The organism is Arthrobacter sp. B2a2-09, from assembly GCF_027587375.1.
GTDB lineage: Bacteria > Actinomycetota > Actinomycetes > Actinomycetales > Micrococcaceae > Arthrobacter.
On the sequence record NZ_JAMXIC010000024.1, the window covers coordinates 1 to 52,262 of the forward strand.

79 protein-coding genes and 1 tRNA gene are annotated in these 52,262 nt (G+C 61.6%); 70 read left to right on the forward strand and 10 right to left on the reverse strand.

The window, feature by feature from the left end; all coding sequences use genetic code 11:
• Positions 1–325 precede the first annotated feature (325 nt).
• The 6 genes from NFJ07_RS20225 (at position 326) to istB (ending at position 5,058) form a co-directional block, all read left to right on the forward strand.
• A complete protein-coding gene (locus NFJ07_RS20225; RefSeq protein WP_269997257.1) occupies positions 326–682 on the forward strand; it encodes a hypothetical protein in 357 nt (118 codons plus the stop codon).
• Between the two features lie 146 nt (positions 683–828).
• Positions 829–1,047: a hypothetical protein gene (locus NFJ07_RS20230; RefSeq protein WP_269997258.1), complete on the forward strand. Its 219-nt coding sequence runs from the start codon at positions 829–831 to the stop codon at positions 1,045–1,047.
• A 181-nt stretch (positions 1,048–1,228) separates the two neighbouring features.
• Positions 1,229–1,681 (forward strand): hypothetical protein, encoded by a 453-nt coding sequence (locus NFJ07_RS20235; RefSeq protein ID WP_269997259.1) that lies wholly within the window; start codon positions 1,229–1,231, stop codon positions 1,679–1,681.
• A gap of 135 nt (positions 1,682–1,816) precedes the next feature.
• A complete protein-coding gene (locus NFJ07_RS20240; RefSeq protein ID WP_269997261.1) occupies positions 1,817–2,482 on the forward strand; it encodes a hypothetical protein in 666 nt (221 codons plus the stop codon).
• Between the two features lie 264 nt (positions 2,483–2,746).
• On the forward strand, positions 2,747–4,273 hold the full coding sequence (gene istA / locus NFJ07_RS20245) for an IS21 family transposase (protein ID WP_333482075.1): 1,527 nt from the start codon (positions 2,747–2,749) through the stop codon (positions 4,271–4,273).
• Complete coding sequence (gene istB, locus NFJ07_RS20250; protein WP_269997263.1) at positions 4,270–5,058, forward strand: IS21-like element helper ATPase IstB; 789 nt, start codon at positions 4,270–4,272, stop codon at positions 5,056–5,058. The genes istA and istB overlap by 4 nt, the downstream gene beginning before the upstream one ends.
• Before the next feature lie 143 nt (positions 5,059–5,201).
• On the opposite strand, the gene NFJ07_RS20255 is transcribed toward istB, so the two are convergent.
• On the reverse strand, positions 5,202–5,687 hold the full coding sequence (locus NFJ07_RS20255) for a hypothetical protein (protein WP_269997264.1): 486 nt from the start codon (positions 5,685–5,687) through the stop codon (positions 5,202–5,204).
• Positions 5,688–5,868: 181 nt separating this feature from the next.
• On the opposite strand from NFJ07_RS20255, the gene NFJ07_RS20260 reads away from it, so the two are divergent.
• Positions 5,869–6,204: a hypothetical protein gene (locus NFJ07_RS20260; protein ID WP_269997265.1), complete on the forward strand. Its 336-nt coding sequence runs from the start codon at positions 5,869–5,871 to the stop codon at positions 6,202–6,204.
• Positions 6,205–6,352: 148 nt separating this feature from the next.
• Here the strand turns inward: NFJ07_RS20260 and NFJ07_RS20265 are convergent, their stop codons facing one another.
• The 3 genes from NFJ07_RS20265 to NFJ07_RS20275 all read right to left on the reverse strand — a co-directional run bounded on the left by NFJ07_RS20265 (position 6,353) and on the right by NFJ07_RS20275 (position 7,861).
• A complete protein-coding gene (locus NFJ07_RS20265; protein WP_269997266.1) occupies positions 6,353–6,760 on the reverse strand; it encodes a RidA family protein in 408 nt (135 codons plus the stop codon).
• Positions 6,761–6,867: 107 nt separating this feature from the next.
• Positions 6,868–7,290, reverse strand: a complete 423-nt coding sequence (locus NFJ07_RS20270; protein ID WP_269997267.1) for a hypothetical protein — start codon at positions 7,288–7,290, stop codon at positions 6,868–6,870.
• An 85-nt stretch (positions 7,291–7,375) separates the two neighbouring features.
• Positions 7,376–7,861: an AAA family ATPase gene (locus tag NFJ07_RS20275; protein WP_269997268.1), complete on the reverse strand. Its 486-nt coding sequence runs from the start codon at positions 7,859–7,861 to the stop codon at positions 7,376–7,378.
• Positions 7,862–8,082: 221 nt separating this feature from the next.
• On the opposite strand from NFJ07_RS20275, the gene NFJ07_RS20280 reads away from it, so the two are divergent.
• The gene (locus NFJ07_RS20280; RefSeq protein WP_269997270.1) at positions 8,083–8,466 is read left to right on the forward strand and encodes a nucleoside kinase; all 384 of its coding nucleotides are present in this window, start codon (positions 8,083–8,085) and stop codon (positions 8,464–8,466) included.
• A gap of 52 nt (positions 8,467–8,518) precedes the next feature.
• Here the strand turns inward: NFJ07_RS20280 and NFJ07_RS20285 are convergent, their stop codons facing one another.
• Entirely contained in the window at positions 8,519–8,665 is a 147-nt protein-coding gene (locus tag NFJ07_RS20285) for a hypothetical protein (protein ID WP_269997272.1), read from the reverse strand.
• A 285-nt stretch (positions 8,666–8,950) separates the two neighbouring features.
• On the opposite strand from NFJ07_RS20285, the gene NFJ07_RS20290 reads away from it, so the two are divergent.
• Together NFJ07_RS20290 and NFJ07_RS20295 are read left to right on the forward strand one after the other, a co-directional pair.
• On the forward strand, positions 8,951–9,124 hold the full coding sequence (locus NFJ07_RS20290; protein ID WP_269997274.1) for a hypothetical protein: 174 nt from the start codon (positions 8,951–8,953) through the stop codon (positions 9,122–9,124).
• A 182-nt stretch (positions 9,125–9,306) separates the two neighbouring features.
• On the forward strand, positions 9,307–10,374 hold the full coding sequence (locus NFJ07_RS20295; RefSeq protein WP_269997276.1) for a tyrosine-type recombinase/integrase: 1,068 nt from the start codon (positions 9,307–9,309) through the stop codon (positions 10,372–10,374).
• A gap of 68 nt (positions 10,375–10,442) precedes the next feature.
• Here NFJ07_RS20295 and NFJ07_RS20300 read toward each other — a convergent pair whose 3' ends face one another.
• The gene (locus tag NFJ07_RS20300) at positions 10,443–10,724 is read right to left on the reverse strand and encodes a helix-turn-helix domain-containing protein (RefSeq protein WP_269997277.1); all 282 of its coding nucleotides are present in this window, start codon (positions 10,722–10,724) and stop codon (positions 10,443–10,445) included.
• 389 nt (positions 10,725–11,113) lie between these two features.
• Entirely contained in the window at positions 11,114–11,353 is a 240-nt protein-coding gene (locus NFJ07_RS20305; protein ID WP_269997278.1) for a helix-turn-helix domain-containing protein, read from the reverse strand.
• 140 nt (positions 11,354–11,493) lie between these two features.
• Here NFJ07_RS20305 and NFJ07_RS20310 point away from each other — a divergent pair, with 140 nt between their 5' ends.
• From NFJ07_RS20310 to NFJ07_RS20405, 20 genes are all read left to right on the forward strand, one after another.
• Positions 11,494–11,748, forward strand: coding sequence for a hypothetical protein (locus NFJ07_RS20310; RefSeq protein ID WP_269997279.1), 255 nt, complete (start codon positions 11,494–11,496; stop codon positions 11,746–11,748).
• A 3-nt stretch (positions 11,749–11,751) separates the two neighbouring features.
• The gene (locus NFJ07_RS20315; RefSeq protein ID WP_269997280.1) at positions 11,752–11,940 is read left to right on the forward strand and encodes a helix-turn-helix domain-containing protein; all 189 of its coding nucleotides are present in this window, start codon (positions 11,752–11,754) and stop codon (positions 11,938–11,940) included.
• Positions 11,941–12,061: 121 nt separating this feature from the next.
• A complete protein-coding gene (locus NFJ07_RS20320) occupies positions 12,062–12,313 on the forward strand; it encodes a hypothetical protein (RefSeq protein ID WP_269997282.1) in 252 nt (83 codons plus the stop codon).
• Positions 12,310–12,528: a hypothetical protein gene (locus NFJ07_RS20325; RefSeq protein ID WP_269997284.1), complete on the forward strand. Its 219-nt coding sequence runs from the start codon at positions 12,310–12,312 to the stop codon at positions 12,526–12,528. The genes NFJ07_RS20320 and NFJ07_RS20325 overlap by 4 nt, the downstream gene beginning before the upstream one ends.
• Positions 12,525–12,830 (forward strand): hypothetical protein, encoded by a 306-nt coding sequence (locus NFJ07_RS20330; protein WP_269997286.1) that lies wholly within the window; start codon positions 12,525–12,527, stop codon positions 12,828–12,830. Before NFJ07_RS20325 ends, NFJ07_RS20330 begins: the two co-directional genes overlap by 4 nt.
• A 61-nt stretch (positions 12,831–12,891) precedes the next feature.
• Positions 12,892–13,167 (forward strand): hypothetical protein, encoded by a 276-nt coding sequence (locus NFJ07_RS20335; protein ID WP_269997288.1) that lies wholly within the window; start codon positions 12,892–12,894, stop codon positions 13,165–13,167.
• The gene (locus NFJ07_RS20340; RefSeq protein ID WP_269997290.1) at positions 13,164–13,352 is read left to right on the forward strand and encodes a hypothetical protein; all 189 of its coding nucleotides are present in this window, start codon (positions 13,164–13,166) and stop codon (positions 13,350–13,352) included. The genes NFJ07_RS20335 and NFJ07_RS20340 overlap by 4 nt, the downstream gene beginning before the upstream one ends.
• 106 nt (positions 13,353–13,458) lie before the next feature.
• A complete protein-coding gene (locus NFJ07_RS20345; RefSeq protein WP_269997292.1) occupies positions 13,459–13,710 on the forward strand; it encodes a hypothetical protein in 252 nt (83 codons plus the stop codon).
• Positions 13,707–13,991, forward strand: a complete 285-nt coding sequence (locus tag NFJ07_RS20350; protein WP_269997294.1) for a hypothetical protein — start codon at positions 13,707–13,709, stop codon at positions 13,989–13,991. The genes NFJ07_RS20345 and NFJ07_RS20350 overlap by 4 nt, the downstream gene beginning before the upstream one ends.
• Positions 13,988–14,311 (forward strand): hypothetical protein, encoded by a 324-nt coding sequence (locus NFJ07_RS20355; protein ID WP_269997295.1) that lies wholly within the window; start codon positions 13,988–13,990, stop codon positions 14,309–14,311. The genes NFJ07_RS20350 and NFJ07_RS20355 overlap by 4 nt, the downstream gene beginning before the upstream one ends.
• Positions 14,312–14,467: 156 nt before the next feature.
• Positions 14,468–15,289 carry a YqaJ viral recombinase family protein gene (locus NFJ07_RS20360; protein WP_269997296.1) on the forward strand — a complete coding sequence of 274 codons (822 nt, stop codon included), beginning with the start codon at positions 14,468–14,470 and terminating at the stop codon, positions 15,287–15,289.
• Entirely contained in the window at positions 15,286–15,840 is a 555-nt protein-coding gene (locus NFJ07_RS20365) for a hypothetical protein (protein ID WP_269997297.1), read from the forward strand. The genes NFJ07_RS20360 and NFJ07_RS20365 overlap by 4 nt, the downstream gene beginning before the upstream one ends.
• Positions 15,837–17,051, forward strand: a complete 1,215-nt coding sequence (locus NFJ07_RS20370; protein WP_269997299.1) for an AAA family ATPase — start codon at positions 15,837–15,839, stop codon at positions 17,049–17,051. Before NFJ07_RS20365 ends, NFJ07_RS20370 begins: the two co-directional genes overlap by 4 nt.
• Before the next feature lie 47 nt (positions 17,052–17,098).
• On the forward strand, positions 17,099–17,653 hold the full coding sequence (locus NFJ07_RS20375) for an HNH endonuclease signature motif containing protein (protein ID WP_269997418.1): 555 nt from the start codon (positions 17,099–17,101) through the stop codon (positions 17,651–17,653).
• The gene (locus NFJ07_RS20380) at positions 17,653–18,126 is read left to right on the forward strand and encodes a single-stranded DNA-binding protein (RefSeq protein WP_269997301.1); all 474 of its coding nucleotides are present in this window, start codon (positions 17,653–17,655) and stop codon (positions 18,124–18,126) included. Before NFJ07_RS20375 ends, NFJ07_RS20380 begins: the two co-directional genes overlap by 1 nt.
• Before the next feature lie 107 nt (positions 18,127–18,233).
• Positions 18,234–18,524, forward strand: coding sequence for a glutaredoxin domain-containing protein (locus tag NFJ07_RS20385; protein ID WP_269997303.1), 291 nt, complete (start codon positions 18,234–18,236; stop codon positions 18,522–18,524).
• Positions 18,521–19,174, forward strand: a complete 654-nt coding sequence (locus NFJ07_RS20390) for a hypothetical protein (protein WP_269997305.1) — start codon at positions 18,521–18,523, stop codon at positions 19,172–19,174. Before NFJ07_RS20385 ends, NFJ07_RS20390 begins: the two co-directional genes overlap by 4 nt.
• A 231-nt stretch (positions 19,175–19,405) precedes the next feature.
• Positions 19,406–20,536, forward strand: coding sequence for a DNA polymerase III subunit beta (locus tag NFJ07_RS20395; RefSeq protein WP_269997307.1), 1,131 nt, complete (start codon positions 19,406–19,408; stop codon positions 20,534–20,536).
• The gene (locus NFJ07_RS20400; protein ID WP_269997309.1) at positions 20,533–20,826 is read left to right on the forward strand and encodes a hypothetical protein; all 294 of its coding nucleotides are present in this window, start codon (positions 20,533–20,535) and stop codon (positions 20,824–20,826) included. The genes NFJ07_RS20395 and NFJ07_RS20400 overlap by 4 nt, the downstream gene beginning before the upstream one ends.
• Positions 20,827–20,950: 124 nt before the next feature.
• Complete coding sequence (locus tag NFJ07_RS20405) at positions 20,951–22,612, forward strand: DNA cytosine methyltransferase (RefSeq protein ID WP_269997310.1); 1,662 nt, start codon at positions 20,951–20,953, stop codon at positions 22,610–22,612.
• Between the two features lie 5 nt (positions 22,613–22,617).
• Here NFJ07_RS20405 and NFJ07_RS20410 read toward each other — a convergent pair whose 3' ends face one another.
• Positions 22,618–22,953 (reverse strand): hypothetical protein, encoded by a 336-nt coding sequence (locus tag NFJ07_RS20410; RefSeq protein ID WP_269997311.1) that lies wholly within the window; start codon positions 22,951–22,953, stop codon positions 22,618–22,620.
• Positions 22,954–22,997: 44 nt separating this feature from the next.
• Positions 22,998–23,678 (reverse strand): hypothetical protein, encoded by a 681-nt coding sequence (locus NFJ07_RS20415; RefSeq protein WP_269997313.1) that lies wholly within the window; start codon positions 23,676–23,678, stop codon positions 22,998–23,000.
• A gap of 55 nt (positions 23,679–23,733) precedes the next feature.
• On the opposite strand from NFJ07_RS20415, the gene NFJ07_RS20420 reads away from it, so the two are divergent.
• The 40 genes from NFJ07_RS20420 (at position 23,734) to NFJ07_RS20610 (ending at position 51,428) form a co-directional block, all read left to right on the forward strand.
• Entirely contained in the window at positions 23,734–24,222 is a 489-nt protein-coding gene (locus NFJ07_RS20420) for a hypothetical protein (RefSeq protein ID WP_269997314.1), read from the forward strand.
• A 237-nt stretch (positions 24,223–24,459) separates the two neighbouring features.
• Positions 24,460–24,831 (forward strand): hypothetical protein, encoded by a 372-nt coding sequence (locus NFJ07_RS20425; protein ID WP_269997315.1) that lies wholly within the window; start codon positions 24,460–24,462, stop codon positions 24,829–24,831.
• Positions 24,828–25,688, forward strand: coding sequence for a hypothetical protein (locus NFJ07_RS20430; RefSeq protein ID WP_269997316.1), 861 nt, complete (start codon positions 24,828–24,830; stop codon positions 25,686–25,688). The genes NFJ07_RS20425 and NFJ07_RS20430 overlap by 4 nt, the downstream gene beginning before the upstream one ends.
• A gap of 71 nt (positions 25,689–25,759) precedes the next feature.
• Positions 25,760–26,041: a hypothetical protein gene (locus tag NFJ07_RS20435; protein WP_269997318.1), complete on the forward strand. Its 282-nt coding sequence runs from the start codon at positions 25,760–25,762 to the stop codon at positions 26,039–26,041.
• Positions 26,038–26,334 carry a hypothetical protein gene (locus tag NFJ07_RS20440; protein WP_269997319.1) on the forward strand — a complete coding sequence of 99 codons (297 nt, stop codon included), beginning with the start codon at positions 26,038–26,040 and terminating at the stop codon, positions 26,332–26,334. Before NFJ07_RS20435 ends, NFJ07_RS20440 begins: the two co-directional genes overlap by 4 nt.
• Complete coding sequence (locus tag NFJ07_RS20445) at positions 26,331–26,741, forward strand: RusA family crossover junction endodeoxyribonuclease (RefSeq protein WP_269997320.1); 411 nt, start codon at positions 26,331–26,333, stop codon at positions 26,739–26,741. The genes NFJ07_RS20440 and NFJ07_RS20445 overlap by 4 nt, the downstream gene beginning before the upstream one ends.
• The gene (locus tag NFJ07_RS20450; protein WP_269997322.1) at positions 26,738–26,917 is read left to right on the forward strand and encodes a hypothetical protein; all 180 of its coding nucleotides are present in this window, start codon (positions 26,738–26,740) and stop codon (positions 26,915–26,917) included. Before NFJ07_RS20445 ends, NFJ07_RS20450 begins: the two co-directional genes overlap by 4 nt.
• Complete coding sequence (locus NFJ07_RS20455) at positions 26,914–27,144, forward strand: hypothetical protein (protein ID WP_269997323.1); 231 nt, start codon at positions 26,914–26,916, stop codon at positions 27,142–27,144. The genes NFJ07_RS20450 and NFJ07_RS20455 overlap by 4 nt, the downstream gene beginning before the upstream one ends.
• The gene (locus tag NFJ07_RS20460; protein WP_269997324.1) at positions 27,141–27,395 is read left to right on the forward strand and encodes a hypothetical protein; all 255 of its coding nucleotides are present in this window, start codon (positions 27,141–27,143) and stop codon (positions 27,393–27,395) included. The genes NFJ07_RS20455 and NFJ07_RS20460 overlap by 4 nt, the downstream gene beginning before the upstream one ends.
• On the forward strand, positions 27,392–28,003 hold the full coding sequence (locus tag NFJ07_RS20465) for a hypothetical protein (RefSeq protein WP_269997326.1): 612 nt from the start codon (positions 27,392–27,394) through the stop codon (positions 28,001–28,003). The genes NFJ07_RS20460 and NFJ07_RS20465 overlap by 4 nt, the downstream gene beginning before the upstream one ends.
• A gap of 492 nt (positions 28,004–28,495) precedes the next feature.
• A tRNA-OTHER gene (locus NFJ07_RS20470) sits at positions 28,496–28,580 on the forward strand.
• Between the two features lie 370 nt (positions 28,581–28,950).
• Positions 28,951–29,196 (forward strand): HNH endonuclease, encoded by a 246-nt coding sequence (locus tag NFJ07_RS26085; RefSeq protein WP_442865380.1) that lies wholly within the window; start codon positions 28,951–28,953, stop codon positions 29,194–29,196.
• Positions 29,197–29,628: 432 nt separating this feature from the next.
• Positions 29,629–30,033 carry a bifunctional DNA primase/polymerase gene (locus tag NFJ07_RS20475; protein ID WP_269997327.1) on the forward strand — a complete coding sequence of 135 codons (405 nt, stop codon included), beginning with the start codon at positions 29,629–29,631 and terminating at the stop codon, positions 30,031–30,033.
• A gap of 9 nt (positions 30,034–30,042) precedes the next feature.
• Entirely contained in the window at positions 30,043–30,429 is a 387-nt protein-coding gene (locus tag NFJ07_RS20480) for a hypothetical protein (protein WP_269997328.1), read from the forward strand.
• 16 nt (positions 30,430–30,445) lie between these two features.
• Complete coding sequence (locus tag NFJ07_RS20485) at positions 30,446–31,951, forward strand: hypothetical protein (protein WP_269997330.1); 1,506 nt, start codon at positions 30,446–30,448, stop codon at positions 31,949–31,951.
• 11 nt (positions 31,952–31,962) lie between these two features.
• A complete protein-coding gene (locus tag NFJ07_RS20490) occupies positions 31,963–33,552 on the forward strand; it encodes a hypothetical protein (RefSeq protein WP_269997331.1) in 1,590 nt (529 codons plus the stop codon).
• Between the two features lie 2 nt (positions 33,553–33,554).
• Positions 33,555–34,295, forward strand: a complete 741-nt coding sequence (locus tag NFJ07_RS20495) for a VG15 protein (protein ID WP_269997333.1) — start codon at positions 33,555–33,557, stop codon at positions 34,293–34,295.
• A 70-nt stretch (positions 34,296–34,365) separates the two neighbouring features.
• Positions 34,366–34,992, forward strand: coding sequence for a hypothetical protein (locus NFJ07_RS20500; protein ID WP_269997334.1), 627 nt, complete (start codon positions 34,366–34,368; stop codon positions 34,990–34,992).
• A 23-nt stretch (positions 34,993–35,015) separates the two neighbouring features.
• The gene (locus NFJ07_RS20505) at positions 35,016–35,411 is read left to right on the forward strand and encodes a head decoration protein (RefSeq protein WP_269997335.1); all 396 of its coding nucleotides are present in this window, start codon (positions 35,016–35,018) and stop codon (positions 35,409–35,411) included.
• A 12-nt stretch (positions 35,412–35,423) separates the two neighbouring features.
• Entirely contained in the window at positions 35,424–36,464 is a 1,041-nt protein-coding gene (locus NFJ07_RS20510; protein ID WP_269997337.1) for a major capsid protein, read from the forward strand.
• 67 nt (positions 36,465–36,531) lie between these two features.
• Positions 36,532–36,879, forward strand: coding sequence for a hypothetical protein (locus NFJ07_RS20515; protein ID WP_269997339.1), 348 nt, complete (start codon positions 36,532–36,534; stop codon positions 36,877–36,879).
• Positions 36,880–36,881: 2 nt separating this feature from the next.
• Positions 36,882–37,274: a hypothetical protein gene (locus tag NFJ07_RS20520; RefSeq protein WP_269997341.1), complete on the forward strand. Its 393-nt coding sequence runs from the start codon at positions 36,882–36,884 to the stop codon at positions 37,272–37,274.
• Position 37,275: 1 nt separating this feature from the next.
• A complete protein-coding gene (locus tag NFJ07_RS20525; RefSeq protein ID WP_269997342.1) occupies positions 37,276–37,605 on the forward strand; it encodes a hypothetical protein in 330 nt (109 codons plus the stop codon).
• Complete coding sequence (locus NFJ07_RS20530; RefSeq protein WP_269997343.1) at positions 37,605–37,904, forward strand: hypothetical protein; 300 nt, start codon at positions 37,605–37,607, stop codon at positions 37,902–37,904. Before NFJ07_RS20525 ends, NFJ07_RS20530 begins: the two co-directional genes overlap by 1 nt.
• The gene (locus tag NFJ07_RS20535; protein WP_269997344.1) at positions 37,901–38,305 is read left to right on the forward strand and encodes a hypothetical protein; all 405 of its coding nucleotides are present in this window, start codon (positions 37,901–37,903) and stop codon (positions 38,303–38,305) included. The genes NFJ07_RS20530 and NFJ07_RS20535 overlap by 4 nt, the downstream gene beginning before the upstream one ends.
• Before the next feature lie 51 nt (positions 38,306–38,356).
• Complete coding sequence (locus NFJ07_RS20540; protein WP_269997346.1) at positions 38,357–39,022, forward strand: hypothetical protein; 666 nt, start codon at positions 38,357–38,359, stop codon at positions 39,020–39,022.
• An 86-nt stretch (positions 39,023–39,108) separates the two neighbouring features.
• Positions 39,109–39,249, forward strand: coding sequence for a hypothetical protein (locus NFJ07_RS20545; RefSeq protein WP_269997348.1), 141 nt, complete (start codon positions 39,109–39,111; stop codon positions 39,247–39,249).
• Between the two features lie 29 nt (positions 39,250–39,278).
• On the forward strand, positions 39,279–39,623 hold the full coding sequence (locus NFJ07_RS20550) for a hypothetical protein (protein ID WP_269997349.1): 345 nt from the start codon (positions 39,279–39,281) through the stop codon (positions 39,621–39,623).
• A 50-nt stretch (positions 39,624–39,673) separates the two neighbouring features.
• Positions 39,674–40,072, forward strand: a complete 399-nt coding sequence (locus NFJ07_RS20555) for a hypothetical protein (protein WP_269997351.1) — start codon at positions 39,674–39,676, stop codon at positions 40,070–40,072.
• A gap of 19 nt (positions 40,073–40,091) precedes the next feature.
• Positions 40,092–43,754 carry a peptidoglycan DD-metalloendopeptidase family protein gene (locus tag NFJ07_RS20560; RefSeq protein ID WP_269997353.1) on the forward strand — a complete coding sequence of 1,221 codons (3,663 nt, stop codon included), beginning with the start codon at positions 40,092–40,094 and terminating at the stop codon, positions 43,752–43,754.
• Positions 43,755–43,766: 12 nt separating this feature from the next.
• The gene (locus tag NFJ07_RS20565) at positions 43,767–44,744 is read left to right on the forward strand and encodes a hypothetical protein (protein WP_269997355.1); all 978 of its coding nucleotides are present in this window, start codon (positions 43,767–43,769) and stop codon (positions 44,742–44,744) included.
• Positions 44,744–45,850 carry a Gp37-like protein gene (locus tag NFJ07_RS20570; RefSeq protein ID WP_269997357.1) on the forward strand — a complete coding sequence of 369 codons (1,107 nt, stop codon included), beginning with the start codon at positions 44,744–44,746 and terminating at the stop codon, positions 45,848–45,850. The genes NFJ07_RS20565 and NFJ07_RS20570 overlap by 1 nt, the downstream gene beginning before the upstream one ends.
• On the forward strand, positions 45,850–46,761 hold the full coding sequence (locus NFJ07_RS20575; protein ID WP_269997359.1) for a hypothetical protein: 912 nt from the start codon (positions 45,850–45,852) through the stop codon (positions 46,759–46,761). Before NFJ07_RS20570 ends, NFJ07_RS20575 begins: the two co-directional genes overlap by 1 nt.
• 26 nt (positions 46,762–46,787) lie before the next feature.
• Positions 46,788–47,174 (forward strand): hypothetical protein, encoded by a 387-nt coding sequence (locus tag NFJ07_RS20580; RefSeq protein ID WP_269997361.1) that lies wholly within the window; start codon positions 46,788–46,790, stop codon positions 47,172–47,174.
• Between the two features lie 11 nt (positions 47,175–47,185).
• On the forward strand, positions 47,186–47,515 hold the full coding sequence (locus NFJ07_RS20585; protein WP_269997362.1) for a hypothetical protein: 330 nt from the start codon (positions 47,186–47,188) through the stop codon (positions 47,513–47,515).
• Between the two features lie 60 nt (positions 47,516–47,575).
• The gene (locus NFJ07_RS20590) at positions 47,576–48,529 is read left to right on the forward strand and encodes a LysM peptidoglycan-binding domain-containing protein (protein WP_269997364.1); all 954 of its coding nucleotides are present in this window, start codon (positions 47,576–47,578) and stop codon (positions 48,527–48,529) included.
• A 129-nt stretch (positions 48,530–48,658) separates the two neighbouring features.
• Entirely contained in the window at positions 48,659–48,982 is a 324-nt protein-coding gene (locus NFJ07_RS20595) for a hypothetical protein (RefSeq protein ID WP_269997365.1), read from the forward strand.
• Entirely contained in the window at positions 48,979–49,479 is a 501-nt protein-coding gene (locus NFJ07_RS20600) for a hypothetical protein (protein WP_269997366.1), read from the forward strand. The genes NFJ07_RS20595 and NFJ07_RS20600 overlap by 4 nt, the downstream gene beginning before the upstream one ends.
• A 14-nt stretch (positions 49,480–49,493) precedes the next feature.
• Positions 49,494–49,697, forward strand: a complete 204-nt coding sequence (locus NFJ07_RS20605) for a hypothetical protein (RefSeq protein ID WP_269997367.1) — start codon at positions 49,494–49,496, stop codon at positions 49,695–49,697.
• Between the two features lie 12 nt (positions 49,698–49,709).
• Entirely contained in the window at positions 49,710–51,428 is a 1,719-nt protein-coding gene (locus NFJ07_RS20610; RefSeq protein WP_269997368.1) for a hypothetical protein, read from the forward strand.
• Here the strand turns inward: NFJ07_RS20610 and NFJ07_RS20615 are convergent.
• Positions 51,396–52,223 carry a sialate O-acetylesterase gene (locus NFJ07_RS20615; RefSeq protein WP_269997369.1) on the reverse strand — a complete coding sequence of 276 codons (828 nt, stop codon included), beginning with the start codon at positions 52,221–52,223 and terminating at the stop codon, positions 51,396–51,398. The two genes, NFJ07_RS20610 and NFJ07_RS20615, sit on opposite strands and share 33 nt — an antisense overlap.
• Positions 52,224–52,262: the final 39 nt, after the last annotated feature.

Sequence of the window (52,262 nt, forward strand, 5' to 3'; positions counted from 1 at the left end):
GATCAACCAACCCAAGGAAACCACCGAACAGTTAGCCGCCTAACTCCCGCTGGTACCGTTCAGCTTGAAAAATTCCGTAGCTGCAACTTGGAGCAGCTCGGGGTGAGCGCCAACGCAGCACGATGCGAACATCGTCTGCCACGGAAAGTCCCTGGTCAAGGAAACTGGCGTTGGCAACGCCAGAAAAACTGATTTCACACGCTCACACGCATGTTCGTCGCGGTGCCCTCCCTCACACAAGTAAGGGGCAGTCCGGATACCTCTGTCGCGGCAGGATGTGAGCCCTTACCCTTTGGTCTAAAGCAATCGACGGAGGGGGCAGGTATTGGGGAGAACTCTCAAGGAACTGGGGTCGCTCCCGTTGTCGCTGCGTGTGGCCTGGGTGACGTGTGTTGGCACCGTTCTGGTCACCATCCTGGGCTCACTTGCGCTCCCGGGCGACGTTGACAAGGCGATCTTTCCGTTTGCTTTCGGGTTGATTGGCCTTGCTGCGTTGCTTCAAGGCTTGATTCTCGTCACCGACTATCACGGTTCCCTATCTTCTGTTGCCAAGCGCTCAACGATTGGCAACGGGTCGCTGCTACGAGTTTTTCTCCGTGTGTATGGCGTCCTCTCCATGGTCATCGGCGCCATCTTCGTGGCGGTGTCCGTTTTTGTCCTGGCCTTCGTGCGCCCGTTATGACATCTCGCAGCAAGGAACGCCGTTGAAGCTTTTGGGCTCCGTTGGTAGAAGCCCTGGTATCTGTGACCGATTCGCGAGCGGTTGCGTTGTTCCTAAATGGGCCTGCTTAGCGGCAGTTTTGGCGAGGTGATTAGGTGGCTCCTGGAGTGTTGTTCGGACTTGTGATGGTCGGCGCGGGCCTCTTTAGCTGGGCGATCGCACGGCCGCTGGCACGTCGGGCTGCCAAGATCCGGACGTGGGTTTCGGCCACTGCCGATGTCGCGTGGTGGACACAACGAGGCACCACGCAGGTTCGCGTCCTGGCAGTCTGTTGGATTGTCATCGGATTCTTGATCGCGATTCTCTCCCTGACGGCCAGCCTGTAGGGGGCCGCTCCCGGTGTTGGCTATGTCAGGAGGCCTTCCGATCGCCGAGTCGTTGACCGTTCCTGCCTCAGCCATGGCAAGGGGCAGCGGCGCGTACCACTGGTCCGCCGCAGGTCGGAGAATCAGGCGCCAAGTCTCAGCGCTAGCGCGGGTGCCGTATCGGGCGGCGTAGCATGCGGGTATGTGCATCTCGAGGGCGCTTGGGATCGCGGCGGCGGCCTGTGCGCTGGCGGTGGCATCCGCCTGCGCGCCAGTTCTACCTCGTGCCTGTGCAGGCCCGGCTGCAGGGCCGCCAGCCGTCGAGCTTGACGCCCGCCCCTGGCTGCGCGCCCACCCTGGCGCTAGCCTCGACTTCTGCCTGGCGACGAGTTGTGAAGCGCTCTCGCCTGGTCGGGAAATCACCACTGTCCAGGCTCCGTTCCAGGACCATGCGGGAACCTATAGCCTCACACTCAAGAGCGCAGGGAGACTCGTGGCTGAACAGCCCGTGTATCTCGCAGCCCAGACCGTTGCTGGTCCCTGCGGGACCGTCCAGGCCATCACCATAAGGGCTTTGACTCTCGATCCCGACGGCCGGCTCGTCGACACTCCCTCGCGGCAGGCCCCGTATGTCACTATCAGCAACTCCCCATGAGCTGCCCGCTCGGACCCACGACGCAGAGTTCCCGGTGAAGGAGGGTCCCTCGGCGTGCATTCCCGTGCATGCGGGCAGGTTCCGGAACTGGTTCGATCATCGAGATCGGGGCCTGGGTGTGGATAATCGTTGATCATGAGCGTGGGGGGCTGGGCGGACCGATACCGGCAGGGCGATCGGGAACGCGTGTGGGCCGAGCTCGGCAGTCTCGGGTCGGGCGTGCGTGACCCGAGCGTGCTGACAGAGGCGCAAGCTGTGTGCGACGAAATGGCTCGTCGGGCCCGGTTCAATATCGAGCTCCTAGTGCATCGCCTGCAATTGCAGGGGTATGTCTTCCACTCCAATGATGATGCGCGAACTCCTGTCGTTCCTTTCCAGGCGGCGAGCGTCCGTGCTTCGCAGTCTGCGGCCTGGTTGGAGGAACGGTTCGGTCCCGTCCCATTGGTACTGTCGTCATGGATCCGGCTTGTTGGCGATGTGTGGCTGGTTGGCACGCATCCGGAATGGGGCGAGTCATCCGCGGCGGATCCGCTGGTGATCGAGCTGGAGGGAACAAGGTATTCCTCGGAATCGATCTCCGGCTACTTCATCAGTGAGCACGAGGCCTGGGCAGAGGAAGCTCGTAACGACCCTGCTGTTGGGTCTTTCGTATTACCGGTTGCGCCTGATCGGTTACATAAGGCAAACATCAGCGGCGGTGCGCCATATGGATTCCGGCTCCCGGACGGTCGAGCTGACGGCGTCCTCTCCGCTGAGTACGACATGGCATCGATTTGTCCGGTAACGGATCTTTTGACGTGACAGGGGATGCGGTGCCCACAGGTGTTAGCGGCCATGGAAAACTGCCCGTAGGCGGCCACGAAAATGCCCGCTGACGGCCAGGAAAACTGCCCGCCGGTGGCCACGAAAATGCCCGCTGACGGCCAGGAAAACTGCCCGCCGGTGGCCGTGAGATCTGCCCACTTCCTTACTGAACCTGCCGCGCCTTAAGCGGCGGGAGCCTCTCCCCGGGATTTGATGACGGTGTCTAGTCGCACCAAATGTCGCCCCAGGAAGAGGCCCTGTATGAAGCATGACGGAGAAATAATGGAAATTCTTGCTGCCTACGCTCTGACCGGATCGTTGCGCGCCACGGCGGAGCTCACGGGATGCTCGCACCACACTGTAGCCAGGCATGTCGCGGCGCGGGACGCCGGCCGTCCGATCGCCGAACCGGCGCCCCGGCCCCGGGTCACGGACGTTTACCTGCCCAAGATCGAGGAATGGATTGAGGCGTCCAAGGGCCGGATCCGCGCCGATAAAGCCCACGCTAAGCTCCTCGCCTTGGGTTATGCGGGCTCCGAGCGGTCCACCCGCCGGGCAATCGCGCAGGTCAAGGCCGCCTGGCGGCTGGGCCACACCCGCGTGCACCGGCCATGGATCACCGAGCCAGGCATGTGGCTGCAGTACGACTTCGGCGACGGACCCCGGATCGGCGGGGTGAAGACCATCCTGTTCGTGGCCTGGCTGGCGTTCTCGAGGTTCCGGATCGTGATCCCGTTACGGGACAGGACCGCGCCCAGCGTGTTCGCCGCCCTGGACCGCTGCTTCCGGGTCCTGGGCGGGGCACCGACCTATGTCCTGACGGATAACGAGAAGACCGTCACCACCGCCCATGTCGCCGGTGTCCCGGTGCGGAACCAGCAGACACTGGTCTTCGCCCGCCACTACGGGGTTAGCGTGCTGACTTGCCAGCCTGCGGACCCCGCCACGAAGGGCGGGGTCGAAGCGTCCGTGAAGCTGGCCAAGGCTGACCTCGTGCCCACGGACACCAACCTCCGGCCCGAGTACGGTTCTTTCGCCGAGCTCGAGACCGCCTGCCAGGTCTTCATGGACGAGGTCAACAACCGGGAACACCGGGCGACACGGCGTAAACCCGCCGCGGTCCTGGCCGAGGAGCAGCTCCGGCTGCACCGGATCCCGGACACGGCGCACACGGTTGCGTTTGGACTGGCCCGCACGGTTCCGGAGAACACCCCGATGGTCACCTTCGAAAACGCCCAGTACTCCGTTCCGGCGCATCTGCTCGGGGCACGGGTGTTCGTCCGCTCCCACGGCACCGGACCCGACGAGCAGGTCGTCATCGTCCACCATGGCGCCGCCGGTCCGGTCGAGGTCGCCCGCCATGGCCGTGCCCGGCCCGGCAGCCCCGCCGTCATTGATGAACACTTCCCCGGGGCCAGGACCCGGATCCCGGGCGACTATGCCGTGAAGGCACGGAACGCCGGTGAGGCCGAGTTCCTTGCCATCGGCGAGGGCGCCAGGACCTGGCTGGTGGAAGCCGCGGCGACCGGGACGGCCCGGATCAACGTGAAAATGGCCGAGGCCGTGACCCTGGCCAAAATCGCCGGCACCGAGGCGGTGGACCGGGCCCTGGGCGACGCCGCGCTGCATGGCCGCTTCGCCCACGGGGACCTGGCCTCGATCCTGAACGCCGATATCAGGCGCACCACCACCCACGCCGCGGACGAGACCCGGTCCCTGACCCAGGGCACCGGTGCCTGGGCTGGCCTAGGCGCTGAACCCGCAACTGTGAAGGAGCAGAGCCGATGAGCCCGGTCAGCACGACGAACACCACCGCGCCGCCGCTGCCGGCCGAGCTGGAAGCGTTGATGCGGCAACTGAAAATGCCCCACGCCCGTGCCCTGGCACCGGAACTGATAGCGACCGCCCGCGCCCAGCGCTGGGAACCTGCAGAGATCATCAAGGCGCTGTTCGCCGAGGAAGCAGCCGGCCGGGCACGGTCCATGCTCGCCACCCGGCGCAAGGCAGCAGGCTTCCCGACGGGGAAAACCTTCGACGCATGGGAGTCCGCGGTCTCCTCGATCCCGGCGCCGACCCAGCAGGCCCTGCGGACCCTGGAATGGATCGGCCGGCGTGAGAACCTGGTCGTCTGCGGGCCCTCCGGCACCGGGAAAACGTTCTTCCTCGAAGCGCTTGGCCAGCACGCCGTCGAAGCCGGCATGCGCGTGGCCTGGTTCAGGCTCGAGGATCTCGGCGCCCTGATCCGCGCCCACCGCACCGACGACAGCGTCACCCGTGCCGTGGCCAGGATCCTGCGCGCCGAGCTCGTCGTGATCGATGACATCGGCCTGTTGCCGGTGGCCACCGACGCCGCGGAAGGACTCTACCGGGTCGTGGACGCAGCCTATGAAAAACGCTCCGTCGCCATCAGCTCCAACCTCCACCCGGCAGGCTTTGACGAGCTCATGCCCAAAACCCTGGCCACCGCCACCGTTGACCGGCTCCTGCACCACGCCCACGTCTGCCAGACCAGCGGCGACTCCATCCGCCTGACCCAGGCCCTCGCCGGAAAAGGAGTCACCCAACTGAACTAACCAGACCCGACGATGGCCAATCCCGCCGAACCATTCAGTGGGCAGATCTATTGGCCATCACCGGGCAGTTTTACTGGCCACCAGCGGGCACTTTAACTGGCCGCAGGTGGGCCGAAACTAATGGCCATTGACACACAGGCTAGTCACGAATGAAAGGGAAGCTCCGCACCCTGTGGGAAAGGCAAGACTCCTTGTGCGGGGGTCATGGTGAACCACTCGTCGCCCTGCTTGGTCGCAAAAATGATGACTCTTTCAGCTGTGTCGAGCGGATCGCCGTCCAGATACGAGTCGCTTCCAGAGCAGGTCTGGGGCATCGAGGAAATACGCAGGTTCTCCCGTCCAGGATTCCCCTTGAGTACCTGCTCGACTTCAACAAGGTGAGTGGTGGCCTTTGAACCGTAAATGCTGGTCATACCGACCTGGCTTACTGACTTTCCGATCAGCACCACGCTGGCCTTGTCGTATTGGCCCTGAGGGGTCTCGAACCGGACCCAGTCAACGCACGCTACGGTACCACCGTCTGGCCCGGGGCTTCGGGTAGAACCAAGGATTGAGCCGGTTGCTTTCGCCGTGGACTCCGCAGTTCCCGGTCCGCCCGTCACTTTGCCGCCGCATGATGTCAACAGCATGGTGAGAAGTATCGATAGAACCAGGCATCGCCACAACCCAATGCGTTTCATTGTGTTCCCCCGTAAGTGGACGTTGATCGGAGGATATAGGGTGCGTACCCGCATTCATAGACGCAAGACCCGCACCGGACGTTTCGCAGTCGCGATCGACCGACGGGTGACGCTGACATAGGATTCGAGCATGTTCGCCAGCATGCCGAAGGTTCTGAGCCAGAGCGGGATCGATTTTACGGTGCAGACGGTCGAGACTACCCATGCGTACGTTCTCATCCGTGTGCGTACGACGGAGATGAGGCCGGGAAAATATCACGAAAGCGCCGTCTCTCCGGCAATCGTCGGCGAATGGCTCACGCTCTCCGCCGTTCACGGTGCCTCCACGCCGATGGTCCAGAGCAGTACGGCGTCAGGCCCGTTTCTCGGGATCGTCGACGTGGCTTACTCCTTGGGCGGAGGCATCGATCTCACTTCTCCACTGACGCTGTCTTCTGCCAATACCCGGTTGACCTTCCAGATCTAGGGCAATTCATTAGTGCTCGTTGGACAATCCCTTTTATGTTTGCGCCGTGTGCCCCCCGAAGAACCGTCAGATCGACGCTAGCGCGCCTGATGAACGCTGGTTGTCGCAGCGCCGTCCGTAAGTCGATCCGTTAACGGGCGATGGCACGTCAGTCCACAACTGCAGCGATAGCCTCAATCTCGACGAGCTGGTCGGGGTAGCCAAGAACCGTGACACCCATCAGCGTGCTCGGCACATCGTGCCCGCCGAATGCCGCCCGGACCACATCCCACGCCGTTATCAGATCAGTTTGGTGGCCGGACGCGACGAGGACGCGGGTGGAAATCACATCGTCAACACCCGCACCGGCGGCTTCCAGAGCAAGGTGCATGTTCTGGATCGCTTTCTCAGCCTGTGCCGCGTAGTCCCCGACACCAGCCGTCGATCCATCCTCGTTCAACGGGCACGCTCCGGCCAAGAAGATGAGCCGCGCATTGCTGGGAGCGGTTGCCGCGTATGCATATTGGGCAACATCGGCAAGTGCGCCCGAACGAATAAGCGTGATCGAGGCCGGCATGGTAGTCCTTCTTGGTTGTTGGATCGTCTGGTGCCACCGTAACAACGGAGGACGCCAGGCAATCACCCCGTCCCGTAAGCCGATTCCTCTCTGCGACACGAATCGAGTCAGACAGCGGCAACGGTCCCTTCTCGGCCGACGATCATAGCTACGAGATCGTCTAGAGTTCCGTTGCACTTCTCCAACTCAGGTAGGTGGTAGAACGTGCTGGTGGTCTGTAGGTTGTTGATGACTTCGTCCGGCGAATGCAGGATTGTCCTTCTGCCCTGAGCGATCGCGATGCCAAGCTCAACATGCGTGCCCTTCCCGCCTGGAAGCAGGATTACGACGACGTCGGCACCTATCACTGCATTTCTCTCATGCTGCCCGATGGAGCGCAGATCACCGAGGGTGACTGTACCCGCATCGCGCGCCCACGCGTTCTGGGTCCAGTCGTACGTGTTGACGTAGCCCTTGCTTTCCAAGGTTTGCGCGACGTACCGGACATTGACGATATTCCTGAAGCTCGACGCAACATAGAACGTTTTCAAAGCTTCTGCCTCCTGATTGGAACTGCGACCATTGTTCCTTACTGAGCCGGCCCGGCGTGTCACGTACGCCCCCTAAAGGCATCGGCTATTGGGCGGCTGTGCCGAGAATGCGCGCGACGATTCGGGTCGGTGATTCCGATGCATTGAGGCGCTCTTCTTCTACGAACGATAACGGCTGCCAGCCGTGGTACCAGGGCCGCATCTCATCCTCGGTGAAGTCTGTCGCTTGTGGCCGCATAGCGTTCCTGCGGACGGTTTCGTCGAATGTAAGGTCGAAGGCATAGAACCTCGCATCGTTGCTCTGGGCGGCGACGCGTTCGAGCATCGCTGAATACCGCTCCGCGTTGAATATGCCTTCGAGGATGACGTGATGCCCGGCGCGGAGGCAGTGAGCTGCCGCGACTTCGAGAAGGTCTGCGTGGGCGAGGCTCTCCTGTTCCCGCTCCCGGTACACGATTCGCCGGAAATGATCTTGACTGAGGATCGCAGTCGGCCAGCCCAGCGCTTGTTGTAGCGCCGCCGCGATGGTGCTCTTACCAGAAGCGGAGTTACCACGCAGGACGACGAGCATGTTTCGAACGTAACAGAGGGATGCCCGAAGCAGGATCCCCGAACGCCCGCGCCGTGCAGTGTCTGACTACCATTCAGTATGGGCAGGAGGAACTTCCTCATTGAAGGAGGTTCCGGAACCGGGAAGACCTCTGTGTGCGAGGAGTTGGCAAGGCGCGGTTACCACGTCGTTCACGGCGATCGCGACTCGCGTACCAGGGTGATCCGGAGACCGGGGCGCCGATGGAGGACGTCACTGGTCTTGCCGTTCACGATCACCACCTTTGGCGGGTCGACAAAGTGAAGGCGCTCGTCGCAGATCAGCGCGAGGCTGTGACGTTCTTCTGTGGGGGATCGCGAAACTTCGCGAAGTTTATTGACTTGTTCAACGGCGTCTTCGTGCTCGAGATCGACGCCGAAACCTTGGCTCGCCGGCTCGACGACCGGCGGGAGGACGAGTGGGGAGGACAGGGCCGGCAAGCGGAACGGGACCTCATACTCCGGTTGCATCGCACGAAGGCGGACATTCCGCGAGGTGGCATCGCCATCGACGCCACCGCTCCGCTCGCGCATGTTGTCGGCGAGATCCTGACCTTGAGTGGAGCAGTAGGAGACTTCGCCCAATAGCCGGTCCCTTACCGGACGACTAGAAGCCGGAGAGCCGGGGCCGGCTCGACGACTACTGCATGAGCAGTGCGATCGCTGCCTCAAGGAGCTGGCCGCGTCTGGCGGACGTTGTCCATGCCCGCTCAGACCGGGACTCCTCGTGGAGTGCGTCGCCGCTGTAAAGCACGTGCGCGTACTTGACGCCGCGGAACTGGCACACAGCTGCCAGCGATGCCGCTTCGTTCGGGGCTTATCCTCAAACCACCGAAAAACCCCGCATCCCCACTGAACAAGCGGGAATACGGGGTTCTCTTTCGAGCTTCCTATCAGAATCGAACTGATGACCTTTTCATTACGAGTGAAACTGTGAGAGGCTTGGGACGTCACTCGACACTGAAAAATAGCGGAATCTAGCCAATTTTGGTGGCGCGTGCCGGACTATTCCGGCATAGTTATGAGTACACCAATGAGTACACCGGCTTGATTCACGAAAAGGGGACAGGAAATGCCAGCAGAGTTCGAGGTAAAACGAGGGGCGTATGAGGTCGCCCGGAGCTGGCTGCTATTCCTGATCGATCACCCTGACAAGACCGTGAGCGCTCGTGAGTACTCGGCACAACTGAAGGCCGCCCAGGCGGCTCGCGACGCCGCGCACACGGCCATGGTGGCGGCATGGTAGCCGCGGCGGCCAGTCCGGCGGCGCAAGCAGATCCCAAGCCCCCAAAAAAGAAAACACGTGGCAAGGGCGAGGGCGCGCTGTTCAAAGACTCGAGAGGGTTTTGGACGGTAAGGATCGAGCTACCATCGCACGGCGGGAAACGTCGACAGAAGGTCATCCGGCGAAAAGACAAGAAGCAAGCCATGGCCGAGATGACCAAGGCCAAGAGGGAACTCAGCAAACTCGGGGATTTGCCGACGTCGGGCCTCCGGCTCGGAACTTGGCTGGAGCGGTGGATCGACGACATCGTCCCTAACGAGATCCGGCCGTCATCCTATGCCGCCTACACTTCGACGACTCGCGGATACCTCATCCCGATTCTCGGCAACCACAAAATCGACGCTCTCACAGCCGACCATGTGCGCGGCATGTTCAAAGCCATCGCCGCCACGCCGAAGAGCCTCAAGCTGCGTGGAACAGATCCGAAGGACTGGCCCGAGGGAACTGTCATGGTCGGGCCGGACACCGCCATCAAGGCTCACGCTGTCCTCTCGTCGGCGCTCAAGACGGCAATGCGGGAAGGCAAGGCAACTCGGAATGTCTGCGAAATGGTGGACCCACCTGCGAAGGCCAAGAAGACACAGAAAGCTCTCGACCTCGACCAGGCAATTGAGCTGCTCGCATTCCTCACGACACGCGACGATCGGGCGCTCTGGGCCACTTACCTGCTGACCGGGGCACGCCGCGGCGAAGTCCTTGGCATCGAACGTGACCGAGTCAATGGCGACAGCCTTGACCTCTCGTGGCAATTGCAGCGAATCACGAACATTAGCAAAGCGCCGGCGGACTATGAGTATCGGCATCTGCAAGGGACGCTCTACCTGACCCGCCCCAAGTCAGACTCAGGCTGGCGAATCGTCCCACTCGTGGAACCTCTCAAGTCGATTCTCGCGCTCCACATGCAGGGCCGCGGCGACGGGCTCATCTTCCTAGACCGGGGGAGCCCCTGGGACCCTGACCGCGCAACGGACGAATGGGCGGCGCTGCTCGCCGAAGCTGGACTGCCAGGCGACGTCGTGCTTCATGGTGCCCGGCACACAACCGTCGACCTGCTCCACGCCGCTGGCGTCGACTGGGACACCATCAAGGACATCGTCGGCCACAGCACGATTCAGATGAGCAAGGACTATCGGACGAAGGTAGACATCAAGCGCCTCACTGGGGCGCTGGAAAAGATGTCCCAGCTCCTGCTTGAAGCTCCGAAAGTCTAGTGAGTCGAATGCGCCCCTACCGATCGAGTCGGTAGGGGCGCTTTTCTGCGTTGATGAGGCCTGCAGGGCTACTCGCTGTCCGGGGAAGTCTCGGTGGAAAGGCCAGCGGCCTCGACGGCCGCTGCGATGAGCGCCAGGATGTCTTCGCCGAGGGCCTTACAGATCGCCTCGATGTCGTTGGCCGTGAATGCGACCTTGTCCAGTAACCGCCGCGACAAGTAGCTCTGAGAGATGCCCGTCCGCCCGGCCAGCATAGGGCCGCTTACCCGCTGGCGTGCCATAGATTCGCGGATCTCAGCCGAAATGGCGCGCGCGAACGGGCCGGCTTCCGGCTGTTTACCTGTGGGCATAGACATGATCGTAAAGCCCCCTCGGGCCTGAAAGCTTGAGGGGCGCGATTCTACCCCATATGGCGTAGATAAGTCCATATGGACTAGAAACGCGTAACGATACAGCTCCCTTCGGGCAAACTCGGATGTCAAAAGCGAGATTCAAAACTCCTACCCCATATGGGGTAGATTTGGCCCCAGCGAAAGTGGCCTCAGGGAACTTTCAGAGTCGTCGTGTATGCGCTTTGTCGGATGCATCGACTATGGTCTTGACTAGAACATATCTTCGAAAAAATGGGGAGCATCAATGATGGCGGGCGTATCACTTCATGGCGTAACGGTGGCGATCCGGACGGTCAAGGATCTAGGCGACTGCGCGGCCATGGCTGGCATACTTGCGTCGACGCTCATTAGGAAAGTCGAGCCTCAGCGCGCTCCATCAGAACCTGAGCAGTAAGCCCAAGCGCTTCGGCAACTTTGAAGAAGGTAGGCATCGGCATCGACTTGTGGCCCTTGATGTAGTGGTTCATTGCGGGCCGCCCGATGCCTACCGCCTCGGCCAGGTCCTTCTGTGTCATGCCGCGTTCTGCCAGCTCAACAGTGATCTGTTTTGCGAGCGCCGCTTCTAAACGCTCTCCATAAGTAGCCATATGAGAAACTTTAGTATCCGTTCGGGTCGATTTGCAAGGCATCCGACTACTCATGTAGTGAGATGGGTACTTGAATTACATCCGTGAGATTACTCGTTCGGATACTTGCGATTACTCGAACGAGTACTTACAGTAGTTTTATGACTACTCCCCAAAGTGGCTCAAACCACGCCACAGACGCCGAAATCGCGCACCGCATCACCAATGCCCTGATCGTCAAGGGAACCAACGTCCGAGCCCTCTCCGACGCAACGGGAATCTCATACCCGACACTACGCCGAAGCCTCACCGGCGGACGAAGCCTCACCTTCCTAGAATTCGGAAAGATCGCGGGGGCCATAGACGTCCCCCCATCAACACTCCTGCCGGCCACCCTCACAGGAAGCGCGGCCTAGGCAATGGCACAGAAGATCAGCTACACATTCGTTGAAGCCGCCGAAATGACCGGATACAGCGAACGCACCATCCGCCAGCAAGTTACCGACGGCAACCTGGCCGCACGATACGCCAACTCAAAAGGCGTCATCCGACACGAAGACCTCGCGGAGTGGATCGACTCCCTCCCAGCAGAATCACCCCGAGCCTAACCGCTCGCATCGCCGCTTAGCCGGCCTCGCCACTCTCTGGCACCCTTCGCCCACGTCTGGGCAAACACCATGAACTAACCATCACTCTCGTGTTCTTTGCGAGAAGAAGGGTCTATTTGTCATGCCATCGAAACCTGATTACCTGTCCAAACTCTCCACCTACAACGCCAAGCACGGCATCACTGCCACATTTTCCGAGATGAAGAAGACCGCTCGCCGGATGCAAAAGCTGCATGACGAGCGCGGCCCGGTCAACCTCGACGCTTTCTTCCTTGATCATCAAGATCCCACCGGCGAAACCGCCGTCGAGAATGTCCTCGCCGAGCGCGCCGCCCAGAACGAAGCCAACGCAGCACGGAGGTTGGCGGCATGAACGACCGGACCATAACCCGCGCCGCACGTCATGGCGTCCAGACGGTCCCGGTTGAATCTGGGAAACCGAAGCAGAAGCAGTACGAACCGAAGTTGCGGCCGGACGAGATAACCCTCGCGCTTGAGATCGCCCGGCAGAAACGCGTCAAGGAAGATATCGCCGCCAACGCACACAGGCGGAGTATCTGGCAGCCGTCGCGGGGCGTGAAGCAATGAGCACCCGCGACAAGCTCAGGGACTTCATCCAGTCGAACATGCATCGAATCGACGGGTTCCACCGCTGGACATTCCAAGCACCTGTCGATTTGGCGGCCGCTCTCATAGCTGACGGTTACCGCAAGCCCGTCGTCGTCGGTTACGCCGTCGTTGGCGGTAAGTCCGGGCAGTTCGTTCGGTCCTTTGGCGCTGGCGAGCGGGACGCAGCCCTAGCTTTCGCGGACGAGTCCACGCGGGATTGCGCTGACATGGGCATCGACTTCGACTACCGCATCGCCGAGATCGTTGAGGCGGCGGCATGAAGACCGACGACGAGTACACCGACGTTCACACCCTTCTACGGGAGACGGCGGTGAGCTGCGCATGAAGGCGGCGGTCCTTGAGGACAACAACTGGATTGAGGACGCCGTCGCGACGATCGACGCGATCTCCCTCGCCCATGAAGTGTTCACGGCCGACGACCTGCGCCGTGAAATGCGGCCACCGGCGCACAAGAACTGGCCGGGCAAGGCTCTCGCGACCGCCCGCAAAGAAGGTCTTATCCAAGCCGTCGGCTACCAAACCTCGACCAGCAAGTCCCGCAAGCACGGCGTGACCCGAACCTGGGCCCGCAAAACGAAGAGAGAAGGAACCCCATGAACGGTCTTCAGTTTCTTGTCCTTGTGGCGTGGATCTTTGGCGCCGCGACCATAATCCCGGCCGCGATGCGGCATGACCGGTTGCTTGAGGAACCGGAGGACGTCGACTACGACCTGCTCGATGCCGAGCGTGATACCCGCGCCGCTGATGATGCGGACGCTGCCCGAAAGGATTACGGATTCTAATGACAACCACACCCCGCCGCGCCAACCGTTGGACGCTTACCCGCCGACTCGCTGACCTGATCCCGCACGTTCTCCCGGGCCGCCACCACATCCTTTGGGAAGTGCGATGAGCGGCTACATCGAGGCGGACACGTACCTGCAACTGCGCCGTACTGAAGGTGTTTGGAATCGACCGCTGCGCGTCATCAAGTCGACTCAGCGCAAGCCGGCCGTCCTTGAACCCGGCTGTGTTGTGGTCAAGGTGCGGATCCGCGTCCCGGCCGCAGCGTTCGAACCATTGACCCCTGAAGCTGTGGTCACCGTGCCCGAGTCTCTCATCCAGCACACAGTCCAGGCCACAGCCGAGGAAATGCCATGACGGCCGAGTTGATGGCCCGTAACCCGGTAACGAACCCGGCGCCGGCCGAAGTGTTCAAGAAAGCGCGCGAGCACAACATCAGCGTCATGGAGGCCCGCCGCGTCATCATCGCCGCCAACAAGGTCGCCGCGACCGTCGTAACCATCCCGACCGCAACTCGACCGATCGACCTACCGAACTACGGTCTCGACCCGGATCGCAACTACAGGCTGATCGCGAAGTTCCGCGCCATGCCCCCTGCCCAGCTCCACGACATCTTCAACCCCAAGGAGGGGCAATGAGTCGCGAAGAGGCCGAGTTCGAGGCCAAGTTCGCCGCCGCCGAAGCTGACATGCAAATGAGCGCGTCAATGGCCGAGGTGATCCGGCTTGAACTGCGCAAGGGAAGCTACCAGATGCCCGGGGACACGCTCCCGTACGAGGCGCAAGCCAAGGCAATCGCCAAGGCGCTGGCAGCAGCCGGGTTCGGGAACGTATCGGAAGCGCGGACGGAAGGCATTGCGATCGTAGCCAACGCCGTGCGCAGCCCACTAATCGACATCGTGCAGGCGCTGGAATTCCCGGCCAACTGGGTAGCGACGGAAACGGCGACCGGTGGGTAACCCTTACTGCCCCAAATGCGGCCACCACCACACTGACCGGTGCAACGCCGTCAACCACGACGAAGAAACCGACGCAGCCAGCCGCTGCGGCTGCACCAGATAACAACGGCCCCCACGAGGGGCCTTTTTCATGCCCAAAACAGAGAAGAGCAACACATGAGTCTGCAAGTATTCAGAAACCTTGAGCAAGGGTCCGACGAGTGGCTAGCCGCACGGTGTGGGATTGCGACCGCGTCCGTCGTCGGCCAGCTTGTGACTTCACGCCAGCCGTCAGCGATAGAAACTGACTGCCCGGAATGTGGCGCATTTGTCGCTGACCCTTGCACCGGGAAGCGCTCACCAGGACCACTCAAAACTCTCCACCCAGCGCGGGCAGCAGCCGCACGCGGGATGGATCGGGTGATCGCCGCCGACGGTAACAGCGACACGTCACGTGGTCTCACTGCCACGCTCGTAGCCGAACGCATCACAGGGCATGTCGAGCCAATGCAGGTTTCAAGAGACATGGAACGCGGCGCCCTGGACGAGCCCTACGCCCGCAACATCTACAGCGAACACCACGCGCCCGTCACGGAGATTGGCTTCATGGTCCGCGACGACTGGGGATTCCGCATCGGCTACTCACCAGACGGGCTCGTTGGCGAGAACGGTCTGATTGAGATCAAGTCCCGGAAACAGAAAATCCAGCTCAAGACCATCCTCGAAGACGAAGTGCCAGCAGAGAACATGGCCCAGCTTCAGACTGGCCTGCTTGTATCCGGCAGGGAATGGATCGACTACGTGTCCTACTGCGGTGGGATGCCCCTCTATACCAAGCGCGTCGAACCAGACGACCGGTGGCAGCAAGCCATTGTCGAAACGGTCAAGATCCTCGAAACCAACGCGGAAGACATCACTTCCCGCTACCTGGCCGCCGTCGAAGGCCTGCCGATGACCGATCGCATCGACCACTACCTAGAACTGGAGTTGAAGCTATGAAAATCACGGCAGAGCCGCGCTCAGACCAATGGAACGCTGACGACTTCACCGGAGGCCCCCGAACCTTCACCGTCGCCGGGGTGAAGCCCGGGGCGGCCGAGCAGAAGTACGACATCGAACTCGTTGAAGGTGAAGGCCGCGCTTGGCGTCCGCCGCTTGGCATGCTGCGCGTCCTGATGAACGCATGGGGTGATGAAGCCTCTGTGTGGGTTGGCCGGAGGGTCACGCTCTTCAAAGATCCAACAGTCAGGTTCGGCAAAGAGGTGCCGGGCGGAATTCGGATCTCTCACCTGTCGCACATCGGCAACAAGCCCTTGAACGTGCCCATCACGGTTGCTCGCGGATCACGTCGAACTTTCACCGTACAGCCGCTAATCGATGATGCCCCGCAACAGGCTGACCTCACTATTCCTGACGGCGTCAAGGCCAATACGGCCAAGGCGATCGCTGAGGGCACAGTCGCCGGCTATCTCGTGTGGCTCACCGAGAACAACGCGCCGCAACACTTCATCGACTACGTCAACACCACTGCGAAGGAACCCGCCGAATGAGCAAGATTATCCGCCTCGAGTCCACCAACTATAAAAGGCTGAAGGCAGTTGAGATCGTGCCGGATCCGGACGGCAACCTCGTCATCGTCGCCGGGAAGAATGGGCAGGGCAAGACGTCCATCCTCGACAGCATCACCGCGGCACTGGGTGGGGTGAACGGGAAGACCACGCCGAAGCCGATCCGTGACGGCGAGGACCGCGCCGAGATCGTCCTCGAAACCGAAGACCTCATCGTCACCCGGAAATTCACCGCCTCCGGACCGACCCTTCTCGTCAAGTCCCGCGATGGCGCCGTGTACCCGAAGGGCCAGGCGAAGCTTGATGACATGCTCGGCAGGCTTTCCCTCGACCCGCTGGCATTCACGCAGCTCTCCGACAAGGACCAACTCGCCACCCTGCTGGCCCTCGTGAAGCTGCCGTTCGACCCGGACAAGCTGGCCGCCGAGCGCAAAGAGCTCTTCGATGAACGCACTGAGGTCAACCGCGAGCTGAAGAACGCGAAGGCCGCGGAAGCCGCTATCCCGGTCACGAAGGAAATGGCCGACCTTGAGCCCGTCAGCGTGACTGACCTGCTGAAGGAATTCCGGGACGGCCAGACCCTCAACCACCAGATCGACGTCGCTCGTACCGCCCGCGACGGATGGGCCGACAAAGTCGAGCGAGTCAAGCGCGAACTGGCTGACGCAGAGAGCCAACTCAAGCTCGCTGAAGAACGTCTAGCCACGGCGCCGGCTAAGGTTGATCTCGAAGCAATCCAGACCCAGCTGGACAACGCAGAGCAGACCAACGCCGACGTCCGGCTGTTCGAGTCTTGGATCCGCGCCAGCAACGAACTCAATGAGCTCGAGGCTGAAGCCATCGAGCTGAGCGCGAAACTCGAAGCCATCGACAAGCAAAAGGCCGATGGACTGGCCGCCGCAGTGTTCCCCGTCGACGACCTCGGCTTCGATGACACGGGAGTGACCTACCGTGGCGTGCCGTTCAAGCAAGCATCCGGTGCCGAGCAATTGCGCGTCTCGCTGGCAATGGCGATCGCTCTCAACCCGAAGCTGCGCGTCATCCGCATCGCCGACGGATCCTTGCTCGACTCCGACAACCTGACGCTGGTCGAAACCATCGCCCGCAAGCACGACTATCAGGTTTGGCTTGAGGTCGTCGGAGACGGCGACGGCCGCGGGATCGTGATCGAAGACGGCATGGTGAAGGCTTGAGCGGGTGCGAAGTCAAGCACTGCGACCGGGACCACGCCGCCAAGGGGATGTGCCACCTGCACTATAAACGCCACAGGCGCCACGGTGACCCATCCGTTGCGCATCGGCTGGTGCGGCGCGGTTCCTCCCGCGCTGAACGGCTGCAGGAGTTGACCATCCGCCGGTCACCAGACGAATGCTGGGAGTGGAAGGGGACTGTCCATCACACCGGATACGGAACTCTGCAGATTGACGGAGTCCAAAAGGGCGCGCACGTTTGGGCTTACGTCGAGGCTTACGGGCCCGTGCCAGACGGACTGAATGTCCTGCACTCCTGTGACAACCGACTATGCGTCAACCCTGGACACCTGCGCGCCGGTACCCATGACGAAAACATGGCGGACAAGGTCGAGCGTGACCGCGTCGCAAGGAACCGCGGCGAATCCGGCCCTAACAAAATCAGCGAAGTCCAGGCGCTCGAAATTATCGATCGATATGGCAAAGGCGGGACCACGCATCGGCTGCTCGGTCTCGAATACGGCATCAGCCCATCTCAGGTGGGATTCATCGTTACCGGGAAGCGATGGCCTCACCTCCAACGACAGAAAGCAGAGGTTGCCTGATGGCAAATGAGACCTTTATTACCGTCATCGGGAAAGTCCATGAGGTAACCGACCCGAAGTACATGGATGACGGATCTGCGGTCACGAAAGTCACGGTTGTCACCAATCCCCGGAAGTTCAACCGACAGAAGAACGAGTGGGAAAACAAGCCCGGAAAGTTCTGGGACTGCCGAGCATGGAACCAAGGCAAGATGCTGCTCGCCGACAACGTCTCGAACACTTTGAAGAAGGGTGACAACGTCATCCTCTACGGCGAGCTTGAAACGCGCGAATGGGAAGTCGAAGGCGGCCAGAAACGCCGCGCAGACCAGCTGCGCATCGAAACCATTGGCAAGGACCTCCGCTGGCACCAAGCGCCCGCCAAGGACGTCCCGGCCGCGGCTCCGGCCGACCAAGGCTGGGGCGGCGCACCTGCCGACCCCGGCGGATGGGGCAACACCCAACCATCGCAGTCGCAGCCCGGGTGGGGATAACCGCACAACCGTACTACCAAAACGCAAGGCCCCACTGAGGGCCTTTTTTCATGCCCGCGGCGCCCGGACCCCCTGCCGGGCGCCGCGCCACACACCCGAAGGAACACATGAACCACGCCGAAGAAATCCAGACCCGCGAAGGCGTCGCCGTTGTGCTTTACGGCAAGAAGCCGTGCGTCCAGTGCGACGCGACCGAGCGGAAGTTCAAGAAGCACAACATTCACTACACGAAGGTCGATGTCACCAAAGACGAGACAGCCCTCGACTTCATCAAGGCCCTCGGATACTCTGCCGCGCCCGTTGTCTACGTCTCCACCATCGAAGGCGACGTTCACTGGACCGGCTACGACGTCGAGCAGATCGCCGAGCACATCACCGAACGCCAGGACGCCGCATGAAGCCGCTAACGGTCAGCAATGACTACCACCCGGAAGCACTGCGGCGGTTCAACGGTGACACTGCCGAACACGAGATGGAGATCCTGCTCGACCAAGGACTGTACCGACATATCAGGTTCAAGAAGCCTGGCACCGGCATGTACTACTTCGACCTGATCACATGGCCCGGAAACCTCACCATCAAGGCGGATATGGGCTGCTACACCTTCGCCCGAACCGAGGACATGTTCAGCTTTTTCGCGGACGGAACCGCGGGCCGGAATGGCTACATCAACGCCCAATATTGGGCCGAAAAGATTCAATCCGTCGACCGGCAAAGCTCCGTCAAAGAGTTCGATGAAGCGCTGTTCCGCCAGTACGTGATCCAAGATTTCTGGGAGCACCGCGAAAACTGGGAGGCCAGCGAGGCGCGTCAGATCTGGGCGGCCATCCGCGAACAGATCCTTGACCCTTACTACGACCGGCACGACGCCAGAGCCTGCCACGACTTGCTCCAGGACTTCGCGAGCCCAATCAGCGGATTCGACTATGCCGACTCCTACGACTGGGGAGGCTTCGATGACTACAGCTTCCACTATCTCTGGTGCTGTCACGCGATCCTCTCGGGCATCAAGCACTATTACGCGGCGAAGGCTGGTGCGGATGTTTAGCGACAACTGCTGCCCGCGGTGCAAGGGTCCGCACGGCATCTGCCGGACCCGCGGGCAATGCAGCCACCACATCGCCGTCCGCCGACGACAAGACGCCGACGACAGCGGACCACGCTTCTACCGCAACCCAACGCAAGACCAAGCCATCGCCAACGTGATGCGCCAAAACCGAAACCAATTCATGGCCGCTGCGAAGCGGCCTTTTTCGTACCCAGAACCGAGGAGCAAGAAATGAGTGATCTGCAAGCAATCACCGCCCAGGCTAAGGACTGGATCGCGGCACTGACCCGACTTTCCCCTGCGATGGTCGGCAAGAAGCCGTTGGCGATCCTGACTGCGGTGCACATCGACCCCGCAGCGGGCGTTCTGTCCGGCTACGACTTCGAAACATCGGCTGTGACCACGCTTGATGCTTTGGGGGAAGGCGCTCCATTCCTTGTTTCATACCGGTGGCTGCTGGACGCAATCCGAGCCACCTCCGGGAAGACGAAGACCGCACTGACGACGGTCACGCTTGACGGCAAAAAGGTGACAGTCGAGTCCTGCGGATACGAGGTGCACGCCGAGGCATTGCCCGTTGACGACTATCCGGAGATCCCCGATGTTCCCGCCACGATTTCGACCGAAGTCCCTGCATGCGAGTTCCGCGCCGCGCTTCGCCGTGCAGTAGTCGCCGCTTCGGCAGAGGAGATATATCCAGTGCTCGAAGCCGTCCAGATCTCGATGGTCGACGGCGCGCTCGAACTGCAGGCAACCGATCGCTACAGGCTGGCTGAGGACCACGTGGCTGGCGAAGGTTCCGGCTGCACAAAGTTCCTCCTGAAGCGCCGCACGATCAAGTCGCTGGACCGATTCCTCGTCGGCGGCAACGTGCAGATCAGCGTCCACGACAACCGGGTGGCCATCAAAACCGAGGACGTCACCTTCACCACGATCAGCGTTGACGGCGACTTCCCTAAGATCAAGTCCTTGTTCCCCGACGCCGTCAAGGCATCATTCGAAGTCGATCGGGCTGTCCTACTCGAATCCACAAGGGTAGCCAAGGCCATGAACGACCGCTTTGCTCCGTGCTTCGTGCGCCTGTTCGACGGCGGCGCGGAAGTGACGTTCAACGACGGTTTGTTCGGCCCATCCCGGGCTCCCGTAGCCATCGGCGAAGTTGTGGCCGGCGTGAAGGATGAAGTCAGCTTCGGCATGAACCCCAATTTCTTGATCGAGGCACTGGTGCAGATACCTACCGACAAGGTGAGCATCTCGTACACCACCGCGCCGAAGCCGTTCCTGTTTCAGCCTGCCGGCGCCCAGGTCAACGACCCGAAGTCGCCCAAGCACCTGATCATGCCCGTTCGGATGCCTCAATGAGCGCCCGCAAGAAGCCAGCGGCCGTGCCGACGCATACCTTCCGTGGCGTCTGGCCCGTTGTCGAAGGCACTGGTACCGCCACCACGGACGCCGAACTCATCCTGCAGGCCATCGGCGACCTGCCCAGCGTCGCCCACCGTCATAACGCGACCATCGTCGGCCCGCCACGGGCATGCATCGCCGACGGCCGCCGAGTCCCCGGATCCGGCGGCGCACTTCACGTCGTAGTCATCGAAGCGCCTGCCGTGCCAGCTACCGGCCGCGGATACCGACACAGCTCTGGCGGCTGACATTGGACGAGATCTTGGAAGGCCAGACAGACATTTTCGAGCTGCTGGGCCCTCACGAACTCGAAACACAGCTGTCGCCAATCATCGAGAAGACCAAGCAACCCTTGGCAGAGAAGGACCAATCATGAGCACCGCACTCCTTGAACGCCAATACACCCTGGCCGACCTCCAACAGTTCATGCAGCAGGCCAACAACGAGCTGACGGCAACGGACATGTTCTGTGGTGCCGGCGGGTCATCCACCGGTGCGCTCGAGGTCCCGGGTGTGACGATCAAGACGGCCATGAACCATTGGCCCCGGGCGATCGAGACGCACAACGCGAACCACCCCGAGACGGACCACGTCTGCGCTGACATCCAAATCACGGATCCGCGCTACATCACCTCCTCGGATATTCTCTGGGCTTCCCCGGAGTGCACCAACCACTCGGTAGCGAAGGGCAAGAAGCGGATTACCAATCAGGCCGACCTGTTCGGCGATTCCATCGCTGACGAGGCCGCCGATAGGTCCCGCGCCACCATGTGGGACGTGCCGCGGTTTGCCGAGTGGCACAAGTACAAGCTCATCATCACTGAGAACGTCGTAGACGCTGCCAAGTGGGTCATGTTCGATGCCTGGCTGATGGCCATGGACGCACTCGGCTACGAGCACCACATCGTGTACATGAACTCGATGCACGCCCAGCTCGGCGGCCTTCCCGCGCCGCAGTCCCGGGACCGTATGTACGTGATGTTCTGGCTCAAGGGAAACCGTCGGCCTAATTTCGATCTGCTCATGCCGCTGGCCCACTGCGAGGCCTGCGATGAGACCGTGCGCTGCGTGCAGTCTTGGAAGAACCCGAAATACCGCTGGGGCCGCTACAAGGCGCAGTACGTCTACCGCTGCCCCAACACCAAGTGCCACAACTCCATCATCGAACCCGGGTGGCTTTCTGCAGCATCCGCTATCGACTGGAAGCTCAGAGGGCAGCGTATCGGCGACCGAACGAAACCCTTGGTCCCCAAGACAATGTCCAGGATCGCCGCCGGGCTCAAGCGCTACCACGGCAAAGCGGTCAGCATCGATGCCGTCCGCGGCGCCGAGATCATCAGCCCCGTCCACTCCGAACCGTTCCAGACACAGACGACGAGCTACACCCGATCCCTGCTTGTGCCAGTGGAAGGCCGCGAAGGGAAGATGGCGCAGCTGGCCAGCGACCCCATGCGGACGCAGACCACCCGGAACGAAACCGGTCTGCTCATGCCGCCGCTAATCATGCGGAACAACTCGAGCCGCGGCAGCGGGGCTGAGATGTCCAAGCCAGCCACGGAACCGCTCGGAACGATCACTACGGCCGGCCATCAGTCACTCGTCGCGCAGCCCGGGGCCCACATGCTCATGGAGTACTACGGCAACGGCCAGATGCACCCCGTCAGCAAAGCCATTCCGACGATTAGCACCACCGACCGGTTCGCGATGATCACCACCATGCGCGGCACCTCACCCGAGCACCTGGCGGCATCCAACGCACCCACCACCGACCCGTTCGGAACATTCAGTGCCGGCGGCCAGCACCACGCCGTCACTGAATGGACCGTCCCCGAAATCGAGGAGTGCGAATTCAGGATGCTCGAACCGTATGAAATCAGCGCGGGCATGGCGTTCCCCAAGAGCTACATCATGACCGGGAATAAGCGCGAACAAGTGAAGCAAGCCGGTAATGCTGTGACTCCGCCCGCCGCGCGCGACCTGTTCATCGTAGCCGCGCTCTCGCTGGCCGGTGCGGGAACGCTGGTGGCAGCATGAGCGGGCTACGTGGTCGTGTCCACCGCCGCTGTGGCGGCCTTCTCATCCCTGCCGAACATGCCGGCAAAGAGCATCGCCAGAACAATGAGGAGGAACGCCACACTCGCTACGATAGCGAGGCTAACGACAAAGATCTCGACCTTCGTGACGACGATATACAAGCACAAGCCCAGAGAAATGAGATTCGCGACGACGGCGAATTCCCTCCAACGCATGAGCCTGTTGCGCCACGTTTGGCCCGGAATAAGGGCCGGGGAAAGCCGATCCTCCAAGGCAAGGAAAACCAGAAGAGCCGGAATCACCTGGGCGAGCAAACCGGCCGCGTTCACATCAATAGTCATGGCCGGAGCATACACACGTGCACTGACCCACTCCGTTCGGTTACCTATGCGGGCAAGTCATCCTCGTGCTTTTTACGCTCGGCAATGAGCATCGAAACCAACTCGTCTCTCCTTTCAGGATCCGCGCCGGGCCACGACATAGCAACTAGCTGCAACGTGCCTAGGGCGTCTCCAAGAGCGTCAAAAGCGACCGTTCGGCTTCCATCGTCAGCTCGTTCTTCGGTCAAATCGAACAGCCGCACTGCGAGGCCTCCAAGATGATGTGTCCAATACCAAATCTCATCAGCCAACCCTCGGTGTGTCATTTCCATACGCCAACGAAGGACGGCTGAGTCGCCTTGCAAGATCAGGTCCTCGATCGCAGGAATACCCCGCCGGTACCGTTTGACCATTGCATGTCCAGCAGCCACAAGGTCAGAGATGGCAGCGAGCTCCCTCTGTCGAGATGCCTCACGAGCTTGGAACTCTAGCTGAAGTTTCACGTCCTCCCGTTGAGCCTCCAACTGTTTGTCTAGCTCGATTTTTCGCCGGTGATCTGCCAATTGCGTCGCAGTGTAGTTGTGCGCTCGGTCAACCGCGAATAGCCGTCGTTGCGTCTCGAGCGTCTTCCACACTGCAATCCCAGCAACCGCAGCACCCACGAGCGCACCGATCACGCCATTCAAAAGACCCAACCAGGTGCCACATGAAATCCAGAGCACTTCCCTACACACGAAAACATCCACCCCCGGATCTTATATGCGGACAGCCGATCGGTTGCATCCGAGAAAGGACAAATCAATGGCCAGGCAATACGGGCAGATCAAGGTGAGCATCTGGGTTGATGATGACTTCCTTGACCTGTCCCCAATGGCTCAGTGGTTGTTCATCCATTTGAGTACGCACGCCGATTTGAGCCACTGCGGTGTCGTGGACTGGCGGCTGAAGCGCATCGTTCCGAAGGCGAAAGGCCTGACCTTGGACGTGCTGGAATCAGCCGCGCAGGAGCTCATTGATGAGGTCTACATCGTGACCGACGACGACACCGAAGAAGTGCTGGTCCGTTCGTTCATGCGCAGCGACGGGCTACTGAAGCAGCGGAACATGGGCGCCGCAGTCGCGAAGGCTTACGCGTCGGTGGCGTCCCGGAACATCCGCGGCGTCGTCGTCCATGAGCTCCATCGGTTGAAGACTGAGAACCCGGAATGGACAAGCTGGGGAGCCCTAAAGGATGCCATGGCGGGACGGTCCATGAACCCCCGCGAAATGGTATCCGGCGAGGCAGCATAAACCCATCGGTAAAGGGTTCGGGAAACCCTTCCAGAAAGGGTTTCATCGGAGGTTCGAAAAGGGTTTGTGGATGCCTTCATGAAAGGCATCGGTAACACCTGCACCTAACACCTACACCTTCACACCTACACCTAAGAGTGCCAACCAAGTCTGTTTCTTAACTCACCAGAGCCCAGAAAATCGGCGGCAACCAGCGGCGAAAGTCAGGCGACGTTTTGGCTTGAAAGGAATCCCAATTTGATCATCACCAACCAGCAAAAGCGGGCCGTCGCCTACCTGCTCCACGAGATCCGACCAGACTGGCCCGTCGCCTCGCTGGTGTCACTCATCGACAAGCACCGCGACGTCCCAAGCCTGGGCGCCCTGACCATCGCCGCAACCACCAAGGCAATGGAAGCCACGTGCAAGACCCCGGCACCGATCTTCCATCCCGGCCCGCACTGGCCAGAAGCGGTGAGAGCCCAGCTACCCAAACCGCCGCCCTGCGAAGACCACATCGGCCAAGACGGCTACACATGCCGCTCCTGCCATGCCGACATCAAGGCCGGGATTCGGCCGCCGGACAAGCTCGGCAAACACCACACACCAGAAAACGAGGAAGAACCGTGACAGACGTGACCCACACCGCCCACAGCATGACCGAACTCCTACGCCAGCACTACAACCCAGACGGCCGCGCAATGGGGCATCTCTTCATGCCCGAGATCGGAGCCCCAGGCGGGCGCCGGCGAGCCGACCTGCTCGTCGCACCCATATCCATCGCAGGGGCGAAGGAAAACACCCTGATCGGGCACGAGATCAAGGTGACCCGATCGGACGTCATGGCCGAGCTCGCCGACCCCACTAAGGCAGACCCATGGCTTCGGTACTGTACCCGCTGGTATCTCGTCGTCGCCGACCCGGCCTTGATCGAGGGCCTAACCATCCCCGCCCTTTGGGGCGTCATGGCCCCGCCGTCCGGCAGGCGCACCCGCTCAATGACCATCCTGAGGGAAGCGCCGAAGCTCACCCCCGACGGCGACATGTCCCCGGCACTGTCCCGCCTCGCCGCTTACATGGTCGGCAGGCTCGACGGCGTCGTGAAACACGCCGAATACGACCGCGACGCATGGAAGCACCGCGCCGAATTGGCCGAAGCTCGTGAACAGGAGGCCCGCCTATCCGGCGGCGGCGCACATGTCAGCCCGCATGCGAAACGAATCAACAGGATCTTGAACGCCGTCACACAGCAGAAGTACGTGAAAGGCATGCCCTGGATCGACGGCGACGCGATGACCGACGAACTGATCATCGAGACGATCCTCGACCACGCCCGGACCAAGAGCGTCGCAACCGAGATGCGCCGCAATATCGAACGCACAATCAGCGACCTGAAACGGGCAAGCGAACCAATGACCCACGTCATCGAACAGTTGAAAACCGTGGCCGTTGAAGCCGCCAAGAATGAGGCCAAAGCAGCCGCTTGACCCCACCACCCAATCTCAGAACATCACAAAGCCGTCCCAACCGGGGCGGCTTCAGTCATTCAGGAGGACGAATGAAATTCAAACTTGGCGACACTGTCCGCGTCATCGCCACACCCTGCCGCCACTTCGACGCCGCTGGAACCATCACAGCCATCAACGAAGCCCAGCGATACCCGTTCCGCGTCCAAGGAAACCCCGGCGATCGAGCATGGCCGCGCATCACGGGCGGCGCATGGTTCGGACCCAACGAATTGATCCTCGCCGAACCTCCACACGTCCACGAAATGCTCGCCGACCCAGAGGGCCAGCAACTCGTCCAGGACATCCACGACCGCAAGGAGAAAACGCTGTGATCCGCAAAGAAGGCAAAGCCCGCTGGACGTACACCTGCGAGCCCTGCGAAGTCCGACTGACGCACCCCGACCAGTTCCGGGCAATCGAAGCATGCCACCGGCACGAGCGCGGATTCGGGCACGCCCAACGCATCATGAGCATCGCCTACCAAGCGATCATCGATGCGTTCTCCGAGGCTGTGAAGCCTGTGCTCGACGTCGTTGAATCAATCGCATCCGCATTAGCGCCACCACCGAACCGCCCGCACGACCCAACCCTTTTGCGTGACCGGCGAAAGTGGGGCGGACGATGAGCTCGCTGCGCGTCGTCGCCTACGGTCTGCCCGCCTCGCAGGGCAGCAAGAAGGCGTTCAAGCGTGGACGGAAGATCGTCTTGGTCGAGATGGATGAGAAGCTGCCCGCCTGGCGCGCCGCCGTCGAAGGGGCAGCCCGAGCCGCCGCCGGGATGCACTGGGCGACCATCGACGGGCCAGTGTCCGTAAGCGGCGAGATCCGGTTACCCAAACCCCGCACAACTAAGTACCCGGACGTACCCGCCGGCACGCCAGACCTCGACAAGCTCCAAAGAGCTGTAGGCGACGCCCTCACCAAATCCAAAGTCATCAAAGACGACGCCCGAATCGTCCACTGGAACATCCGCAAAGTCTGGGCCGAAAACCTAAGCGGACTCGACATCACCATCACCCAGGAGCAGCCATGAGCAACATCAAGATCGAACACGCCGCCGACGACAAGAAGATCGGCATGACCGTCGGCGACGTCTTCGCATTCGCCCAAAACGCCCTCAACCACGACATCGACCCGCGCACACCCGTCAAAGTCACCACCGGATTCCGCATGCAAATCCAGAAACTCGAAGCCGGAGGCAGCCGGTGAGCAACTTCAAGAATGCCGAGGCGCTCTTCCAGGTCGCCTCAAAAGGTAACGAAATGCGCAGTGAGCACCAAGCGAACATGGCGGCACTCGCCCAAGTGCAAGCCACACTGGCTCTCGCGTCCGAGCATCGAACCGCCAACCTCATCGCTGCCGCTCCCCACGCGGCGACCATCGGAGATGCCAAAAAGATCTGGGATCAGATCGCGGAAAGGCTGGGACTCGATTGAGCCTTTACGACAAGATCACCGCCGAGCCGGCGTCGCCGCGCAAGCTGCGCCACTTCGCGTACCGGACCTACCCCGACGCCGGCGAGCAACAGATCAGCGCCCACGAAATCTACTTCTACGAAGCCGGACGCATCGGCTTCTGGAACTACACCACCGACTCCGACGACGGAGAACGGATCCTCATCCTCGCCACCAAGGCCTTCCAAGTCCGCCAGGTGACCCAACCCGAAGAAAGGCGAGATCAGGCTTGAGCAACGAATGCACCACGGAAGACTGCGCGAACTGGACAAGCACCTACCTCTGCACGCAATGCGTCCGGGACCTGAAAGCCTGGCTCGACAAAGTGCCCGTCCTCATCGCCGCCCTAAGCGTCACCATCGCGAAACTCGACAACGTGAGGCCCGCCGGTGGCGGATGGAACAGCGGAAGCAAGCCCGGCAGCGCGGCGCCAATCAACCTCGACGCGCTGCAACTCCAAGAGAACCTTCGGACAGTCAACAAGACTCTGGCATCAGAACATGCAAAGGACCCTCGCGCATCCGGCATCGCATGGATGATCCGAGACTGGGTCACCAAAGCCGAACTGCTCGTCAGTGGACCCGAGGAACCGCCCGTCAACCATGCTGCCAACCGCGAGCGCATCAAAGGCATCGCACCACCAATGCCAACCCGCAAACTCGTGCCCTGGCTACGAGAAAACGCCCACATCAGCCTCACTGGCAAGGACATTCGAAATTGGGTAGCCCGGGGCAAGTTCAAAGCGGTAGAAACCAAGCCTTCACCCACCTACAACCCCCATGAGGTCCTGGACGCTTGGTACGCGACACGCCGAGAGGCACTCGTGGACGCTAGTGATTGATGGTGAGTTGTGGTGAGTGTCGGTAGCTGTTGGTAATCGTTCGTGATGTGCGTTAAAGTGACTCACTGAGGGGTAAGTGACGTACCCAAAACCAAGCCGGATCGCCAAGCGACCGGCTTTTTTCATGCCCCTAGATAGGTACCAAACCCCCAAGGAGGCCCTATCTCCCGCGCAGGGACACGCGCACGCCGCTCGCCGCGAGGCGCCGGCCACACACTTCCCCGGGGAACCGGGAAGCAAGAGCAACGGCTGGTGACCGTTGCAACGCTGGACCCGGGCGAGGCGCGCCAAGCCCGGGCCTGGCACAAGAACCAACAACTGAATAGCCCGCAGAACATGAGCTGCGGGAGGGCTGGACAAATGAGGGCGACCTGAAATCGTCGGCGGTGCAAAGCCGCCCCAGCCCACGGGAACCACAATGGTTCCCCGAATCGAGGCACAGCCGAGAGGCAGCGTCCGGCCCGCGCAAACCCCCATGAGCGCGGGCCACAAGGGAATGTAGCTCAGGTGGTTAGAGCGCTGGGTGTGCGCACACAGAACAAGACAGAGGTCGCTGGTTCGAATCCAGCCATTCCCCCTTTCCGGTAGCGGCGGTCAAAGTCACGCCCCGCCTCACGAACGGCCAGCGAACCAAGGTAGGAGCCGGGTGTCTGCTCTCTCCACCCGCTAAGGCCCCCACCTGCCGCCGCACCGGAAACACCATCCCCAAGAACATGTGATGCCGAGCCCAGGAGATGGCAACGCGGAATTGGTACGGGGCTAAGACCTTGGAACGTCGGCAAGCAAAGCATCATTCGTCCCGCGACCCGCAAGCCAAGGCACCTCATACCGGCCACCGTCTCAGGCAAACCGGAAGCACAACCAGAGACAAGCTTTAGGAGGTAGTCATCGCTACCTCACGCACAGGCACAGCCACATGGAAGCGCGTCTCACGCCAAGCCAAGAAGCTGGCCAAAGCCAATGGCCAGACGCGATGCCCTCACTGCGGTGTCACGCTCGACTACGACGTCGGGCTCACGCCATGCAGTGCCGAGGCAGACCACATCATCCCGCATGCCAAAGGCGGACGAGACGAGCTATCAAACGTCATCGTCATATGCAGGCGCTGCAATCAGTCCAAAGGCAACCGCCAAGCACCCAAAATGGCGACCGTAATGGCCGTCAAACCGCTCAAAACCAGTCGTCGATGGTGACCTGTGGATAACCCCAGATACGAAAACCCGTATCCCAGAACCCCATATCGGGGTATGGGGGAAGGCCCCTCCCCAGGGGCCTCCCGTTCGCACCCCAGGCATAGCGAAAATATCCCCCCGAGTCCGGCCGTCGGGCCGCTGGCATGGTTCGGAGAGCCTCTGGGAGCCCTTTCGACCGCCGCGCCGCTTGCTTGTAGGGCTTTTTGACCTCCGTCGAATGTGTCCTCGTGGGCGGCGTGGCTCCAAATCTCGAATGCCTCTACTTCCCTTTATTTACAAGGAAAAAGTGTGACATTCTGATAGAATTAGGGCATGTCAGATAGGGCTTGTGAGTGCTGCGGAGCGTCGCTGCGGCTGTACCGTTCACAGGCTCGGACGTGTTCGGCCAGGTGCCGGAAGCGGTTGTCTCGCCTGCATGATTTTCCGAAGGCGATGACGGAGCGTGCTCGCTGGGTTCGGCGGACTTCGAATAAGCGGCCGGTGACAATTTCTGGGAAGCCTGCGAGTTCGACGGATCCTGCTACTTGGTCGACCTTCGCTGAGGCAAAAGCATCGTCGGCCGGCGTCGGTCTTGGCTTTGTACTGGGCGATGGGATCGGCTGTATCGACCTTGACCATTGTTTCGACGGCGGGGCACTTGCTGACTGGGCCGTCGAGTACATCCGGACCGTCTCTGAGCATGTGATCTTTTCCGAGGTTTCTCAGTCTGGCGATGGCGTTCACCTCTTCATCGAGGCTCCGGAAGGGCCGGGCCGGAAGATCCGTGACGGCCGGAGCGTCGAACGCTACACAGCCGGCCGCTACATCGCAGTGACGGGAAACGCCATCAAGCTCTAGGAGGCCGCCGTGGATGTTCCTGCTGGCCTTGGCGAACGCGGCTTGTCTATCTGGGCGGCGATGGCCACTGAAGATGTGCCGCGGAATGCGCTTGTGCTTGAGGCTGCCCGACTGGCCGACCGCTTGGACGAGCTCGACAACATCATCCAGGGCAAGGGCGTCCTGAACCTCATGGTGTTCCGCCTGGACATGGAGTCGGGTGAGGACGGCGAGTATAACGTCGAGGTGAAGTTCCAGAACGTATTTTCTGAGGCCCGCCAGCAGGCGATCGCATTTTCCACGATCCTTTCAAAGCTTGCCCCGGCCGATGCTGCCGCGAAGCCTGCAAATGTGCCGATACCGACTAATGTCACCCCGCTTGATCGGATCAAGGCTCGGGGGTTGAAGAAGGCCTGACTGGTGGTGGTGTCGGTTGAAGGGTTCGCAGGACGCCCGCTTCTACATCGCGCCGACTCCTCGCGGGTATTCGTGCGACCATGCTGAGGCCGCGATCGACCTCGCCGCAGGTTACGGTCTGATCCTTGATGAGTGGCAGGCGCAGGTTGTGCGAGCGTGGTTGCGGACGACGACTACGGGCCGCTGGTGTGCTGGGACGTGGGGCGTTTCAGTGCCGCGGCAGAACGGCAAGAACGGCAGCCTGGAAGCTGTCGAACTGTACCTGCTAGTGCAGTTGGGCCTCAAGATCCTGCATACCTCGCACCTGCTCACCTCGGCGCGGAAGGCGTTCAAACGCCTGCTTCATTTCTTTGGTCAGAAGGTCAACGACCCGAACGCCCGTTTCCCTGAGCTAAATGCCATGGTCATTGAGATCCGCAAGACCAATGGCCAGGAAGCCATCGTGCTGGACAACGGCGGCATTATCGAGCTCGGCGCCCGAACGGGCGGCGCCGGCCGCGGCAGCTCCTTCGACGTCCTTGTTGTTGACGAGGCTCAAGAGTACGAAGAGGACGAGCAGGAAGCTCTGAAGCCGACGATTTCTGCAGCCCCCTCAGGTGACCCGGTAACTATTTTCATGGGCACCCCGCCCAAGGACCTTTCCGAGCGCGGCGAACCGTTTGTTCGTGTCCGGAACAACGCGGTCACGGGCAAGAATAAGCGCGCAGCGTGGGTGGAGCACTCCGCCAAGGGTGACGTCGACAAGATGACCGAAGCTGAGCTTGCCGAGTTCGTCCGGGACCTACGGAATGCCGCTGACGCTAACCCTGCGCTTGGTATCCGAATTTCCTTGGAGACGATCCAGGACGAGCTCAACGAGTTCTCCCCGCGGTCCTACGCGCGCGAGCGACTGAATATGTGGCCGACGCCGACCGAGGTCGGAAAGGCAGCTTTCAAATACTGGCTGGACCGGAAGATCAAGGATCCGGATGGCGAGTGGCCCATGGCTGCGATCGGCGTGGACATGAACCCGGAGCAAACCAAGGTGTCGATCGGCGTCGCCGTGTTTTCCGACGTCGGTGTGCACCTTGAATTGGCCGTTGATGCACCGTTCGACGTCGAGGGAACCTCCGCGCTGGTGGCTTGGATTTGGGAGCGGACGAAGCGCCGCGTTCCAGTTGTCATCGATGCTTACTCGCCAGCTCGGGACATCCTTGAGGTGCCGCTCAAGAAGCGCAACGTGAGCGTTTACATTCTCAACGCCAACGAGTACACGCAGGCCTGTGCAATGATCCGCCGCGGCGTCGACGTGGAAAAGTCCGTGACCCATTTCGGGCAGCAACACCTCGACGAATCCGTCAAGCACACCGTCCAGGATCCAATCAAGGGCAGACCCGGATCCTTCAAGTGGAACAAGGACAGCTTGGAAGCTGACCTGGCCCCGACCGTGGCCGTTACCTGTGCCCACTACGGTTCCCAGAAATTCGCCCGTCGCCGTACTGAGCGTTCCGAAAGGACGCCTCGCGGCGCAATTGTCGCTTAGGTGGTGATGGCTTGGCCGTCAAGGTTTTGAATCGCGAGCTCACCGCCGAAGAGGCCTCAGCTTTCAGTCGGATGTTGAAGACTGTTCGGCGGAAGGCGCTGCGAAATCGGCTCCGTGATGACTACGTCGAGTCGAAGAAGAGGCTCGAGAAGATCGGGTTTTCGATCCCGGAAAACATGAAGGATTTCCAGTCGGTCATTGGCTGGGCTCATAAGGCTGTGAAGGTTCCGGCGTCCCGGATCCGTCCGGACGGGTTCATTCTTCCGAATGGGTCGAGCATGCTCGGTGAGCTTCATGAAACGGTAGAGGGTCACGTGGCCCTACTGGAGCGCATGGCCATCGAGGCGTCGCTTCAAAATTCGGCGTCCTTTGTGTTCACGACACCCGGCGATTCAGATCTTGGCGAACCCGACGTCGTCGTGACCGCCAGGACAGCGCTTGAGGCGACGGCCGAGATCGACCCTCGGACGTGGCGTGTTACAGCGGCGCTTGAGGTTGTTTCCCAGTCGATGGTCTTGTTGTACAAGCCCGGGATGACTCTGCAGGTCGAACGGGCTGATGGCAGCTGGCACGTTACCCGCGAGTCGACCGGCATCGGGGACAAGGTCCCATGTGTGCCGTATGTCTGGGGGCGTTCGCTCAAGCGTCCATTTGGTCATTCCAGAGTCACTCGACCGCTGATGGGCTACATCGATTCTGGTGTCAGAACGATGCTGCGGCAGGAAGTGACCGCTGAGTTCTATTCGGCTCCCCAGCGCGCGCTGCTTGGCGCTGACGAGACGCACTTCACTGATCCGCAGGGCAACCGCATTTCTCCGTTAAAGGCCCTCATGGGCGGCATCTGGGCACTCCCCGATGTCTGGGACGAGGACGAGGGCAAGCTTGTTCGCCCGAGCATCACTCAGCTGGCGCAAGCGTCGATGCAACCGCATTCGGAGATGCTTCGGACCATCGGGTTGATGGTGTCCAGTGAGACGACGATTCCTGTTGGATACCTTGGCATCATTCACGACAATCCTTCATCGGCTGACGCGATTCTCGCCTCTGAATCTGACCTGGTTGCGATGGTTGAGGATGAGCTGGCGAGTATCAACCTGTCGCGCGTTGCTCTCGCTCGGAACATCCTTGCGGTAAAGCATGGCGAGTGGACGCCGGCGATGGAAATGGATCTGCGCGGGCTGAAATCCCGGTTCCTTGACCCGGGCACTCCTACTCTGGCTGCGAAAGCTGATGCTGGGCTCAAGTTCTCGACGGCGTTCCCGGACGGCGACCCTGAGGTTGCGATGGAGATTTACGGGCTGGACAGGTCCCAGATTGACCGGATGAACGCCTACCGCGCCAAGCAGTCCGCCGGAACACGGTTGGATTCCCTGTTGGCAGCCGCGAAGTCTTCGTCGGCGCCGGTGTTCAGCGACGGCTCAACTCCGGCAGGGGGGGTAGATGAGAACCTCAAGAACGCTCAGGTTCTCAAGGCTCAGGCGGACGCGCTGGGTGTTCTTCGTCGCGCTGGTGTTGAGGCTGCGGACGCCGCCGAGCGCGCGGGCCTTCCAGGTGTCAAGTTCATGCCGGGCAGCCCTATTACGATCCGCGAAGGAGCGTAATCGTGGTTGATGCCGCGGAGATTGACCGATACCGGATTGCGACGTCGGAACTCTCGAAGCGGGTGACGGCCGAGTTGGCCGCCTATTTCGCTGCACTCGACCTGTCCCGTCCTGAAGCCGTCCGAGACGCCCTTCTGGAGTTCTTGCCACATCTGATTGCTGAGTATGGGCAAGTGGCCGAGGTATTGGCCATGGACTGGTACGACGAGTTGCGAGGGGCGTCTGGCGCGGTCGGTCGTTTCACGTCGACTGCCGCGCCGGCATCCGTAACAGCTGAACGCGTGCAGCAGAAGATCAGGTTCCTCGCCGAACAGTTGTGGACTCCTGATCCGGCTTCAATCCTCGGTTCACTCAAGCTGGCAACGGACAAGTACGTGAAGCAGCACGGACGGGACACGCTCTCTTGGAACGCGGATCGGGAGGGCGCCTTTTGGGCGAGAGTTCCGTCTGGCGAGAAGACCTGTTCTTGGTGCTTGATCCTGGCTTCCCGCGACGCGGTCTATCTCTCAAAGAAGTCGGCGTCTACGCGGGCTGACGGGTCGGCGTATCACGGCAAATGCGATTGCCAGCCGGTGCCTTTGAGGCCCGGTGACGACTACCCGCCTGGTTATCTTCCGGATAACTACTACGACATGTACCAGATCGCCCGCGACGCGGCCGGATCTGGAGACATGAAGGAAATCGCAGCTGCATTGCGCCGCGAGTTCCCGGACTTCGTCAACGACGGCGTCCACACCCACTAAGTTCCCTTCCGTGCGATGCGGGCAGGGTCGTTCGCCGTGCGATGCGGCACTCACTAAAGGAGCTTTCCCAATGGAGACTCGGGTTCACCACAACATCGATCTTTACGCGCCGGGCGGCCTGACTGCCCTGTTCGAATTCCACCGTAAAACCTTCGGGGACGCGGTAATGGAGGACGGAGCAGGCACCACGCCGCAAGGAAACGACGGCGGCGACGGCGGCCAGCAGAATGGCGACCAAGGTAACCAACCGGACCCCGACGGTAAGCCGCTCGGCGAAGGCGGCATCAAGGCGTTGAACACCGAGCGCGAGGCTCGGAAAGCTGCCGAGAAGCGCGCGTCCGATGCCGAAGCTGCCCTCAAGAAGATCGATGACGCGAAGCTCTCCGACATCGAGAAGGCCAACAAGGAACGGGACGAGAAGGCCGCCGAGGTCGCGACACTCAGGGCAACCAACGCACGTCTCGCCGCATTGGCCAAGCATCCCGTCCCGGAGGAATACCAGGATCTCGTAACCGGGTCCGACGAGGCCACATTCCTTGCGTCCGCGAAGAAGATCTCAGATCTCTACGCCAAGGCTGAGGGGAAAGCTCCGAAGCCTGACCCAGTCCCGGGTTCTGGCACCGGCGACCGGAAAGGCGTCTCGGGCCGTGACGCTGGGCTGGAGCAGGCACGCAAGCGCGGATTCATCAAAGACTAATTCACTCAAGCTAGGAGCTTACGATGACCGACATTTCGGTTAGCAAGTCCACTTACGCGGTCGAGAACCTTTCTTGGCTGCTCGACGAGGGCGGTTACGAGGCTGAGAGCATCACGCTCGACATTTCCACGTTCACCCCTGGCACGCACTACCCCAACGGGTTCATCCCGTCCGGCACCGTGGTTGGCAAGATCACCGCCACGAACCTTTACGGACCGTATGACGACGCCGCTGTTGACGGGCGCGCAGTGGCCCGCGGGTTCACGGCCCGCTACACCAAGGTTCCCAATCCCGCGAACACGGCCGTGGATGCCGGTTCGGCGCTGCGTTTTGCTGGCGTTGTGAAGGAATCCAAACTGCCCATCACTATCGACGCCGCCGGCAAGGTTGACCTTGCCTCGTGGATCCGATTCGTCTAAGGAGTCCCAACCATGGCTATTCTTTTCGATGGTCCGGTAACCCCGGACGCCCTCACCGCCTTCGTGCGCGAGGTTCCCACCCCGGCGAATTACGTTCTTGACCAGATCTTGCCGAACAAGACGCTCGGCAAGAACACGGTGGACCTGACGGAACTGACGCGCACCAACCGCGCCGCAAAGTTCCGTTCGTTCGACGGCCGGATTCACCGTTCGCAGCGCGACTCGCTGACCACGTCGCAGGTCAAACTGCCGCCGCTGTCTTCGATGAACGGCGTTGGTGAACAGGAAACGCTCGACCTTGAGGCGGCCCGTCATAATGGCGGCTCCAATTCGGCTCTGATCGACCAGATCTACGACGACGCAACGAACCTCACGGGCGAAGTGCACACCCGCATGGAGCTCGCGCGTGGCGACGTCCTGGGCGACGGTAAGTTCACCCTTGCTGGTGAGAACGGCCTGACGCTGGAGGCCGACTTCGGCGTTCCGGCGGAACACATCGTTTCCACGGCAACCGCGTGGTCCAACACCGCCACGGCTACCGTCATCATGGACATGACCGCATGGGTGGACGTTTACGTCGCGACGAACGGCCGCCGCCCTGCTGGCGTGGCGATCTCCAACAAGGTGCTCGGCTACATGCTGCGCAACGCGGAGGTCCGTCAGCTTGCCGCGACACTGGCCGGTGCGCCCGGCATCGTCACCCGCGCCGCGCTCGAGTCGGTGCTGGACGCATTCGGCCTCCCGCCGATCAAGTTCGTCTACGACACCAAGGTCGACGTGGACGGCACTACAACCCGCGTCCTGCCCGAGGACAAGATCCTGTTTATCCCCGACTCGGGCGAGCTTGGCTTCACAGCATGGGGCGTCTCCGCAACTGCCCTCAAGCTGGTCAACTCCAACGCTGTCGACTTCACCTTCGAACAGGCCCCCGGCATCGTCGGCGTCGTCGATCAGAAGGACAGCCCGCCTTACCGCGAGGACACCTTCGTTGATGCAGTCGGCATGCCCGTTCTGCAAAACCCGAAGCTGCTGCTCGTGGCGGACGTCTACTAGCCCAAACGTTCGGCGAGGGCGGTGCGAATTCGTTCGTGCCGCCCTCTCCAAAGTGGAGAGGATTCTCATGACAAAGTTTTCTGCCCGAGTCGCGGTACACACCGACGATGGGCCAACATGGTTCAACCCCGGCGACGACGTCCCTGAGTGGGCCGAAGACCTCGTGGGTGACCACTGCATCTTCGAGGATGCAGAACCTGCCGAAGCTCCGGCATGCACCGGGCCATCGACCGCACCCGAAGGCGCCTCCGGCGACGATGAAGCCGGCGAAGATGAACCTGGCGACGAAGATTCCGAAAACGCGGAAGCTGACACCGACCGTGATGGCGACGACGTCGCACCCCCCATCTCGAACGCTGACACTCCTGACTTCACCGCACCGGCTCCGCGCCGCGGCCGTCCCCGGAAGTCCTAACTGTGGCTGCCGACTACGCGACTCTGGCAGATCTTCAGGAGCACTGGTCGGCGCTGCCCGCGGAGGGCGAGACTGACGCCGCACAAAAGCTCCATGAAGCGTCGATCGAGGTCCGGGGGCTTTACCCGGACCTCGACGCGCGCATCGCCGGTGGGAGCATCGACTCCGAAGTGCCGCGCCTTGTGGTGTGCCGGATGGTCAAGCGGGCCATGGAGCCGAAGGACGAGAACGCTCCGCCGGCCGGGATGGAGTCGTTCCAGTTCGGAGCTGGCCCGTTCTCTATGGGCGGCAAGATGGCGAATCCCGACGGCAGTCTCTACCTGACGGCCGCCGACAAGCGGCTCCTTGCCAAGTCCAGGCGGCGCCAAGCTTGGACCATTCCCACGGGAGGCTGAGATGGGCATCGTTTCGATGTTCCCGAAGTCGTGGCGCACTGATGTCGTGGTGCTTCGCGGCGGTGGGCGTGACTCGAAAGGCAACCCGCTGCCTCCGCAGGAGATCCCGGTGACCGACTGCATTATAGGTGCGCGCGCGACGGCCGAGCCTTTGGATCAGTCCGACGTCGTTGACTCAAAAGCAGTCTTGTATCGAGATCCTGGCTTCACGTTCTTGCCTGCCGACCGTGTCCGCGTCCCTGAGGGCACGCGCATGGCCGGCACATGGTCCGTTGAGGGCCGCCCGGGCGAATGGCCCTACGGTTCCGAAGTTTGGCTGGTGATGAGCTGATGGCGATCCGCAAGGTTCCCGGATCGAAGTCGTACATGGCTGACGATTCCGGGTTGAAGGATTTCGGCACGTCGAAAGCTGTAGGCGATGCGACGTTGGCGGCTGCCAAGCGCTTGGCCGGTAACGCTCAAGCCGTCGGGCGAGGCGAGTACGAGGCCGCGCCTTCGACGGTCACCGTCGGCTGGGCGAACGATCGGCGCGCCGGGGCCGTGGTGCGCGAGTCCCGGGCCGACTGGCGGGATACACGCGACGCGATCTTGCTGCGCGTCGCTGAGGCAATGAAGGCGAGGGGCAAATGAGTGATGCTCTGGTCTTCCCGGATACCAAATCGGCGCTGTTCGATCTGATCGACGGAACTACTCACGTCGGCGTCATTGTCCACGCCTTCACGTGGCTACCGGCTGACGACTACGGAATTTTGAAGGGTCCGTTTCCCATCGCGCACCTCTACGGGAGCGGTGGCAATCGAGGCTTCGTCGATCGCGTTGACCGGCGAACAATCGAGGTCTACGCGCCGGGCCAGCAAGCCTTGGAAGTTCTGGAGTCCATCACGGCGGCTATCTGCGGAGAGAACATCGATACGCCGTCGGGGTTCTTGGACAGCATCGAGTCCGACGCCGTTCCAGACGACGTCCCGTACCAGTCGGACACCCTGAACAAAGCCGTCGCGACTTTCTTGGTCACTTCCCGGCCCATCTGACCCCACGAGGGGAACCAACAAATTCCGAGCCCTTGAAAGGGGTTATTTGCCATGCCAACTTTTGCCACAATTCAGCAGGAAGCTGACGAACGAAATCTGATCCGCAAGATCCAGAAGGCCGTAGCATTCCTGGCACCCACGTCCGTTGAACTGCCCGCGAGCCTGTTTGTCGTCGGCGGCGCCCTGGTCGACCTCAAAGCCCTCGGCTACCTGCCAATTGGCATGGTTACCCCGGATGGGTTCGAGTTCGGTCGCGATATCAGCAAGTCTGATGTGTCCGCGCTTGGCTACGCCGGTCCTGTCCGCTCCGACATTGACACCGTGGCGCGTTCGGTGAAGATGACCGCACTTGAAACCGGGCGCAAGCACATGCTCGAGCTGACCTACGGAACCGACCTTTCGGCAGTGACCCAGTCGGCGACAACCGGCGAGATCGTCTTCGACGAGCCGGACTTGCCCGTTGGCCAGGAGTACCGCCTTCTGATCCTGGGCAACGACGGTCCTGCCGCTGACAACTGGATCCTTGGCCGCGGCTACGGTTCCGTGAAGCTCGCCTCGACGGATTCCCAGAAGTGGGGCACGGGCGACCCTGTGCAGCAGGCATATACCTTCGACGTGTTCACCGATGCCGAGATCGGCGTCCCGGTGAAGCACTACATCGGTGGCACCGGAGCCCTGAAGCACAAGACGGCCCTCGGCTTCACCGCCGGGACCTAACCCCCTCAAGCACGGTGCGCGTCGCTCTCCGGGTGTGGCGTCGCGCACCGTTTCCACCTCACACCCGAAGTTCTCAGGAGTCGATCATGGCCCGATTCATTTCCAAGGACGGCAAGCACGCCGTCGAGACCGCCGTAGCTACCGAGGCCGCTGAGCTTCGCCGCGATGGCTACACCGAAGAAAAGGCCGAGGCTCCCAAAGCCGACGCCGCCAAGCCCGCAAAGTAAATCCACCCCTCACACCCGGAGGTAACACCATGGCTAACGACAAGCCGAACATCAACCTGACCATCGCCGAGCTCGAAGCTGAGGTTGCCAAGCCCGAGCCGTTCGTGCTCGCGCTCAAGGGTGGGAAGCGGGTCACGTTCCCCGACCTCTACGACATGCCCGCTGCTGAAGCTGAAGACTTCTTCGCAAAGTTCGAGGGCACGGGCCGAACCGACTTCGCGCTTCTCGAAGAGTGGCTTTCGAAGCCCGACTACGAAGCCTACGTTGCGGCCCGCCTACCATTGCGCGTTCACGCCGCCCTCATTGAGCGTGTCATGAACTACTACCAGCAGACGGTTGGGAAGCCGGGGGAAGGCGCCGCCTCCGCGAGCTGATTGGCCGCTACCGTCCCCAGATCCGCGCCGACCTTCTACGGGAGTACGGCGTGGATCTGGCGGAGTGGTTCGCCGCTAAACGGTGGGTTGCGTTGCTCGAGCTGATCGACAACCTGCCCACCGCCTGCAGGCTCAACGAGGCGATCGCTAACGATCCCGAAATGGCCGCCGTCTTGGCTGAGCAAAGACTGTCACGCCTTGACGATGATGCCGATCCTTGGTCACCCAAGATCTCAGAGTTTGACCTGAACATCACAGTGCTGCGCGAGATCCTGCATGCCGTCAAAGGCTTGCGGCAGGTGAGTATCGCCGCGGCCGGCGGGAAGCCGGGCGAAGAGACGCCGTTCCCGGCCCCGTACACCGAGATTGACCGCGCCGTCGCGGCTGCGGAACGCAACTGGGCCGAGATGTTCGTCCAGCAGTTCGGATTCTCTCCGGAGGACATCTGACAACTTCATAGGAGGCCACATGCCCACGATCGGTGTCGCCGACATCCTTGTGGTTCCGGTATTCAAGGACCTCCAGAAGAAGGTTGGCAAGGAGCTCGACGCCGCCGCCAGCAGTGCTGGTGACAGTGCCGGTAAGAGCCTCGCGAGCAAACTGACTGGCGCTGTTGGCGGGTTTATGTCCGGCACCATGAAGGCTGCTGGGATCGCTGGCGGGCTGACCGTCGGCGCGGCCTTTGGTACGGCACTCGCGAAGGGCTTTGGGCGACTCCAGGCAATCGAGGAGGCCAAAGCCAAGCTGAGCGGCCTGGGCCACTCAGCGGAGACCGTGCAGGGCATCATGAACGACGCCATGGCTGCCGTGAAGGGCACAGCCTTTGGCCTCGGTGATGCCGCTACGGTCGCAGCTGGTGCCGTCGCTGCTGGGGTGAAGCCAGGCAAGGATCTCGAGAGAACTCTCAAGCTGACTGGCGACGCGGCGACCATCGCAGGTGTCGGAATGGGCGAAATGGGAGCCATCTTCAACAAGGTGAGCGCGTCCAACAAGATCCAGGGCGACGTGATTGCCCAGCTGAATGACGCTGGTATACCGATTATTCAGCTGCTTGGCAAGGAACTCGGCAAATCCGCCGAGGAAACCGTCAACCTAGCTTCCCAAGGCAAGATCAACTTTGAGACCTTCCAGAACGCAATGGAAAAGGGTCTCGGTGGGGCTGCGCTCAAGTCAGGCGAAACCCTACGGGGCGCGTTCAAGAACACCATCGCCTCAGTTGGCCGTATCGGCGCCTCACTGCTGTCCGGCGTGTACCCGAAAATCCAGCAGTTCTTCGCTGGGGCAATCAACTGGCTCAAGCCTCTCGAAGAGGGCGCTAAGGTCGCCGGCGCCGCCATCGGAGTGTTCCTGGACAAGGTGCTAACCGGAGCGAAGGGCATCTATGACCTGCTCAGTGGAAAGGGTTCGGAAGCTTTTGAAAAAGCATTCAAGGTTCCGGAAAATTCACCGATAGTTGATTTCCTGTTCCGGCTTCGGGGCGGGCTCATTGGTCTCTATGACCTTTTGGTGAAGGGCGACTTTTCCGTCTTACTGCGTTCCTCGTTCGGGTGGGAGGAAGATTCCAAGATTGTCGCCTTCCTGCTGACCTTGCGGGAAGAGGTCAAAAAGATCCCTGGTGCGCTTGGCAAGGTCATAGGCGCGGCTAAAGACGTGGCTAAGTGGCTTTGGGACATGCGCGAGCCCATCGGGATCATCGTCGGCTTGATCGTTGTCTCCCTGATCCCGCACTGGGTTGCGCTGGGCGTGGAAGCAATGAAGTCCGCTATTCAGCAGAAAATCGCATGGGGTATCACGAAGGCCGAGGCCATCAAGGCGGCCTTCGCTCACTCGTGGGCCGTTACAACCATGATCGCCGGCTGGGTTCTCATGGGGACGCAGGCGACCATCCAAGCGGTGAAGATCGCCGCCGCGTGGCTCATTTCATTGGGCTGGGTCGGCCTGATCATAGCGATCGTTGCGGCCTTGGTTGCTGGCTTCATATGGGCTTACAACAACCTCGATTGGTTCCGGGCCGGCGTCGATGCCGCCATGAAGTGGATCTCGGATGCCGTTTCGACGGCATTCCAGTGGGTGCATGGCGCCATTGCTGCGGTGGTCGATTGGTTTACTGGCACAGCGGTCCCGGCATGGCAGTCCGCTATCCAAGCCGTCGGCGACTTTTTCACGTACTTGTGGACGGACTGGATCAAGCCAGCCTTCGACGGAATCGCCGCGATCATCTCGTGGGTTTACGAGTCGGTCATCAAACCGATTTTCGACGGAATTTCGTTCGCTGTCGGAATTGTCGGCGCGATTTTCAGTTGGCTGTACACGACGATCCTGAAGCCGGTTTTTGACAGCGCTGCGGTGGTCCTGGGTGGCTTCTATCTGCTATTCCGGGGCATTTTCCAAGTGATCGTCTCGATCATTCAGAACATCCTCGCGCCGCTGTTCATGTGGTGGTGGAACAACGTCATGGTCCCGGTTTTCCAAGGGATCGGTTCGACCATCGCGGACTGGTGGAATTCGGCTGTCTCGATCTTCAACGGCGCCATCGGTTTCGTCCGCGACGTCCTTGCCGCAGTGTTCACATGGTTTCACGACGCGATCATCAAACCGGTGTTCGATGCCATCGGTGCTGCCATTTCGTGGGTTTCTGACAACGTGATCAAGCCGGTTGTGGACGCTTGGAACCTGTGGTTCGGAACGATCCTCCCAGCGGCTTTCACGTGGCTCTACAACAACGTCATCAAGCCCGTTTTTGACGCAATCGGTCAGGCGATCAACTGGGTCTGGCTGAACGTCATCAAGCCGACGATCGACACGTGGGTGTACTTCTTCCAGAACATCCTCGGGCCAGCCGTGAACTGGCTTTACCAGAACGTCGTAAAGCCAGCCTTCGACGGCATCGGTTCGGCCATCAAGTGGGTTTGGGAAAACGTCATCAAGCCCGTCTTCGATACCCTCTCGGACTTCATCACGAAGACCATTCCGAAGGCCTTCGAGGACGGCGTCGGGTTCATCAAGAAATTCTGGGATGGACTACAGGAAATCGCTAAGGCCCCGGTCCGCTTCGTCGTAGACACGGTCATCAACGATGGACTGATCGGCGCGTTCAACACCATTGCTGGGATCCTGCCCGGTGTGGACAAGCTGCCGCGTGTTGCGCTCCCCAAGGGCTTCATGAACGGAGGGTACACGGGCGACGGCGCCGAGGACGAGCCTGCGGGCATCGTTCACGGCGGCGAGTTCGTGTTCACCAAGGAGCAGACCCGCCGCGCTGGCGTGCGGAACCTGTACGCCTTGGCTGACTCCCTGGCCGGCTACATGAACGGCGGATTCGTGAATCCGTTGAAGCAGATGGTCGAGACTCAGGGCTATAACCGGGTCCATAAGGGCGTCGACTATGCCGCGTCGGTGGGCACTCCGGTGTTTGCTACGGAGAACGGCCGGGTCAGCTGGTCCGGTCCTGGCATTGCGGCACCGGGTGTTTGGGGCGGCAATGAGATCCACGTCGACGGCGGCTCCGGCATCCAGACGTGGTTCGCTCACCTGTCCTCCATGGCTGTGAAGGTCGGCGAGATGGTCCGTGCCGGGCAGCAGATTGCGCTGTCTGGCAACACGGGCATCACGTCTGGGCCTCACCTCCACTTCGGCACCTTCAACGGCGGCTGGCCCAACGACATCGACCCGCACGGCTACCTGGGCGGGGCGGGGATTCCATCGGGTGGCGGCTTCAACCCGTTCGGCGGGATCATCGACGGGCTGCTCTCGCAGTTCAAGTCGGCGTTTCCGGCGGCGGGCATCATGGCTGACATTGCCATCGGCATCGGCAAGAAGCTGTTCAGCACTGTCGCGGACGTCATCACCGGCGGCGGCAAGGGCTCCGCAATCGGTGATCCCGCACTGTATGACCTTGGGGGCATCCTGCCTCCGGGTGTCTCGCAGGTCGTCAACCGGACGGGTCAGCCTGAGGCGATCCTGAACCCGCAGCAGTGGGCGGATATTCATCGGCTCGCGACTCTCCGGAGCGAAAGTGCCGGCGGCCGCGGGGACGTGATTTTCAAGGGCAACGTCGGATGGGATCCGGATGAGGTTGCCAACCGTATCGAGACGAAGCGGCGGGATACTTTCGCTGCCTTCGGGATCTAGGGAGGTCACATAGTGGGTATCGTTTACGCCGCCCCGTACAGGCCGCCAGCGCCTCCGGCGAATCCGTGGCGGGGCATTGGCCTGTCATGGACGGGCTGGGATGGCAGCGAGTGGGAGCTCACCAACCCGGCCGCAGGTTTGTTCCTGCGGCCGGGGGTGCGCGGGCTGCAACTGCCGTCGTTTGAGCGGCAGTCCAGTTCGTCGCCCGCGGTGGCCGGCTCGCGGCATCTCGGCACATCCACCAAGGACCGGGATGCATTCTGGCCGCTCTACCTGTACTCGGATACGAGCTCTGCTGAGTTCATGGAGCGGGACCGCGCTTTCTGGCGAAGTCTCGACCCTGACTTCGAGGGCACCTGGACGGCGAAATTGCCGAACGGTGATCGGCGGACGCTCGGGCTGCGGCTGATCAGCGCTGATGACGAACTGACCCATGACACGATCCAGCGCGGCTGGGCGAAGTACGGCATAAACCTCTTGGCTGATAAGCCGTACTGGCTTGGCGAGAAAGTCACGAAGTCATGGGCGCAGGGCGACATGCGCAACTACTACATCACCGAGGCGGACCGGATTGCTTACGGTTATCCGGCGGATGCCATCCACTACCTATCGCCAGGCGGCGCGCTCGGGGAAGCGACGTTCACGAACGACGGCGACGTCGCGGCCTATCCGGTGTGGACGGTTGTCGGTCACACCACGGCCGTCTCATTCGGTGTCGGCGGCAATGACATCATCGTCCCGTTTGAGATCCCTGCGGGCTATGCCGTGCAGCTGGACACTGACCCGGTAAACGGCCAAGTGGTCTGGTACGGGGCATGGGACGAGGCAACGAAGTCCATCCTGTCACCACTGGACCGCACATCGGAGCTTGACCCGACGTCGGCGTTCGTTGCGATTCCCCGAGGTCAGGACCGCCCGCTCACCATTCAAATGACTGGCACCGGCAGTGTGATTGCCGAGGTGCAGAACCGGTATCGGAGGGCTTGGTAATGGCTTCCGAGATTCCCTACGAGATCGTTGTGTACAAAGGCTGGGAGTTCAAGGGGTGGGTTGGGCGGCCGCTCGATCTGAAGCCGGCCATCCGCCACAACCTGAAGTCCACCGCGACGTTCACGATCGACGCGAACCACCGGCGGGCTGCGGACCTCATGGAGCCTGGCGCCCGGGTGATGATCTACCGGCACAGCGAGTTTCAAATGTCCGGGCCCGTCAGGTTGGCCGGCGGCCAGTTCACGACGGCGGCCACGCTGAACTTCACGGTCGAGGACGATTTCCGGATCCTGAATAACTGGTTGGCTTGGCCGAAGCCGACGGCGCCGCTAACCGGGCAGGACGTCGAGTACCGGTCCATTACCGGCCCAGCTGAGACTGTCGTCAAGACGGTAATGGCCGAGGCCGCAACCCGGCTCGGTTACCCGCTGGCGGTGGCGCCGTCCCTTGGGCGCGGCACGTCAGGGAAGTACACGTTCCGCTTCCACCCGGCCTATGACCGGCTCTTTCCCGCAGTTGACCAAGCAGGGATCGGCGTGACCGTCCGGCAGCAAGGCAATGGCCTACTGCTGGACTGCTACGAACCCCGCGACTACGCGCACCATCTTTCCCCTGAGAACGGGACAGTCATCGGCGGGACATACTCGCTGGCTGCCCCGGCCGTGACCCGCGTGGTTGTCGGCGGCCAGGGTGAGGGCGTCGCGCGCGAGTTCAAAGGCTTCTCGGAGCCTGCGCGCGAGACAGCTTGGAACGACATCATCGAGGTCTTGCAAGACGCCCGAGACTCATCCTCCGGCGACGTCTACGCCGACCGCGCCAAGGAAGTCCTTGCAGAAGGTGCGCCGCTGGCCGGGCTGTCGCTCGAGCTGTCCGAGACGAAGCACTTCCGCTATGGCGGGGACGGGCTGCGCGTGGGCGACCGCGTGACGGCCATGATCCGCGGGCAAGCGTTCACCGACGTCCTCCGCGAGGCCCGGTTGTCCTGGGACAAGGACGGCGACACGGCCACACCCATTGTGGGAGAGCGCACCGACGATCCGGATACCGCCTTGGCCAAGAGAATCCGCGCCTTGCAGCGCGACAACGCAGACAGGAAGGCCCGCTAATGGCTTTGACCAGCGTCTTTTACGACGGTGTAGTGACCGAAACCGACCGGGCAAAGAACCGTGCAGGCGTTCCGGATTATGGCGTGTACGGCACCGAAGATTTCAAGGTGAAGCCCCACCCGTCGATCCCTTACGCGGTGATCGTAACCAAAGGCAAGGCCCATGGCTGGGGCGTCACTGACGAGGCATCGACGGATCAGGTTGTGCAATGCGGGACCATCGTCTCGGGCGTCCGTTACGACCTGATTTCGGTGCGTAGGAACTGGCAGCCTGCTGCAGGCGGCCCGTCCACACTCGTGGCGACTCCGGGATCTGCGGATGCTGAGATCCCCGCAGCGCGCAAGACCGGCCCTGGCGTCGAGGATGACCAGCCCATCGCCTTGGTCAAATGGAAGGCCGGGCTGAGCGCGCCGGAGAAGATCATCGACTTGCGCTGCTGGGCTGGTAACGGCGGCATGATCGCCAAGGATGAGCTGGCTCTCGGCTACCTTGCCAACCTGGGCGCCTCAGTCAAGATCAACGGCAACCGCTGGTCCAACGAACTCTTGGCCAACGACATGCCCGGCTGGGTCAACGAGGACGGCGTGGGGCCATGGATCCAGCTGCCGCTTGAGGCGGGATGGTTGAACAACGGAGGATCGAGGGCCAGTGCCCGCATCTTGTCCCGCGGCCAGCTGCTTCAGGTTTCAGCTGACGTCCGGTATTCGGGCGCTGCTGGTTCGGTTGTCGAGCGGTGGATTATCGCCAAGCTCCCACCGGGGCTTCAGCCGGTGGATACAACTTTTGTTCCGGGCACGACGAACGGCTACCGTTCCGGCACGTTCTACGTCGTCAATGGCACCGGAATCTCGGTCGGCCCGTACCCGCAAGGGAACATCTGCCAGCTCAACGGAATCGCGGCCATGAAATGATCGCGGTCCTCAAGAACCTGTGGTTGATGATCCAAGAGCCTCGATTCTTCTCCATCTGCTATTGCGGCGCTTATCTGATGATGGCGATCGCTGGCACGGCTGTCATTTTGGACCCTCCCCGGACGATGCAGAGCGGCCTTGGTGAGATCCTTGTCCATGTCTGGGCCGGGCTGTTGATCTTCGGCGGCGTGCTCGGTTCGCTGACGACTCTGCCGGGGATCTGGTGGCTGGAACGGCCTGCCACGATTGCCTGCATGTTCGCGATCGCGATCTATGGCGCGGCGGTTCTTGCGCTCCCTTTGACGCAGCCGAGTGCCCGGATCGTCTCAATGTGCTTCATCGCGTTCGCCCTTCTCACGTTCGCCGTCCGACTAGTGAAGATCAAACACTTCGCCTACGACCCCGAAAAGTAGAGGTCCAGCGAATGGACGGAACACAACAATTCGTGCTGGCCATGGTCAGCATCGGTGGCGGCATGGTCGCTTTGGAACTGATCAAGGGCCTAGTGAAGTTCTTCACTGGGGCCGCCGGTCGGGAACGGGCCAGGAACGTCACTCTGAAAGAGCAGCGCAACGAGGCTTGGGCCGACGCCGAGCGGGAGCGTGACCGGGCCGACCGGGAAGCTCACAACCGGCGCATCACCGAAGAGTACGCCTCGCAACTTCGCCGCGACTGCACCGAGCATGGCATGACTGACCAGGAGCTTCGGCCTTGGCCCGCCTTGAAAAAGCCGACGCCTGACAGCACCACATAACCAACCCACGAAAGGCCCTGGCAGTCGCCGGGGCCTTTTCATGCCCGGAAAGGGGCCACCATGAAGCTCTCGAATCTTGCAAATGTCCTTCGCGCCGCTGGACTCACCGTAGTTGAGACTGCCGGCTGGGCCTCTCGGGGCTACGCCGGGCAGGACCTCGCCGACGTGCGCGGCGTCCTCTGGCACCACACCGCCACCAACCGTGGCGCGTTCACCGGCTCCGACGCGCCGACCCTGAACATGTGCATCGGTGGGCGCTCCGACCTCGCCGGGCCCATGTGCAACATCGTCTTCGGGCGCAACGGCACCGTCTACCTTGTCGCAGCTGGACTGGCGAACCATGCGGGCCGAGGTTCGGCCGCCGGGATTCCGACGGACGCCGGGAACTATTACCTCATCGGCATCGAAATGGAGTCCTCCGGCGTCGCGCCGTTCGACTGGACTGAGGACCAGATCAGGGTTGCGCCGCACATGGGCGCGGCACTGGAGCGGGCATACCTCCTGAACCAGCCGGAGGAACTGCGCCTGCAGCTGGGCCACCTCGAATACTCCTCCGAGGGAAAGATCGACCCGGCTGGCTGGCCCGGTGGCATGGACGGCTTGCGGGCATCGATCAACGCGGTTCTCGGTGGCGGCGCGCTTGCCCCGGCTTCCACTCCCGCCCCGGCACCCGCACCGGCCCCGGCTCCTGCCCCGGGCCAGATCATCCGTGGTGACAACGAAATCCACTGGGTGGTTGAGCGCGGTGACACGCTCTCCAAAATTCAGGCCTACTACAACGGCCCAAGCGTCGACCAGATCGCGGCCTACAACCGCATCGACAAGAACAGCATCACCCCCGGCCAGAAGATTTGGATTCCGGGTCCCCTGGTGTGGATTATCGAGGCTCCCGACACGATCCGCTCGATCGCCGACTATTACGGCCTTGACGCCGGATACCTCGCGGCGCTCAACGGCCTCCTCGGACCGGATGCCGAGATCTACATCGGCAACGTCCTCACCATCAAGGCCTAGGCCGATGCGGTCGTTTATTTGGGTGGCGGCCGTCGCTTTGGTAGTGGCCGCCACCTGCTTGGGCTTTTTTGCACTGACCGTTGTGGACGCCTTCGCTGCGGTCCTCGAACTCTTGAAAGGGGCTCTCTGATGGAGACGCTCGCAACCATCATGGCCGCGGTCCTTACCGTTGTGTCGCCGCTCGGGATTGCTTGGGCCAAGTCGGAATCGTGGTCGAAGGTCATCAAGGTGGCCGTTCCGATCGTTGTTTCTCTGGCGATCGCCACCGGCTACCTATGGGCCAGTGGCCAGCTCTACAGTCCATCCGGCTGGGCACAAACCATCCTTGCCGTCTATGGCGCTCAGCAGCTCGCATACACAACCATCCTGCGCTGGTGGGCTTCGATCCTCGAACAAGCCGGACAAAAAACTGACGGCCCGGCGCACCGCGCAGACCACAAGGAGACCTCATGACCACCTATCCTTTCGAGGCTCCGCTCTTCGTTGACGCAGTGACTTTCACCCGGGCCCCGAACGCGCAGATCACGATCTACGATGAGGCGGACCTTGCGAGCACGACGCCGCTGGTCCTTACGGACCCGAACGGGCTGCCACTGGCCAACCCTCTGACCGCATCGCCCGATGCGTTTGGGCCGAACTTCCGGGCACCAACCCCGAGGGTGAAATGGTCGGGCGGCGGCCTCACGGGCTTCCTAGCCTCGCCAACGGCTGTCCTGGACGAAGCAAAGGCCGCACGGGTGGCCGCTGATACCGCATCGGGTTCAGCATCCGATTCAGCGACTGCAGCAACGGCGGCGCAGGCGGCCGCAGAGCTCGCGGCATTAACGGCCACGGGCGGCGGCGTGGCCATCGACCCGACGGACGCAGACACGCTCGTCTTCACAACCAAATCGGACGGTTCAATCGCTGTTGACCCGTCCGACTCTGACGCCCTACTCATCACTGCCTAACAGGAGCCGCCATCATGGCCATCAAGAAAGTCCCATCCCTCGACGGGTCCGGCAAGATCTTCGATAAGCACATCCCAGGCCGCCTCCAGGACGCGCAACTAAAGCAGCAGTTTGTTCGCTTCGTTGACCTCGCAGGGAATCCCATCTCAGCCCGCCATGTGACCATCAAGGTCGACACTTCCACGTGGGAAATCGCTGACATCATCGCGGAGGCCTAAGCCATGGCGTACATGAAAGACTCAAAGGGAACCCGCCTCGATTCGTTTGAAGCGGTCGGCAAGCAGCAAGTGGCTCGCCCCGCCTCTCAGTACAGCTTCCTTATCCCCGGGAAGCAGCCAGCGACGTCCGGCAGTGCACGCGATGCCTCCGGAAAGGGCGGGGACGCCCAGCCTCCGACGTCCACCTATGGTCCGAGCCAGATGTGGGCGAACCGCGGCTACCTGACCACCGGCGCTGGCACTGGGCTGGGTGTTTGCGTGAGCAACGGTAAAACGGCAGTGGACCTGGCTACTCAGTCCGTAATCCTGGCCTTTGTCATCAACGCCGGTCTGCCCGGCGGCTCCATCGGCATCATGGGCAACGGTGACACTACGGGCAATAAGGGCTTCTACATCTCCGGGCGCCCGACGTCGGGAGTGCTGCGGCCGGTCATCAACACCAGCACGGCCGTCTACAACACCCTGCCGGACGGAACCGTGACCGTACTGGACGGAACGGATCACGCCGTGCTTGTGGCGATCGACGCACCGACGAAGTCGATCTTTGTCTACGTCGACGGCGTCCTTGCGGACACCTACCTGAACGCCTTCAATGGCAACACCGCAGGGGCGACGGGCAGCTTCAATATCGGAGCCTTCGGCGGCCCACTCGTGAATGCCGCAACGTGCGCTGCCAAGTTCAACGGCATCCACCACATGGTGCTCACCGGCGGCTTGCCCATCAACGTCGGCAGGCTCGCGCAGCTCCACGCGGAACGGCCCACGAGGCCCTTCACTGCAGCGGACATCTACCCCACAAACAAGCGGGCTCTCGTCGTGGCCGGCGCTCCGGGGCAGTCCAACGAACTCGGTTCCGGGGTTTGGCTGTCCCAGACCCCAACGAACGGATGCCCGCTCAGGGATCCTGTGCTCCCGAACGGCGGAACGTCTCGTTCGATGTGGCCACACTTCTCGGAGAAGATGGGCCAACTCGGCGTGTGGACGGAAGTGATCAACTCTGGCGTTGGTTCGACCAGCGCAGCGAAGTCGTGGACCGGGCAAATCCTCACATGGACCAACGGCATGGTTGTCACCCGGGGCTCCTACGTCCTCTCCAGCGGATCGCTCTGGCGATGCAACCTTGCCGCTGGCCTCGCGTCTGCGTCAACCAACGCGCCCACCGGAGCCGCGGATGTCACGGGCGCGGACGCTGTTCCGTGGGTATACCTGGGCGCCCCGCTCGGTTACGAGGTGAACGGCTACGTCCTAAAGGATGGCGACACTCATTTCGATCCGAACGGCTATTTCGCTGCCGCCTCAGCCGCTGCGGCTGCGCGCACGGGAACGTACGCCGATAAGTGGGTGCTAATTTCCATCGGCCAGGGTGACAAGACCGTGGGCACCGTCCGAGCCGATTACAAGCAGGCTCTGATCAATTCCACGAACTACTGGCTTGCGCGTGGCTTCAAGGTCGCCATCGGTTTCACCTGCTACGGGGCAACCGCCGGGCTCGATGCTTGGTACACGTCCGACCTCTTGCCGGGGTTGGCCGACGCGATCGCGTTCTTCAATGGCAACGCGAACGTGGTCACTGGCGCGAACCTCCGTACGGCGCTCGGCGTCCTGCCAACGACGCCAGCACAGGGTGTGCCCGGCATCAAGTCTGACTTGTTGCACATGAACGATGAGGCACTGGCGCTTGCCTCGGAGGCATGGGCGTCAGCGCTGGTTGCTGCTGGCTGGACTGCTTAGACGGGCCGTGAGCCGCCGGTACTCTTTGTAGTATCGGCGGCCAAGCTCGCGCTGGCCTTCCGCACTGAAATGCAGTTTGTCTTCCGGCGAGTTGAACAAGCCGTGTGGCGCTTCAACAAACGCTGTGAGCGGTACTCGGGTCGGAGTATCGCGTTGCGCGGCGTCTATACGCGGGTACCCAGGGAACAGTTCGCTTGCCTCTGCCATCCTATCGGGGCTCATTTGTCCGAGGATGAAGGGAGCGGTCCCGAACTCATCTCGGAATCCTGTGATCAGAGCGTCAAGCTTCACGGCGTACTCGTGCTGTCCGAGGTGCCACACATCGGCCTCCCCTTGGTGCCAAAGAATTGCGCGCAATTCGCTACCCGGGTGCGCCGACAAGGCTGAGGCAAGCTGCTGGGAAGCGAAGCGGTAGAGGTTAATCGTTCCGGGTTGGTCGGTGACGTCCCACGAGAAGCCAACATGCGGATGGAAGCCCGACTCTCCTCTGGCCGCGGGTACAAGCAGCACGGGGCGTCCCGTGGCTTCCGCATGAAGTTTCCCGAACATGAGCCCGAAACCTACGCCCGGGGCTCGGGTGTGGTGCCACAAGGGATGTTCCCCGCGGAGCACCTTGCCGGCCTTGCGTCCGCTCCCGGCGAACTGGTGAACATTGCCGTGCGGACGGTCCAGGCGGTGCTTATGTCCAAGCCCGGCCCCCAAAGCGTTGGACTGTCCCGCGATCAGGAACACGTCGTAACCTTCGCTGGGCGGTTTTACCAGATGGCCGCCCAGAAGATTTGTGATTTTCCCCATCCCGAAATCATAAAGCAGACAGCGAGTTAGACAAAGAGA

Bases quoted from the DNA above. Each gene is read 5' to 3' on its own strand.
- NFJ07_RS20235 (WP_269997259.1), top strand. From the start codon at position 1,229: ATGTGCATCTCGAGGGCGCTTGGGATCGCGGCGGCGGCCTGTGCGCTG.
- NFJ07_RS20240 (WP_269997261.1), top strand. From the start codon at position 1,817: ATGAGCGTGGGGGGCTGGGCGGACCGATACCGGCAGGGCGATCGGGAA.
- istA (WP_333482075.1), top strand. From the start codon at position 2,747: ATGAAGCATGACGGAGAAATAATGGAAATTCTTGCTGCCTACGCTCTG.
- istB (WP_269997263.1), top strand. From the start codon at position 4,270: ATGAGCCCGGTCAGCACGACGAACACCACCGCGCCGCCGCTGCCGGCC.
- NFJ07_RS20255 (WP_269997264.1), bottom strand. From the start codon at position 5,687: ATGCTGTTGACATCATGCGGCGGCAAAGTGACGGGCGGACCGGGAACT.
- NFJ07_RS20260 (WP_269997265.1), top strand. From the start codon at position 5,869: ATGTTCGCCAGCATGCCGAAGGTTCTGAGCCAGAGCGGGATCGATTTT.
- NFJ07_RS20265 (WP_269997266.1), bottom strand. From the start codon at position 6,760: ATGCCGGCCTCGATCACGCTTATTCGTTCGGGCGCACTTGCCGATGTT.
- NFJ07_RS20275 (WP_269997268.1), bottom strand. From the start codon at position 7,861: ATGCTCGTCGTCCTGCGTGGTAACTCCGCTTCTGGTAAGAGCACCATC.
- NFJ07_RS20280 (WP_269997270.1), top strand. From the start codon at position 8,083: ATGGAGGACGTCACTGGTCTTGCCGTTCACGATCACCACCTTTGGCGG.
- NFJ07_RS20290 (WP_269997274.1), top strand. From the start codon at position 8,951: ATGCCAGCAGAGTTCGAGGTAAAACGAGGGGCGTATGAGGTCGCCCGG.
- NFJ07_RS20295 (WP_269997276.1), top strand. From the start codon at position 9,307: ATGGCCGAGATGACCAAGGCCAAGAGGGAACTCAGCAAACTCGGGGAT.
- NFJ07_RS20300 (WP_269997277.1), bottom strand. From the start codon at position 10,724: ATGCCCACAGGTAAACAGCCGGAAGCCGGCCCGTTCGCGCGCGCCATT.
- NFJ07_RS20305 (WP_269997278.1), bottom strand. From the start codon at position 11,353: ATGGCTACTTATGGAGAGCGTTTAGAAGCGGCGCTCGCAAAACAGATC.
- NFJ07_RS20310 (WP_269997279.1), top strand. From the start codon at position 11,494: ATGACTACTCCCCAAAGTGGCTCAAACCACGCCACAGACGCCGAAATC.
- NFJ07_RS20315 (WP_269997280.1), top strand. From the start codon at position 11,752: ATGGCACAGAAGATCAGCTACACATTCGTTGAAGCCGCCGAAATGACC.
- NFJ07_RS20320 (WP_269997282.1), top strand. From the start codon at position 12,062: ATGCCATCGAAACCTGATTACCTGTCCAAACTCTCCACCTACAACGCC.
- NFJ07_RS20325 (WP_269997284.1), top strand. From the start codon at position 12,310: ATGAACGACCGGACCATAACCCGCGCCGCACGTCATGGCGTCCAGACG.
- NFJ07_RS20330 (WP_269997286.1), top strand. From the start codon at position 12,525: ATGAGCACCCGCGACAAGCTCAGGGACTTCATCCAGTCGAACATGCAT.
- NFJ07_RS20335 (WP_269997288.1), top strand. From the start codon at position 12,892: ATGAAGGCGGCGGTCCTTGAGGACAACAACTGGATTGAGGACGCCGTC.
- NFJ07_RS20340 (WP_269997290.1), top strand. From the start codon at position 13,164: ATGAACGGTCTTCAGTTTCTTGTCCTTGTGGCGTGGATCTTTGGCGCC.
- NFJ07_RS20345 (WP_269997292.1), top strand. From the start codon at position 13,459: ATGAGCGGCTACATCGAGGCGGACACGTACCTGCAACTGCGCCGTACT.
- NFJ07_RS20350 (WP_269997294.1), top strand. From the start codon at position 13,707: ATGACGGCCGAGTTGATGGCCCGTAACCCGGTAACGAACCCGGCGCCG.
- NFJ07_RS20355 (WP_269997295.1), top strand. From the start codon at position 13,988: ATGAGTCGCGAAGAGGCCGAGTTCGAGGCCAAGTTCGCCGCCGCCGAA.
- NFJ07_RS20360 (WP_269997296.1), top strand. From the start codon at position 14,468: ATGAGTCTGCAAGTATTCAGAAACCTTGAGCAAGGGTCCGACGAGTGG.
- NFJ07_RS20365 (WP_269997297.1), top strand. From the start codon at position 15,286: ATGAAAATCACGGCAGAGCCGCGCTCAGACCAATGGAACGCTGACGAC.
- NFJ07_RS20370 (WP_269997299.1), top strand. From the start codon at position 15,837: ATGAGCAAGATTATCCGCCTCGAGTCCACCAACTATAAAAGGCTGAAG.
- NFJ07_RS20375 (WP_269997418.1), top strand. From the start codon at position 17,099: ATGTGCCACCTGCACTATAAACGCCACAGGCGCCACGGTGACCCATCC.
- NFJ07_RS20380 (WP_269997301.1), top strand. From the start codon at position 17,653: ATGGCAAATGAGACCTTTATTACCGTCATCGGGAAAGTCCATGAGGTA.
- NFJ07_RS20385 (WP_269997303.1), top strand. From the start codon at position 18,234: ATGAACCACGCCGAAGAAATCCAGACCCGCGAAGGCGTCGCCGTTGTG.
- NFJ07_RS20390 (WP_269997305.1), top strand. From the start codon at position 18,521: ATGAAGCCGCTAACGGTCAGCAATGACTACCACCCGGAAGCACTGCGG.
- NFJ07_RS20395 (WP_269997307.1), top strand. From the start codon at position 19,406: ATGAGTGATCTGCAAGCAATCACCGCCCAGGCTAAGGACTGGATCGCG.
- NFJ07_RS20400 (WP_269997309.1), top strand. From the start codon at position 20,533: ATGAGCGCCCGCAAGAAGCCAGCGGCCGTGCCGACGCATACCTTCCGT.
- NFJ07_RS20405 (WP_269997310.1), top strand. From the start codon at position 20,951: ATGAGCACCGCACTCCTTGAACGCCAATACACCCTGGCCGACCTCCAA.
- NFJ07_RS20410 (WP_269997311.1), bottom strand. From the start codon at position 22,953: ATGACTATTGATGTGAACGCGGCCGGTTTGCTCGCCCAGGTGATTCCG.
- NFJ07_RS20420 (WP_269997314.1), top strand. From the start codon at position 23,734: ATGGCCAGGCAATACGGGCAGATCAAGGTGAGCATCTGGGTTGATGAT.
- NFJ07_RS20435 (WP_269997318.1), top strand. From the start codon at position 25,760: ATGAAATTCAAACTTGGCGACACTGTCCGCGTCATCGCCACACCCTGC.
- NFJ07_RS20445 (WP_269997320.1), top strand. From the start codon at position 26,331: ATGAGCTCGCTGCGCGTCGTCGCCTACGGTCTGCCCGCCTCGCAGGGC.
- NFJ07_RS20450 (WP_269997322.1), top strand. From the start codon at position 26,738: ATGAGCAACATCAAGATCGAACACGCCGCCGACGACAAGAAGATCGGC.
- NFJ07_RS20475 (WP_269997327.1), top strand. From the start codon at position 29,629: ATGACGGAGCGTGCTCGCTGGGTTCGGCGGACTTCGAATAAGCGGCCG.
- NFJ07_RS20500 (WP_269997334.1), top strand. From the start codon at position 34,366: ATGGAGACTCGGGTTCACCACAACATCGATCTTTACGCGCCGGGCGGC.
- NFJ07_RS20505 (WP_269997335.1), top strand. From the start codon at position 35,016: ATGACCGACATTTCGGTTAGCAAGTCCACTTACGCGGTCGAGAACCTT.
- NFJ07_RS20510 (WP_269997337.1), top strand. From the start codon at position 35,424: ATGGCTATTCTTTTCGATGGTCCGGTAACCCCGGACGCCCTCACCGCC.
- NFJ07_RS20515 (WP_269997339.1), top strand. From the start codon at position 36,532: ATGACAAAGTTTTCTGCCCGAGTCGCGGTACACACCGACGATGGGCCA.
- NFJ07_RS20525 (WP_269997342.1), top strand. From the start codon at position 37,276: ATGGGCATCGTTTCGATGTTCCCGAAGTCGTGGCGCACTGATGTCGTG.
- NFJ07_RS20530 (WP_269997343.1), top strand. From the start codon at position 37,605: ATGGCGATCCGCAAGGTTCCCGGATCGAAGTCGTACATGGCTGACGAT.
- NFJ07_RS20535 (WP_269997344.1), top strand. From the start codon at position 37,901: ATGAGTGATGCTCTGGTCTTCCCGGATACCAAATCGGCGCTGTTCGAT.
- NFJ07_RS20540 (WP_269997346.1), top strand. From the start codon at position 38,357: ATGCCAACTTTTGCCACAATTCAGCAGGAAGCTGACGAACGAAATCTG.
- NFJ07_RS20545 (WP_269997348.1), top strand. From the start codon at position 39,109: ATGGCCCGATTCATTTCCAAGGACGGCAAGCACGCCGTCGAGACCGCC.
- NFJ07_RS20550 (WP_269997349.1), top strand. From the start codon at position 39,279: ATGGCTAACGACAAGCCGAACATCAACCTGACCATCGCCGAGCTCGAA.
- NFJ07_RS20560 (WP_269997353.1), top strand. From the start codon at position 40,092: ATGCCCACGATCGGTGTCGCCGACATCCTTGTGGTTCCGGTATTCAAG.
- NFJ07_RS20570 (WP_269997357.1), top strand. From the start codon at position 44,744: ATGGCTTCCGAGATTCCCTACGAGATCGTTGTGTACAAAGGCTGGGAG.
- NFJ07_RS20575 (WP_269997359.1), top strand. From the start codon at position 45,850: ATGGCTTTGACCAGCGTCTTTTACGACGGTGTAGTGACCGAAACCGAC.
- NFJ07_RS20580 (WP_269997361.1), top strand. From the start codon at position 46,788: ATGATCCAAGAGCCTCGATTCTTCTCCATCTGCTATTGCGGCGCTTAT.
- NFJ07_RS20585 (WP_269997362.1), top strand. From the start codon at position 47,186: ATGGACGGAACACAACAATTCGTGCTGGCCATGGTCAGCATCGGTGGC.
- NFJ07_RS20590 (WP_269997364.1), top strand. From the start codon at position 47,576: ATGAAGCTCTCGAATCTTGCAAATGTCCTTCGCGCCGCTGGACTCACC.
- NFJ07_RS20595 (WP_269997365.1), top strand. From the start codon at position 48,659: ATGGAGACGCTCGCAACCATCATGGCCGCGGTCCTTACCGTTGTGTCG.
- NFJ07_RS20600 (WP_269997366.1), top strand. From the start codon at position 48,979: ATGACCACCTATCCTTTCGAGGCTCCGCTCTTCGTTGACGCAGTGACT.
- NFJ07_RS20605 (WP_269997367.1), top strand. From the start codon at position 49,494: ATGGCCATCAAGAAAGTCCCATCCCTCGACGGGTCCGGCAAGATCTTC.
- NFJ07_RS20610 (WP_269997368.1), top strand. From the start codon at position 49,710: ATGAAAGACTCAAAGGGAACCCGCCTCGATTCGTTTGAAGCGGTCGGC.
- NFJ07_RS20615 (WP_269997369.1), bottom strand. From the start codon at position 52,223: ATGGGGAAAATCACAAATCTTCTGGGCGGCCATCTGGTAAAACCGCCC.